47 protein-coding genes (1 of these 47 running past the window's edge) are annotated in these 57,671 nt (G+C 63.1%); 13 read left to right on the forward strand and 34 right to left on the reverse strand.

Features of this window, described 5'->3' with window-relative positions:
* The 15 genes from RBA40_RS20935 to puuE all read right to left on the reverse strand — a co-directional run.
* Positions 1-775 (reverse strand): CPBP family intramembrane glutamic endopeptidase (locus RBA40_RS20935; protein ID WP_306649681.1); only part of this gene is annotated, 775 nt, incomplete at its 3' end.
* 115 nt (positions 776-890) lie between these two features.
* The gene (locus RBA40_RS20940) at positions 891-1,097 is read right to left on the reverse strand and encodes a hypothetical protein (protein WP_306649682.1); all 207 of its coding nucleotides are present in this window, start codon (positions 1,095-1,097) and stop codon (positions 891-893) included.
* A gap of 197 nt (positions 1,098-1,294) precedes the next feature.
* The gene (locus RBA40_RS20945) at positions 1,295-3,388 is read right to left on the reverse strand and encodes a peptidase domain-containing ABC transporter (protein ID WP_306649683.1); all 2,094 of its coding nucleotides are present in this window, start codon (positions 3,386-3,388) and stop codon (positions 1,295-1,297) included.
* 57 nt (positions 3,389-3,445) lie between these two features.
* The gene (locus tag RBA40_RS20950; RefSeq protein WP_306649684.1) at positions 3,446-4,795 is read right to left on the reverse strand and encodes an HlyD family secretion protein; all 1,350 of its coding nucleotides are present in this window, start codon (positions 4,793-4,795) and stop codon (positions 3,446-3,448) included.
* A 223-nt stretch (positions 4,796-5,018) separates the two neighbouring features.
* Entirely contained in the window at positions 5,019-5,849 is an 831-nt protein-coding gene (locus RBA40_RS20955) for a MipA/OmpV family protein (protein WP_306649685.1), read from the reverse strand.
* 130 nt (positions 5,850-5,979) lie between these two features.
* Positions 5,980-7,032, reverse strand: coding sequence for a S1/P1 nuclease (locus tag RBA40_RS20960; protein WP_306649686.1), 1,053 nt, complete (start codon positions 7,030-7,032; stop codon positions 5,980-5,982).
* Positions 7,032-8,252 (reverse strand): phospholipase D-like domain-containing protein, encoded by a 1,221-nt coding sequence (locus RBA40_RS20965; protein WP_306649687.1) that lies wholly within the window; start codon positions 8,250-8,252, stop codon positions 7,032-7,034. Before RBA40_RS20965 ends, RBA40_RS20960 begins: the two co-directional genes overlap by 1 nt.
* Positions 8,249-9,937: a bifunctional metallophosphatase/5'-nucleotidase gene (locus RBA40_RS20970; protein WP_306649688.1), complete on the reverse strand. Its 1,689-nt coding sequence runs from the start codon at positions 9,935-9,937 to the stop codon at positions 8,249-8,251. The genes RBA40_RS20965 and RBA40_RS20970 overlap by 4 nt, the downstream gene beginning before the upstream one ends.
* A 160-nt stretch (positions 9,938-10,097) precedes the next feature.
* A complete protein-coding gene (locus tag RBA40_RS20975; protein ID WP_306649689.1) occupies positions 10,098-13,523 on the reverse strand; it encodes a TonB-dependent receptor in 3,426 nt (1,141 codons plus the stop codon).
* A 704-nt stretch (positions 13,524-14,227) separates the two neighbouring features.
* Positions 14,228-15,724: an amidohydrolase family protein gene (locus RBA40_RS20980; protein ID WP_306649690.1), complete on the reverse strand. Its 1,497-nt coding sequence runs from the start codon at positions 15,722-15,724 to the stop codon at positions 14,228-14,230.
* A gap of 113 nt (positions 15,725-15,837) precedes the next feature.
* On the reverse strand, positions 15,838-17,166 hold the full coding sequence (gene guaD / locus RBA40_RS20985) for a guanine deaminase (RefSeq protein WP_306649691.1): 1,329 nt from the start codon (positions 17,164-17,166) through the stop codon (positions 15,838-15,840).
* A complete protein-coding gene (xdhC, locus tag RBA40_RS20990) occupies positions 17,166-18,167 on the reverse strand; it encodes a xanthine dehydrogenase accessory protein XdhC (protein ID WP_306649692.1) in 1,002 nt (333 codons plus the stop codon). Before xdhC ends, guaD begins: the two co-directional genes overlap by 1 nt.
* A complete protein-coding gene (gene xdhB / locus RBA40_RS20995; RefSeq protein ID WP_306649693.1) occupies positions 18,167-20,503 on the reverse strand; it encodes a xanthine dehydrogenase molybdopterin binding subunit in 2,337 nt (778 codons plus the stop codon). Before xdhB ends, xdhC begins: the two co-directional genes overlap by 1 nt.
* Positions 20,504-20,513: 10 nt before the next feature.
* Complete coding sequence (xdhA, locus tag RBA40_RS21000) at positions 20,514-21,983, reverse strand: xanthine dehydrogenase small subunit (protein WP_306649694.1); 1,470 nt, start codon at positions 21,981-21,983, stop codon at positions 20,514-20,516.
* Positions 21,984-22,075: 92 nt separating this feature from the next.
* On the reverse strand, positions 22,076-23,008 hold the full coding sequence (puuE, locus tag RBA40_RS21005; protein WP_306649695.1) for an allantoinase PuuE: 933 nt from the start codon (positions 23,006-23,008) through the stop codon (positions 22,076-22,078).
* Between the two features lie 121 nt (positions 23,009-23,129).
* On the opposite strand from puuE, the gene uraH reads away from it, so the two are divergent.
* The 10 genes from uraH to RBA40_RS21055 all read left to right on the forward strand — a co-directional run bounded on the left by uraH (position 23,130) and on the right by RBA40_RS21055 (position 32,772).
* The gene (uraH, locus tag RBA40_RS21010) at positions 23,130-23,483 is read left to right on the forward strand and encodes a hydroxyisourate hydrolase (RefSeq protein ID WP_306649696.1); all 354 of its coding nucleotides are present in this window, start codon (positions 23,130-23,132) and stop codon (positions 23,481-23,483) included.
* 67 nt (positions 23,484-23,550) lie between these two features.
* Positions 23,551-24,111 (forward strand): ATP-dependent Clp protease proteolytic subunit, encoded by a 561-nt coding sequence (locus RBA40_RS21015; RefSeq protein WP_099874474.1) that lies wholly within the window; start codon positions 23,551-23,553, stop codon positions 24,109-24,111.
* A gap of 189 nt (positions 24,112-24,300) precedes the next feature.
* A complete protein-coding gene (locus RBA40_RS21020; RefSeq protein WP_306649697.1) occupies positions 24,301-25,581 on the forward strand; it encodes an HlyC/CorC family transporter in 1,281 nt (426 codons plus the stop codon).
* 250 nt (positions 25,582-25,831) lie between these two features.
* A complete protein-coding gene (gene pilB, locus RBA40_RS21025) occupies positions 25,832-27,520 on the forward strand; it encodes a type IV-A pilus assembly ATPase PilB (protein ID WP_306649698.1) in 1,689 nt (562 codons plus the stop codon).
* Positions 27,521-27,531: 11 nt separating this feature from the next.
* Entirely contained in the window at positions 27,532-28,758 is a 1,227-nt protein-coding gene (locus RBA40_RS21030; RefSeq protein ID WP_306649699.1) for a type II secretion system F family protein, read from the forward strand.
* A 199-nt stretch (positions 28,759-28,957) separates the two neighbouring features.
* Positions 28,958-29,851: a prepilin peptidase gene (locus RBA40_RS21035; protein WP_306649700.1), complete on the forward strand. Its 894-nt coding sequence runs from the start codon at positions 28,958-28,960 to the stop codon at positions 29,849-29,851.
* A complete protein-coding gene (gene coaE, locus RBA40_RS21040) occupies positions 29,852-30,508 on the forward strand; it encodes a dephospho-CoA kinase (protein ID WP_306649701.1) in 657 nt (218 codons plus the stop codon). It begins immediately after the preceding gene.
* 61 nt (positions 30,509-30,569) lie between these two features.
* Positions 30,570-31,325, forward strand: a complete 756-nt coding sequence (gene zapD / locus RBA40_RS21045; RefSeq protein ID WP_306649702.1) for a cell division protein ZapD — start codon at positions 30,570-30,572, stop codon at positions 31,323-31,325.
* A gap of 13 nt (positions 31,326-31,338) precedes the next feature.
* Positions 31,339-31,524: a DNA gyrase inhibitor YacG gene (yacG, locus tag RBA40_RS21050; protein WP_099874466.1), complete on the forward strand. Its 186-nt coding sequence runs from the start codon at positions 31,339-31,341 to the stop codon at positions 31,522-31,524.
* A gap of 102 nt (positions 31,525-31,626) precedes the next feature.
* Positions 31,627-32,772, forward strand: a complete 1,146-nt coding sequence (locus tag RBA40_RS21055; protein ID WP_306649703.1) for a sensor histidine kinase — start codon at positions 31,627-31,629, stop codon at positions 32,770-32,772.
* A gap of 318 nt (positions 32,773-33,090) precedes the next feature.
* On the opposite strand, the gene RBA40_RS21060 is transcribed toward RBA40_RS21055, so the two are convergent.
* From RBA40_RS21060 to argJ, 4 genes are read right to left on the reverse strand one after another with little or no spacing between them, the layout of a single operon-like run.
* A complete protein-coding gene (locus RBA40_RS21060; protein WP_306649704.1) occupies positions 33,091-34,347 on the reverse strand; it encodes a D-amino acid dehydrogenase in 1,257 nt (418 codons plus the stop codon).
* A 48-nt stretch (positions 34,348-34,395) separates the two neighbouring features.
* Entirely contained in the window at positions 34,396-34,806 is a 411-nt protein-coding gene (locus tag RBA40_RS21065) for an NUDIX domain-containing protein (protein WP_306623447.1), read from the reverse strand.
* Positions 34,803-35,681, reverse strand: coding sequence for an ATP-binding protein (locus RBA40_RS21070; RefSeq protein WP_306649705.1), 879 nt, complete (start codon positions 35,679-35,681; stop codon positions 34,803-34,805). The genes RBA40_RS21065 and RBA40_RS21070 overlap by 4 nt, the downstream gene beginning before the upstream one ends.
* Before the next feature lie 8 nt (positions 35,682-35,689).
* Positions 35,690-36,928, reverse strand: a complete 1,239-nt coding sequence (gene argJ, locus RBA40_RS21075; protein WP_306649706.1) for a bifunctional glutamate N-acetyltransferase/amino-acid acetyltransferase ArgJ — start codon at positions 36,926-36,928, stop codon at positions 35,690-35,692.
* A 322-nt stretch (positions 36,929-37,250) separates the two neighbouring features.
* Here argJ and RBA40_RS21080 point away from each other — a divergent pair, with 322 nt between their 5' ends.
* A complete protein-coding gene (locus tag RBA40_RS21080) occupies positions 37,251-38,801 on the forward strand; it encodes a tetratricopeptide repeat protein (protein WP_306649707.1) in 1,551 nt (516 codons plus the stop codon).
* 107 nt (positions 38,802-38,908) lie between these two features.
* Positions 38,909-40,213: a DUF945 family protein gene (locus RBA40_RS21085; RefSeq protein ID WP_306649708.1), complete on the forward strand. Its 1,305-nt coding sequence runs from the start codon at positions 38,909-38,911 to the stop codon at positions 40,211-40,213.
* 476 nt (positions 40,214-40,689) lie between these two features.
* On the opposite strand, the gene RBA40_RS21090 is transcribed toward RBA40_RS21085, so the two are convergent.
* The 3 genes from RBA40_RS21090 to secA form a co-directional block, all read right to left on the reverse strand.
* On the reverse strand, positions 40,690-41,469 hold the full coding sequence (locus RBA40_RS21090) for a hypothetical protein (RefSeq protein WP_306649709.1): 780 nt from the start codon (positions 41,467-41,469) through the stop codon (positions 40,690-40,692).
* Complete coding sequence (locus tag RBA40_RS21095; protein WP_306649710.1) at positions 41,469-42,476, reverse strand: OmpA family protein; 1,008 nt, start codon at positions 42,474-42,476, stop codon at positions 41,469-41,471. The genes RBA40_RS21090 and RBA40_RS21095 overlap by 1 nt, the downstream gene beginning before the upstream one ends.
* Before the next feature lie 101 nt (positions 42,477-42,577).
* Positions 42,578-45,325 carry a preprotein translocase subunit SecA gene (gene secA / locus RBA40_RS21100; RefSeq protein ID WP_306649711.1) on the reverse strand — a complete coding sequence of 916 codons (2,748 nt, stop codon included), beginning with the start codon at positions 45,323-45,325 and terminating at the stop codon, positions 42,578-42,580.
* 238 nt (positions 45,326-45,563) lie between these two features.
* Between secA and RBA40_RS21105 the strand changes: the two genes are divergently transcribed.
* Positions 45,564-46,028 (forward strand): DciA family protein, encoded by a 465-nt coding sequence (locus RBA40_RS21105; RefSeq protein WP_306649712.1) that lies wholly within the window; start codon positions 45,564-45,566, stop codon positions 46,026-46,028.
* A gap of 85 nt (positions 46,029-46,113) precedes the next feature.
* On the opposite strand, the gene lpxC is transcribed toward RBA40_RS21105, so the two are convergent.
* The 12 genes from lpxC to murD all read right to left on the reverse strand — a co-directional run.
* Complete coding sequence (lpxC, locus tag RBA40_RS21110; protein WP_306649713.1) at positions 46,114-47,049, reverse strand: UDP-3-O-acyl-N-acetylglucosamine deacetylase; 936 nt, start codon at positions 47,047-47,049, stop codon at positions 46,114-46,116.
* 43 nt (positions 47,050-47,092) lie between these two features.
* Positions 47,093-47,935, reverse strand: coding sequence for a DMT family transporter (locus RBA40_RS21115; RefSeq protein ID WP_445352055.1), 843 nt, complete (start codon positions 47,933-47,935; stop codon positions 47,093-47,095).
* Positions 47,936-47,970: 35 nt separating this feature from the next.
* Positions 47,971-48,420 (reverse strand): GNAT family N-acetyltransferase, encoded by a 450-nt coding sequence (locus RBA40_RS21120; RefSeq protein ID WP_306649715.1) that lies wholly within the window; start codon positions 48,418-48,420, stop codon positions 47,971-47,973.
* A gap of 59 nt (positions 48,421-48,479) precedes the next feature.
* Positions 48,480-48,986 (reverse strand): peroxiredoxin, encoded by a 507-nt coding sequence (locus RBA40_RS21125; RefSeq protein WP_099874451.1) that lies wholly within the window; start codon positions 48,984-48,986, stop codon positions 48,480-48,482.
* Between the two features lie 164 nt (positions 48,987-49,150).
* Positions 49,151-50,356, reverse strand: coding sequence for a cell division protein FtsZ (gene ftsZ / locus RBA40_RS21130; RefSeq protein WP_306623467.1), 1,206 nt, complete (start codon positions 50,354-50,356; stop codon positions 49,151-49,153).
* A gap of 130 nt (positions 50,357-50,486) precedes the next feature.
* The gene (gene ftsA / locus RBA40_RS21135; RefSeq protein ID WP_054266460.1) at positions 50,487-51,719 is read right to left on the reverse strand and encodes a cell division protein FtsA; all 1,233 of its coding nucleotides are present in this window, start codon (positions 51,717-51,719) and stop codon (positions 50,487-50,489) included.
* Positions 51,720-51,729: 10 nt separating this feature from the next.
* Positions 51,730-52,569: a cell division protein FtsQ/DivIB gene (locus tag RBA40_RS21140; RefSeq protein ID WP_306649716.1), complete on the reverse strand. Its 840-nt coding sequence runs from the start codon at positions 52,567-52,569 to the stop codon at positions 51,730-51,732.
* Between the two features lie 7 nt (positions 52,570-52,576).
* Positions 52,577-53,545: a D-alanine--D-alanine ligase gene (locus RBA40_RS21145; RefSeq protein WP_306649717.1), complete on the reverse strand. Its 969-nt coding sequence runs from the start codon at positions 53,543-53,545 to the stop codon at positions 52,577-52,579.
* A 2-nt stretch (positions 53,546-53,547) separates the two neighbouring features.
* Entirely contained in the window at positions 53,548-54,939 is a 1,392-nt protein-coding gene (gene murC / locus RBA40_RS21150; RefSeq protein ID WP_306649718.1) for a UDP-N-acetylmuramate--L-alanine ligase, read from the reverse strand.
* Complete coding sequence (gene murG, locus RBA40_RS21155) at positions 54,936-56,033, reverse strand: undecaprenyldiphospho-muramoylpentapeptide beta-N-acetylglucosaminyltransferase (RefSeq protein WP_306649719.1); 1,098 nt, start codon at positions 56,031-56,033, stop codon at positions 54,936-54,938. Before murG ends, murC begins: the two co-directional genes overlap by 4 nt.
* Positions 56,030-57,241 carry a putative lipid II flippase FtsW gene (ftsW, locus tag RBA40_RS21160; RefSeq protein WP_306649720.1) on the reverse strand — a complete coding sequence of 404 codons (1,212 nt, stop codon included), beginning with the start codon at positions 57,239-57,241 and terminating at the stop codon, positions 56,030-56,032. The genes murG and ftsW overlap by 4 nt, the downstream gene beginning before the upstream one ends.
* Positions 57,241-57,671 carry the final stretch of a UDP-N-acetylmuramoyl-L-alanine--D-glutamate ligase gene (gene murD, locus RBA40_RS21165; RefSeq protein WP_306649721.1) on the reverse strand. It continues 1,120 nt past the right edge of the window, so the window shows 431 of its 1,551 coding nt (coding positions 1,121-1,551); the start codon falls outside the window, past its right edge; its stop codon occupies positions 57,241-57,243. The genes ftsW and murD overlap by 1 nt, the downstream gene beginning before the upstream one ends.

Below are 57,671 nucleotides of genomic sequence, written 5' to 3' on the forward strand. Positions count from 1 at the left end.
CTAGTTCTGGCAGCCAGTAGCCGATTGAATCAATCTGCGATTTTTCGGCGACCAACGCCACGCCGTACATTCGTTCGATGAAAAAGGTGATCGCGTTATAGCCGCCATGTACGAAAATGGGCGCATATAATGAAGCGAACCTGATCGCAACAATTGCGTAAATAATTCCATTCACAAAGCTGCCTAAAAAACCGTGATCGAAGTGAACAATCCCGAACATCAATGATGATACGACGATCGCGACGCTCAATCGATACTTCTCGCATAAACGACGCAATATGAATCCGCGAAAAACAATTTCTTCGACAACCGGACCCAACACGACAATGGTAATTGCTTGAAGGACCAGCCAGCTCGGCAGCCAGTTTGTATTCTCAAACGCAGAAGGCTTGGCAAGATGCCAGTGACGATATGCCCAGTCGACATCGATTTTTGCACTCAAAAAAACCAGGATCGCCCAGCACCCAATCCCGATGAATACGCTTGCAAAGAGCACAGCGGCCAATTCGGCTAGAGCCCGAACTGAGAAACCAGCCCCCATGAATTGAGTAAAATTCAGATTCTCTCGCTGAAGGAAACTTTTACTAAGAAAGATCATCGTCAATGCAATGCCAGCAAATTTCAGATAGATGAAATTTGTAATACCTTCCCCGTAGGTGCCTACGATATAGTCCCACACGAGCATTACGCAAACCCAAATAAATATGACTTCGTGTATTTTGATTGGCGCTGGCCGAACCATGGAATTTGAGAGCTTACTGAAATTATTCAACATCCTGCCACCTTTTTACTAAGATCGTCATCTGGTTTTATGTGACGAAGCCCGGCAATACACGTGCTTCGCCACTTCCGTCATCGAACTTCCGACTCAGCGATATAAAGCTAGGCCATCAATCACCGTGTACCCTGTCATACAGCCAGCGACCCAAATTACCGCCCCACCTCTGAACTTCATCAAAAGCTTCGAAGCCTACTTCAAGAAATTGTTGGAAGCTAGCTTCGCATCCAATTTTTTCAGTCGATATTTCGCATTTCATATCTTCTTTACCGCTACCACCAATTGCCTCGAGAATTGCAGAATTTTCGATTATTTGCATGACTTCTCCTTGCTATATGTTTCAATCGAACCGAAGTGTTCGATTGAATCCGGGCCGGCACACGGACTGATGAGAGTCAACCGGCGCGAATAATAAGACGAGCTAGTTTTCCATCTCGCTTACTTACATTTATTATCACGGATATCGGCAATCCAAATATTATCGAAACGCAAACTAAGAATTTAATCTGCAACCAATTATTGAGAGAAAATTGCTGGACGCAATTCGACTTCTTTGCCTGCACGTAGACAAACAACCCGATCCGCAGAGTTAATCGTCTCTGGCCGGTGCGCCACCATGATGCGTGTCAGCGCCATGGCACTCAACGCCGCATTCACGAGTTGTTCGTTTTGAATATCGAGGTGACTGGTAGCTTCGTCCAATGCCAGCACTTTGGGAGATTTGTAAAGCGCTCGGGCCAGTAAAATGCGTTGTTTCTGCCCGCCCGACAAACTGCTGCCCATATCCCCCACCAAGGTTTGATACCCCATCGGCATTGCGGTAATTTCGTCATGCACCGCCGCCATCCGCGCGCAGCGCTCCACATCGGCATATTCGCATTTGCTGTCGAAGAAACTGATGTTGTCGATGATGGAACCTGCCAGGAGCACGTCATCCTGCATGACCGTGCCGACCAGTTGCCGATATGCCTGCAGGCCAAGCTGCTGAATCGGAATTCCATCGATCATTACCTCCCCTTCGCTGGGCGCGAGTAAGCCGAGAAGGATCTTGCACATCGTGGTCTTGCCGCATCCGCTTGGGCCGACCAACGCAACGCTCTGCCCTGCCGGTATATGCAGATTCACGCCATCCAGAATCCACGGCTCACCGTCCGCGTAACGAAACTTCACATCGCGCAGGGTGATGCTGGGAGTAATCCGGCTTAAATCGCTTTCCCACATGGTCGTGGGCTCCGCCGGCTCCAGAACGATATCGGACAGCCGCTCCGCATGCAGCCCGAGCATCTTCAGGCTGATCAGCATGTCCACGAGGCTGACCATGCGGCCCGCGAACGTCGCCGCGTAACTGATGAATGCCATCAGCATCCCCACCGTCAGCGCATTACGCAGCACCAGCCCTGCCCCAACGTAGAAAACGATCAGACCCTGCAAACCGATGATCGTACTGTTCGCCGCCTTGATCAGGATGGTGAGCTTTTCGGTCCTGGCATCGCGGTTGACGACATCCTGCTTGAGGTTTTGCCAGCGCGCCTTGCGCTCGGCATCGCGCCCGAACAATTTAAGGGGAACGATGGCCCGCACGGTTTCCACAAAATGCGTATTCTCCTTTGCCGCGAGAATCAGGCGTTCCTGCGATGCGATTCTGAGCGGCTGGTAAAACATCCACCGCAACGCGGCGTATAACGCGACGCTGACGACGACGATCAGCGTGAGCTCCGCGCTGTACATCAACATCATCCCCAACGCCAGCAGCGCCATCAAACCATCGAGTACGCTTTCCACAAAAACGCTGGTCAAGGTCTGCTGGATCGCGGCAATGCTGCCGAAGCGGGATAGCACGTCGCCCAGGTGGCGTTTTTCAAAAAATACCGTAGGCAGGCTGATCAGATGGGAAAATACACGGGCCGACCATTGCAGGCCAACGTCGATACTCCATCTCATCAACACCATGCTGCGCGCAATGCCGATCAGCGTCTGCGTCACCAGCAGGAGAGCAAAGCCGACCACCAATATCTGCAGCAACTGGTGATCGCCGCTAACGATCACCTCATCGATCACGTACTGATTGAACAAAGGCGAAACAAGCGCAAACACTTCCAGCGCAAGTGCCAGCGCGAAGACTTGCAATAACGCCCGGCGTAATCCCACGACCGGTCCGGTCAGCTGCTTGATCGACATCCTGCGCGTCGCATCTTTCTGCTCGAACTCCGCCGTCGGCAGCAGTTCCAGGGCGACCCCGGTAAAATGCTCCGACACCTCGGCCATCGTGAGGATGCGTTCACCGACAGCCGGATCGAGAATGACGACGGTGGTGGCACCGCGCAGGCTGCGCTTGATCTTCTTGAGGACCACGAAGTGATTCAGATTCCAATGCAATATGCACGGACACTTCAAGGCGCCCAATTCGTCCAGCGCCAGTCTTAAGGGCCGCGACGCAAGATGCATGGAGCCCGCGTGACGCATTAATTGCGCCAGGCTCGCGCCTTTGAGACTGATCGAAAAGCGCCGGCGCAAATCCGCAAGATCCATATGACTGCCGAAATGGCTGGCCACCATGGCAAGGCAGGCCAGGCCGCATTCGCTGGACTCGGTCTGTAGAATGGCTTTCATCTCCGGCTCCCTCAGATCGGTTTAACGCTGCGCCGCCGCCAGCAAAGGCGCGGCGATCTATTCCCAGATGCGGCGCCGGTCCTGCACGATGTCCGCTTCCAGCGTCATCCCGGCACGCAGCGGCTGCGCCACGCCATAAACATCCACACTCTGGCGCGACAATTGCACCCGGATCCGGAACAAAGCCTCGTTGCTGTTAACTCCCGGCGTGCTTTGTTGTGCATTGCTCAGGATCGTACTGGCCAGATGCGGCGGAAGATCATTGGGCGCAAACGGCGCCTTGCTGATATCGGCAATGCGCCCGCGATGCAGTCCGAATTTCTGATAGGGATAAGCCTGGTAACGTATCAAGACCGTCTGCCCGGCTGCGACAAAACCCATCATCCGGCTTGGCGCATACAGCTGGACCTCCAATGGCTCGCCCGATTGCTTGCCGTTCGCTTGAGGTATCAACACCGCCAGCGACTGAGCGGCAGCGACCGCTTGCCCGGAACGGTAAGTAATCGTCGCTACCACCCCTGCCTGGGGTGCGAGTATCAGACTGGTTTTCCGGCTGTGATTCTCGGCGATTTCCTTGTCGATGCTGGCCTCCGAGCGCTGTAACTGGCTCATCGTGTTGTCCAGCTCGCCCACGCTGGCAGTGCGTTCCGCTGCCAGGTTCAGCCGGCTCGCTTGCAGCTGCAGCTTTGCTCTTGTAAGCGTACTGATCCGCGCGCCAAGATCGATCAGCTCTTCTTGCTTTTGCTGCGTCTGCGCGGCGGAGACGAACCCACTCCCCTGCAAGGTTTCGTACTTGGCAAGGCTCGACTTGGCCAGTTCGAGGCGCCGCTGCGCTAACGCGATTTCCTGCTCCAACTCCAGCGTCTCCGCATTGACGTTCAACAAACGTTCATCGATGGCAGTCGCCTTATCGCGATGCTGCGCCATCCGGGTGCGGCGCTCGGACGCCAGCGTGTTTTTCTGGATGGTTAACTGTTGCGCCACCAGCATGGAAATTTCGCCGCTGCTTCCCTGGCGTTCCGTCGACACTTCAAACAGCGGCTGCCCGGCGATAACAGCCTGACCTTCCGTCACAAAACTGCGCGTCAGAATTCCCGCATTCATTGCGGAGATCGTCAAGCTTCCACCAGCAGGCAAGGTCATGCCTGTCACCCGCGCTTTTCTGGTCACGGTACCGAAGAAAATGTATGCAAGAACACACAGCGCAATTGCCAAAGCAACACATGCAACGATTCTGACCGACATGGGCTGGGCGAGCCGGATCGCACCCATCCATTGATTGGCGTGCGCTTGCGCCACCTCCTTGCGGAAGAAGGTGTCGTTAACGGCGGATGGATGTTCGGGTGGGGCGGCCTGCGCTACCTCTGGCGAGGCGCTATTGAGCGTGTTCTGACAAATGTTCGGCATTGGGCAAGGTCTCATTTCACGGTAGGCAGCGCGCGTCGCCTTTCAGCGACGCGGTTTGCGTGAAGAAACGGAGACTCAAAGCCTATCGAACATGAAATCTTAGCTAATGACTTAACGTAAGTTTTCCCGACAATCTATTTAATGCATGTCAGCTTGCGGTAGAACAAAACGGTGCTCGCAACATCGCGCCGCCCCTGATGAGCGGCAGCGCTTGCAAAACGGGTCAGTCGCCGGCAAGGCGCGTCGAACGGCCCAGGGTCCAGGCAAACGCCACGCCGGCCGACGCGCCGGTTTTCTTCTTCATCAGCGGACTGTCTTCGTTGGCGGCACCGGCATAACTCTCAAGCCGCATGAAACCGAACACGCGCACGTCCTCATTGATCATGCGCGACGCGCTTGCGCCCACCCGTGCCAGCATCAGCCCCGCGTCGGCCCGATAGCCAGGCCGCGTGGACGTGGCATATTGCGGCTGCACTTCGTAAAAATAGCGGTTCACCTTCTTGTCGCCGATGACCACCCCGGCGTTGGCATCGAAGGTCCACAGGCCGTCGGCGCTGCGCATCTCGTACACCACCTTCGGCTCGAACGTGAAGCCTTGCGTGCGCACCCCGGCGCGCGCTTCGATCACGGCGCGCAGCGGGATGTCGAGGCGTACGCGGCTCGATGCGCCCGGCTCGGCGATGCGCACCTTCAGGCGCGGTCCGAATTCGAGCAAGGTGCCCAGGTTGGGCATGCCGGCGCGCGCGGCCACGTCGTCGGAGCGGGCCGGCAGCGAAGCGGCCAGGCCCACATCGAGTTCGACCGCCTCGCGCTTGACCAGGCGCGCGCCGATGCCGGATTGGTCGGCCCGGAATACCTTGCCGCGGTAGATCAGGAACGGCAGCAGCAAGCCGCGCGTCGAGCGGTCGGCCGAGCCAGGATAGGCGGGCGTGGAGGCGACGCCGCCAAGGACGCCGGCTTCCCACAGCGGGAGCGGTTTGTTTTCGGCTGGGGCGGCGGAAGCGGCGATGGGGAGGACCAAAACGATGGCGGCGAATTTTGCGACTGGCTTCATGAGGATGCTCACGGGTGGATCAGCGAACTTGGATCCCCGCCGAGTGACGCCTTGGCGCGGGGATGACGTGGGGAGGCGGCGGGCCGTACTAACCAACGCGGGACTGCACAGCGATGTCCCGAGATTGCAGTTATGGCCAGATCGTTTGCAGCAGCGAGGCCAGATGGTACCCGCCTTTGATCAGCTGCGTCTTGGCCAGGGCGGAACTCGGCACCGGGTAGTTCGATCCCATCTCCAGCCCGAAGGTGTAATACGTCTCGCCCTTGCGGTTCACCTGCTTGCCGATCGCGCCCGGCGTGACGTCCGAATAAGCCAGCTTGGACGCAGCCAGCGCGTCGTCCGCCCACTGATACGGCCAGCTGGTGGCGTCGCCCGTGTTCATCGCCACCACCGGCTTGCCGTCGATGACCTTCTGCGCGAACTGCTCCGGCGTCTTGGTACTGATGCGGCGCATCGCATAATCGACCACGGTGCTGTCCCAGTACGCGTGGAACGGCCTGGTCGTCCACTTCTGCGCGCCAGGCGGCAGCGGCTTGGCTTCGCCCGGAATCAGGCCCGCGCTCAGGGATGTCAGCTTGTCGTCGTCGAGCAGCAGGCTGTTGCCGCCGCGCGAATCGTAGATGTTGAGGCTATCGATATCCTCGTGCTTCTTCGGCACCACGAACTTGCCGTCCTTGCCGACGAATGCCGCGCCCACGTGCAGCGGCTGGTGGATGTCGCCGGTCATGTGCGCCACCAGCAGCAACGCCTGGCGCTTGGTCAGCTTGTGCGGATTGAGCGCCGGATCGGTCTTGCCCTGCAAGACAGCGATGGCCTGCTTGAGCGTTTGCACGATGTCCACATCGGCCGTACCCACCGCACCGTCGTGATAGTGCTCGTTCTGGAACGGGATGTCGGTGTAGTGGTATTCGTTGTGGCGCGGATTGACCGCCGTGTAGGCATTCATTTCCGGCGTCGGCGGCGTGTAGCCGGCGCCGCCCTTGGCGCTGTCGGCCCACACCGTGATCGATTCGAGGCTTTCGCCCGGCAGCAGCAAGGCCGCGACCTGCTTTTCGGCGTTGCTGCCCTTGATCAGTTTTTCTGCGATGGCGCCGACCGCGCGGTGCCCCTCGGCGCCCCACGCCAGCGCGTCCACCGAAACAAAAGCGCCGGACAGCGCCAGTACACAAGCCAGTTTTTTCATTATTCGTTTCCCTTGTTCGGTTTTGGATAGTCTTTGCCGATCTCGATCGGCTGGGCGTACGAGGAACTCCACGTCTGCTCGTGCAATGCGCCAAGGCGCTGCGCCATCTTCTCGTTGCGCAGCACGACTTCGAGGTTGCGCGACTTGTCGAAATAGCCGCCGGCCCAGTTGCTGGTGCCGATCCAGGCCAGCTTGCCGTCGATCGACATGGTCTTGCTGTGGATGACGCGCGCGAACGGAATCGGTCCGCTCGCGGCAAGCGGCAAGGTGACGATGCGCACCTCCACATTCGGCAGCAGCGCCAGGCTTTTCAGGTAGGCGATGCCCGGCTGGTCGGTGCTCCAGTTCGAGACCATCAGCTTGATCTTCACCCCGCGCCCAGCCGCCGCGCGCACCGCGTTATCGATCACGCCGTAGTACGGGCGCGTGCTATCAGGCCCGTAGCCGAGCGGCGCGTAGTCGAGCAGCTGGATGCGCACCTCGGTCCTGGCGTCGGCCAGCAAGGCCGGCAGCACCACTTCGGAATCGGCGACGCCGGGCGGATTGAAGGCGGCCGGGCTGGCGACCAGCTGCGCGGCCTGCACGGCCACCGGTACCGCGAAAGCGACGGCGCGCGGCACCGCCAGGTTGGACGCCAGCAGCGACTGCGCCTGCCAGTCACGCTCGAACACGGCCCGCACCTGCGCCACCATGGCCGCATCGGTGATCAAGAGGCCTGTCTCCTGGATATGGGTAAAAGCGCGCCAGTCGAAGTTCTGGCTGCCGATAAAGGCCGATTTTTTGTCCACCGCGATGTACTTGGCGTGGATGATGCCGGTGCCGGTCAGCTGCGCGTAATCGAGCACGCGCATGTCCAGGTTGGGGATCTTGCGCAGCCGCTCCAGGGTGGCCGGATCGGACAGGCCGATGCCCTTCTTGTCGAGCAAAAAGCGGATCTTCACGCCGCGCGTGCCGGCCGCCTCCAGCCGCTCCACCACTTTCTCGAACGGCGTGCCAGCCTTGCTGATGGCATAGAACTGGCCGATCACGATCTCGCTGCGCGCCTCGTCGAACAGCTGCGACCAGACCGCGGCGCTGCTGCGCAGGTCGGCGTTGACGAGCGTGGTCTCCACCGGCGCGGTGTGCACCAGTTCATAGCCGGGAATGGAAAACCCGGCCTGCGCCTGCGGCCCCAGGACCAGCGCCAGCAGCGCGGCCAGCCCACGGCGAAGCGGCGTCATTGCACCGTCCCGATGCGGCCTGCCGGCGTGGCCGCGCCCACCGGTTTGCCCGCCTTGTCCTGCCTGATCATGAACTGGACCACGGCGTCGATATCGCGGATCTGCGTATCGCGCTTGTTGGTCGCGGCGGCGAATGCCGGGAAGCTGTCGCCGCCTTCGGCCAGGAAATTATTGCCCGCCACGCGCACCACGGCGGCATCGTTCAGTACCTTGCCGTTCAAGGTGACGCTGTCGCGGATGACGCGCTGGCCGGGCGGCGCGGCCGGGTTCCAGCGGTAGCTGAAGCCGTCCGATACCTGCAGCACCGAGACGCTGCTCGCACCCGGACGCGCCCACTGCTGCTCGAGCAGCGCGCGGATCTGGGCGCCGGTCATGTCCATCGCCACGATCGTATTGCCGAAAGGGAGCACGATCTGCACGTCGCCGTAGGTGGCGGTCAGACTGGCGCCCACATCGAGGTCCTGGCGCATGCCGCCCATGTTCATGAAGCCGATCTGCACACCCTGCGATTTGGTGGCCGCCAGCACGGCGTCGGCGATCAGGCCACCGAGCACGGTTTCGCCGGCCGCGCTTTCCTTGCGGTTGATCGAACGGATGGCCACGCGCGCCACCGGCCGCGCCAGCGCCGCCTCGCTGCGCTCCCTGGCTTGCTTGAGATAGGCCGACACGCGCGCGTCCGGCGGATACTGGCCCGCTTTCATCACCACGTTGCGCACCCCGATGTCGCCCACGACGCCGCTGGCCGGATCGACCATCATTTTGATGCGCGAGAGCACATGGCCGCCCATCTCGCCCTGGGTCACCACGCGGCCATCAACCTTGCACTGGAAGCCCGTGTGCGAGTGGCCGCTGACGATCACGCGAATCGCCGGATCTAGCTTTTTGACGATGTCGACGATCGGGCCTTTCAGGTCGCTGCAATCGGGCTTGTCGAACGGTTCCGGCGTGTGTCCGCCCTCGTGAATGAGCACCACGAACACCTGTGCGCCCTGCGCGCGCATGGCGGGAATGACGCGGTTGATCGCCGTGGCCTCGTCCTCGAACGTCAAGCCCACGATGCCCGAGGCCAGCACCACCGCTGCGGTGTTGCGCAGCACAGCGCCGATCAGGCCGACCTTGACGCCCTTGACGTCTTCGATGCGGTAGGCCGGCAGGAACGGCTTGCCGGTGGCGTCGTCGATCACGTTGGCGGCCAGGTAAGTGAAGCCGGCGCCGCGGAAGTCTTTGCTGAACTGGCAGGCTTTTTCGGGACGTACCGAGTCGCAGCCGCCGCGTTGCTGGCGCAGCAGTTCGGCGCGGCCGTTGTCGAATTCGTGATTGCCGACCGAGGAGATGCGCATGCCCGCCAAGGTCAGCGCCTCCAGCGCCGGTTCATCGGCCCACATCGACGACATGGCGGGGGAAGCGCCAATCAGGTCGCCGGCGCCGACGAACAGCAAGTCCTTGTCTTCCTTGCGCCAGGCCTGGACGGCGGCGGCGATGGTGTCGATGCCGCCGGCCTGCGCGGTCTGCTGGCCGCTGGCGTGGATGCTGTGGTACTGGAATTTGGTGGAGTCGAGGTGGCCGTGGAAGTCGTTCAGGGCAACCAGGTTGATCTCGATCGGGGCCGTCGGGCGCGTGGCGCAGCCCGCCGACAGGAAGGCCGCGGCGAGCGCGGCGCAGAGAGGCCTTGAGAATAGTGTCATAGGTAATAGGATAACCGAAGAGCGCAGGCCGCAGCGGACGCCACGCCCTACAATATGTATCGGGAATGTATCGATCAAGGCAAAAAATCACGCACGGGCGGGACGAAAAAAAACGGCCAGTGTCGCCACCGGCCGTTCTTCAAACTACCTTAGTCAGCCATCAGAATTCGTACTTGACCGTCGCTTGAATGGCCCACTGCGACTCGCCCTTGGTCTGGCGAACGTCGAGCGATTCGACGTTATCGCGTACTTTGTAGATGTACTTGCCGTTCGCATCGAGACCGACGTAGTCGACGAAGCTGCGCGCCTGGGCGCCAGCGCCCTGGAAACCAACTTCATTGATACGGCCCCATTTCTTGTTCAGCAAGTTGCCGAAGTTGAAGAAGTCGAGGCTGAACACGGCCTTGTTCTTGGCGAACAGACCTGGCAGTTCCTGGGCGATACGCATGTCGAAGCTGTTGCTCCACGGCGAGAAGTCCGTGTTACGGCCAACCACGCCGCCAGCGGCATTTTTCAGCACGCTGTTGCTGTTGACGACGCCCCAGAACTTGTCTTCGTTGGTGTGGCTCGTTGCCGTGTCGCCTTGGAACACCACCTGGCCCGAACCTGGTGCCGACGGGATGTACATCAGGTCGTTACCACCGGAACCGTCGCCGTTCAAGTCGTTGTTGACGGTCCAGCTGTACGGCTTGCCCGAACGGCCTTCGTAGAACATGCCGAAGCGGGTCTTGTACGCGCCGAAGAAACTCTTCTGGAAGTTGACGATGGCGTTCACGCGGTTCTTGACCAGGTAGCTCGAATTGGCGTTGACTTCTTCATTCGGATTGAAGATCGAACGGCCGGTGAAGTTCGAGTTCGAGGTCGACGAGGTCAGTGGCGACACTTCCTTGGAGTCGGTGTAGGTGTACGCCATCGACCAGCCCAGGCCCGACGTCATCGGACGGCTCAGCGACAGGGTCGCCATGCCGCTGCCACCCTGGTCGGTTTTTTGCGCCAGCAGCACGTTGGCGAACGACTCGTTGCTCAGTGCTTTGGTGCGGAAACCAGCGCAGGCAGGGCCGCTGGTGATCGAGTTGCCGGTCGCGCTCCAGCACGCGGCGTTGTAACCCTGGCTGGTGTAGTACAGGGAACGGCCATCGCTGCCCTGGCGCGTTGCGGCACCGAGGTTCAGGTTCTGATAGAAGATGGCGTCCTTGGACTTGACGTGCAGGTACTCGGCACCGAAGACCAGGCCGTACCATGGCAATTCCATGTCGAACGCGATGTTGGCTTTCCAGACCGACGGCTGGCGCAAGCCTTGCGCCAGGATGTCGACGTTGGCCGCCGGCATGGCAGCGCTGCCGCCGAAGCTGGTTTTCTGCTGGTCCGGATTGGCGTTGAAGATGCTGGCGCCGCCGCACGCTGCGAAGTTACCTGTGCCGCAACCGACGGTGGTCGTTGCCACGCCAGGGTTCGAGAACGGGTTCGACAGCCAAACCGCGGCAGCGTTACCCTGGAACAGGCCGGCGCCACCGCGGATTTGCATCTTGCGGGCGGTGTCGAAGTTGTAGTTGATGCCGAAACGTGGCTGTATCAGATTCTGGCCGTCGAAGGTGTTGGTGTTGTCCATGCCATAGCCGCCCTTTTCGCGCAGGCCGGTGGCAACATTGCCTTCGATCTTAGGTGCGGCGACGGCATTGTTGCGCAGTGGACGGTCGCTGATGCGGGCAGCATCGAGACGCACGCCGGCGCTGACCGTCAGGCGTGGGCTGATGGTCCAGGTATCCTGCACAAAAGCGCCGTAGTTCTTCAGCGAGAAGTTGGCGACGGCATCGTTCAGGTTCACGCCCGGAGCGGCGACCTGCACCTGGTACGAGTTCGGACGGCCTTTGGCGAAGTTTTCCAGGATGGCTTGTTCAACCTGGGCCGGAGTCGCGCTGGCGCAAGTGATCGCGCCGAAGCTGTAGGTCCAGGCCGCGCTGCTGTTCTGGCAGTTAAACGAATAGTTGCCGTAGATGTTTTGCTGGAAGGCGTTGAAGATGGTGTTGTTGCTGTAGTCGGTGCCGAACTTGACTTCGTGGTCGCCCAGGCCCCAGTTCGCGCCCAGATAGACGTCGTCGGTCTTGGTGGCGAGAATGTTGCGGTGACGGCTGCTGTCGGTACCGAAGCCCAGCGAACGGTTGGTGGTAGGCACGGTTGCCGGCGTACCATCCGGATTACGTCCGGTCATCGACAGGCTGATCGCCGGCAGGCGCGAGTTCAGGGTCGGCACGCTGTCATAGTCGCGCTGCGACAGTTTGAATTCGGTCGAGAAGTTCGGGCTCCAGTCCGACGTCAGCTGGGCCACGAAGGTTTCGATCGTCTTGTCCTGCGCGTACCACTGTGAATTGAGCGACAGGCCGGTGGCGGAAATGCCGGCAAATTGCGGCTCGGACTGCGACGTCTTCGCGTAACGGAACATCGCGCGGTGGTCGTCGTTGATGTTCCAGTCGACCTTGACCAGCGCATCTTCCACGTTCAGCTTGGCGCCGCTCGGCACATCGGTGGTGCCGGCATCGATGCCGTACTGGTTCTTGGCGATGCCCTGGGCCGCGGAAATGAGCGACGGGGAAATGCCGACGTTGGTCAGCGAACTGCCCAGCGGGCCGAAGGCCGGCGCCGAACGGCTCGATTCGAGCTTCTCGTAGTTGGCGAAAATGAACAGCTTGTCCTGGATCAGCGGGCCGCCCAAGGTGAAGCCGGCGGTGGTGTCCTTGGACGATGGCGGCGCGTAGTAGCTGTCGTTGGCGTTGTTGAAGCGGTCGCCGGACATCTTGTCGTTACGGAACACGTAGTAGAGGCTGCCCTTGACCGTGTTGGTGCCGGACTTGGTGACGGCGTTGATGTTGCCGCCGGTGTAGCCTTTTTGCGTGACGTCGTAGTTGGCGACGTTAACCTGCACGGTCTGGATCGCTTCGATCGAGATCGGCTGCTTGGCGGTCGGGCTGCCGTTCGATTCCAGGCCGAAGGTGTCGTTCACGGCCACGCCGTCGATGGTCAGCGAGTTGTAGCGCGAGTTCTGGCCGGCCACGGAGATTTCGCCGCGTTCCTTGTCGGTCTGGGCCACGCGCGGGTCGGCACGGGCGTAGTCTTGCAGGTTGCGCTGGATCGATGCCTGGGTGGCGATTTCGGCCGAACCGATGTTGGTGCCGGCGCCCATGCTCGATTTCGAGAACTTGTCGGAGCGGGCAACCGAACCGGCGATGGTCACGGATTGCATTGGCGCGCCCAGGGTGGCATCGACGGAAGCGGTCTCGGCCAGCTGGATGAACACGCCTTCGCGTTTTTCGGTGATGCCGTCTTTGGTGACGATGATCGTGTACGGACCGCCCGAACGCAGGCCGCGCGCAACGTAGCGTCCCTCGCCGTCGGTGACGACATTGCTGACGGAACCGGATTCTGCGTGGACGATGGATACGGTCGCGCCACTGGCAGGCTTGCCGTCGGCAGCGGAAATGCGTCCGCCGATGGCCGACGTGGTGTTCTGCGCCATGGCCGGCAAGGTCGCCAGCGCGATCGATAGCGCCAGCGCCAGCTTGGTGACCTGCATCCGATTATGTTTGATCATTGTGTAATCCCAAAAAAAGACATGTTATGGTGGAAAGCCGTGAAGCCTTCCCTCTGTACTTTGTTGCAAATCTGCGCTGGCGGCGCTTGTGGCGCCGCCACGAAAAAGCCTGTCAAATAAAGCGAAGCCGTCTTGATTGTCATCCGTCGTGCCCGTCGAGCGAAAGCGCCCGACCGCGGCGTGTTCCTGCGCAGCGCGCAAGTCTACTTGCCGAATGTGTCACCACCATGACCATGGGGCAACAGGCAATATTCATGTTTCCGAAAACATCCTCAGCCAACTATGCAGCAGCGCCCGCGCGGCTGACAAATACCATTTCGTTTATGCATTTATATATCGATCATATAAATTCATGCATAAAGTAGTGCTAGATCGACCGAGGGAGGCATTTTGCCGGGCATCTTGCCTTGGCGGATTATAAATCGTCCCTTCCAAGGTGAAATCCTTTCATATGGATTTTCGACAAACGTTTGCCCGGACGCGCAAATGTGTAGCAGGACGGCCACAGACTTTCCATTCCGTAAATCATTTTTTACAACAAACAAAGGGATGTTTGGTACCGCGCAAGGTCGCGTGGCTGAAGTTGTGCAGCGTTTGGGAGGTGGGAGTGGGGAAACGGCAGAATTGGGGCGCGGCAGACACGGCAAGCCGGGGCGCTGCCCCCGTCGCCGCTGCCAGTGGCGGAAACGACGGGGTTAAACAGCTCAGCGCGCGCGGGGCGTGGCGCTGGCGGCGGCTGGCCAGGAGGCCACCTGCGCCTCGAAGCGTGCGAAGCGCTCGTCCAGCTGGCGCGTCAGGCGCTGCTTTTCCTGCTCCGGCAGGAAGGCGTAGCGCACGCCGTTGTACGAGACCTTCTTGATTTCGGCGTAAGACGGCTGGTAGCGGCTCGCGAACAGCGTGTATTCCTGCGACAGGTTGTGGCGCGTGACGCCGGCGTCGTCGGTCGAAATCACATATGGCACGCCGAATTTGCGGTACAAGGTCACCGGATGGTTGGCGCCTTTGATGCCGGAGATGAAGGCATTGCTGGTCAGGTTGATCTCGACCGGAATATCCTTTTCGCGCATGGTCTTCATGATCCCGGTCGCATTCGACTCGTGCGCCAGGTCGATGCCATGGCCGATGCGGTCCGCGCCGGCCACGTTCAGGGCCTGGTCGATGTGGAACTTGAGCCCTTCCGGCGGCACGTCGCCCAGCGCCAGCTCGCCCGCGTGCAGCGACAGCTTCACCTTCGGATACTGGGTTTTCAGGAAGCGGAACATCTTCATGTGCAGCGCGTAGTCGCGCATCGACTGCGCCAGGCTTTCCTGGCCGACGATGTTGACGCCGACAACCAGCTCGCTCTGGCTGGCGGCCTTGAAGCCGGCCAGCATCGACGAGAACACCAGCGAGGGATTAAGCAGGCGCAGTACATACGCCTGGTAGCGCATCGTGAACTGCTCGTCGTCGATGTTGGCATGGTTGGCCTTGATGCGCTCGACGTAGTCGGCCAGGTTCTGGTTGAAGGTCGGGTCTTTTTCCAGCTTCTCCATCCAGCCGCGCATGGCGGCGGTGAGCGCGGCGTCGTCGCTGGCTTTCCACATGGCGCTGTCGGCATCGGCGTTGCCCGTCATGGGCGCGAGCTTGAACATGGTTTCGATGTAGCCGACGTTTTCGGCGATGGCGCGCTTTTTCAGCTCCAGCAAGCCTTCGTTGTAATTGGCGTTCGAGACCGGGCCAAAGAAGCCGAAGGTCTGGAAGAACTGGCGGTCCGGCGGCGGCTGGATCGCGCCGTGGTTGTCGAAGTCCTTGCTCGACCAGCGCTGCAGCAGCTCGCGGTAGGTGAAGTCGTCGGCCAGCACCTCGGCCGAAGACAGGCAGGTGCGCTCGGCGGCGGGGAGCGCGCGCTGGGCGTCGATAACGGCTTTGCTGGTCTCGATGCGGTAGGTCTGCTTGTTGACGCACAGGCCCTGCTTGTCGAGGAAGTCGACGTATTGTTCGGCGTAGAGGGCGCCGGAGTAATGGTGGTGCAGGTCGGCGCCCTTGGGCATCTGCGAGAAGAACAGGGTCAGTTCGGACAGTTTCGGCTCGGCGCCGGCAATCAGGCCCGCCAGATGGCGCGCGGTGGCCGCTTCGTTGGCCTTCGATGTGGCGCCCGGCGCGGCGTGTGCGCTGGCGGCCAGCGCCAGGGCGATCAACAGGCTGCTCGTTTTACGGATCATGGATTTCTTCTCTCGATAAGTTACCGTCGCTCCCGCGCAGGCGGGAGCCAAGTTTAGGTGCTCAGCTGCGGCACGTACCTGGGCTCCCGCCTGCGCGGGAGCGACGGAGGTATTTACGCTTGCGTCGTACTCGCGCGCTCATGCACCTTGCACCCGGCCGCATAGGTCGCACCCACGCAGCGGTCGTCGCCCAGCAGCGCCAGCGCGAACAGCAGCTCCTCGAGATTATTGCAGCGCTCCGTGCGGCGCGCCAGCAACGGCGTCGCTTTCGGATCGAGCACGATGAAATCGGCCTCCGCCCCCGCCACGAAACTGCCGATGGTCCCTTCGAGCTGCATGCTGCGCGCCGCGCCCAGCGTCGCCAGGTAAAACATGCGCGCGGCCGGCAGGTAGCTGCCTTTCAGTCGCGCTACTTTATAGGCTTCATTCATAGTTTGCAACATGGAGAAGGAAGTCCCCGCCCCCACGTCGGTCGCCAGCGACAGCGAAACCCGCGCCGCGTCGGCCTTTTCAAAATCGAACAAGCCGCTGCCGAGGAAGAAGTTGGAGGTCGGGCAGATCGCCGCCGCCGACCCGGTTTCGGCCATGCGCGCGAAATCGCGGTCGTCGAGCCAGATGCAGTGGCCGAACATGGCGCGCTCGCGCATCAGCCCATAGTGGTCGTACACGTCCAGATAGCTGCGCGCGTCCGGAAACAGCGACTTGACCCAGCTGCACTCGTCCGCGTTCTCCGACACGTGGGTCTGGATGAACGTGTCCGGATAGGCCGCCGCCAGCTCGCCGGTCATCCGCAGTTGCGCCTCGGTGGAGGTGGGCGCGAAGCGCGGGGTGATCGCGTACATGGCGCGGCCCTTGTTGTGCCATTTCTTGATCAGGTCCTCGCTGTCGCGCGCCCCGCTTTGAGCCGTATCGCGCAAAAATTCGGGGCAGTTGCGGTCCATCAGCACCTTGCCCGCCGCCATGCGCAGGTTGCGCGCTTCGCTGGCCTCGAAAAATGCGTCGACCGATTCGCGGTGCACGGTGCAGTACACCATGGCCGTGGTGGTCCCGCAGCGCAGCAGCTCGTCGAGGAAGAAGTCGGCCACTTCGCGCGCGTGCGCCGGATCGCCGAACTGGCGCTCGGTCGGGAAGGTATAGGTTTCCAGCCACGGCAACAGGCCAGGCGCCGGAGAGGCGATCATGTCGGTCTGCGGAAAATGCAGGTGGGTGTCGATAAAGCCCGGCATGATCACCTTGCCGCGGTAATCGATCACCTGCGCGCCGGCCGGCAGTGTCGGCGACAGCTGCGCGTAGTCGCCGGCCGCGCCGACTTTACCGTCGGCGACGATCAGCAGGCCGTCTTCGTGCCACAGGCAGGCATCCGGGTTGAAGGCCGGGTCGGCGTGAAAATGCAGCAAGCTGGCTCGGTAGGCTTGCACGGTGGTTGGCGGTACGGTAGACATCAGACTCTTTCGGTAATTGCGGCCGTGGCTTGCCGGGACGCTTGGGGCGTCCTTTGCATGGCTTCCCACACGGTCAGTAACTGCGCGCAGACGGAAGCAGCGATGACCGCCGGCGCTTTGTTGGTGATGCCGGCCAGCCCGATCGGGCAGACCATGGCGTCGATGCGCGCCGCATCCACGCCACGCGCGCGCAGGCGGTGTTCGAACTGGCGGCGCTTGGTTTTCGATCCGATCAGACCGAACCAACCCACATCGGCTCGTGCCATGATCGCTTCGGTCAGGCGCTGGTCGAGCGCGTGGCTGTGCGTCATAACAAGGTAACTGGCACCGGCTGGCGCCGCGGCGACCAGCGCTTCGGGCATGTCGGTCGCTTCGATGGCGACGTTTGCCGGCACCTGCGGCGGGAACATGTCGTCGCGCTCGTCCACCCAGGTGACGTGGCACGGCAGGTGCGCCAGTGCGCGCACGATGGCTGTGCCCACGTGGCCGGCGCCGAACAGCACCAGGTGCGCGCGCGGCGCGAACACCGGGTCGACCAGCCAGCGCCGCCCGTCCGGCTCCTGCATCACGTAAGCGCCGCGGTCGCGCGCGAACACGGGTGGGCGGGCCCCAAGCAGCCAGCGGCCATCGCCGTCGAAGAGCGCGCTGTCCGGCGCGCCGTCGATGGCGACCACGCGCCAGCTATCGTCCTGGCGCCGCTGCCCGAGCACTGCAAGCTGCGCCGCATCGACCAGTTCGAACGCCAGGTGCACCACGCCGCCGCAGCACTGGCCCAGGCTGGGACCGAGCGCATAGCGTTCGAAGTGGCGCGGACGGGCGCCTGCCAGCATGGCGCGCGCGGTCTCGATGGCACGGTGTTCAAGGTGGCCGCCGCCGATGGTGTCAAACACGCGGGTGGCGCCGACCAGCATCTTGGCGCCGCACTCGCGCGGACCGGAACCTTCGACGATGGCCACGGTCACCAGCACGGCTGGAACGGTGGCGCTGAGCCAGTCGTCCATCACGCCGCCTTGAGCGCCGCTTCGACAGCGGAAATGGATTTGAGGATTTCTTCGCTGGTGGCCGGGGCGTTCAGCGGAGGATTGACCTTGTGCCCGCCGACGCTGGAAATCGCATCGCGGATCGCAAAGAACACCGAGAACGGCAGCAGCAGCGGCGGCTCGCCCACGGCCTTGGAGCGGTGGATGCTGTCTTCGACGTTACGGTTGTCGAACAGGCGCACGCGGAAATCCTCCGGACAATCGGAGACGCCCGGAATCTTGTAGGTCGACGGCGCATGCGTCATCAGCTTGCCGGCCGGGTTCCACCACAGTTCCTCGGTGGTGAGCCAGCCCATGCCCTGGATGAAAGCGCCTTCGACCTGGCCGATATCGATGGCCGGGTTGAGCGACTTGCCGGCGTCGTACAGCGCGTCGGCGCGCAGCAGCTTCCATTCGCCGGTGAGCGTATCGACCACCACTTCGGCCACGGCCGCGCCGTAAGCGTAGTACGAGAACGGGCGGCCGTTCATGGTCTTCGGGTCCCAGTGCAGGCCGGGCGTGGCGTAAAACCCGTCGGACCAGAGCTGCACGCGCGCCAGGTAGGCTTTCTGCACCAGCACCGGGAAGGCGACTTCGTGTCCGTTGACGAACACCGTGTCACCGGCGAACACCACCTCGCCCGCCTCGCCGCCGTACAGCTTGACCGCGTAGGCGGCAAGGCGCTCGCGGATCTGGCGCGCCGCGTCCTGGGCCGCCTTGCCGTTCAAATCGGCGCCGGTCGATGCGGCCGTGGCCGAGGTGTTCGATACCTTGCTCGTGTCGGTGGCGGTGGCGCGCACGTTAACAATGTCCACACCCAGTTCATGGGCGACGACCTGCATTACCTTGGTGTTGATGCCCTGCCCCATTTCGGTGCCGCCGTGATTGACGATGATGGACCCATCGACGTACACGTGCACCAGCGCGCCGGCCTGGTTCAGGTGCGTGACGTTAAACGCGATGCCGAACTTGACGGGCGTGAGCGCCAGTCCTTTCTTGAGCACCGGGCTGGTGGCGTTAAAGGCGCTAATGGCCGCGCGGCGTGCGCGGTATTCGCTGGTCTGTTCCAGTTCGGCGGACAGTGCGTGAATCACGTTGTCGACCACGACCTGGCCGTACGGCGTGACGTTGCGGTCGTCGCGGCCGTAGAAGTTCAGACGCCGGATATCGAGCGCATCGCGCCCGAGCTCACGCGCGATTTCATCGATGATGTATTCGATGGCAATCGCCCCCTGCGGGCCGCCGAAGCCACGGAAGGCGGTATTGGACTGCGTGTTGGTCTTGCCGCAGGCGGCGCGGATGTCGACGTCGGACAAATAATAGGTGTTATCGAAATGGCATACCGCGCGCGTGGCCACCGGCCCCGACAGGTCGGCCGAATAGCCGGCGCGGGTGACCATGTCGACCTTGGCGGCGACAATGCGGCCCTCGTCGTCGTAGCCGACTTCGTATTCGTAGTGGAAGCAGTGGCGCTTGCCGGTGACGAGCATGTCGTCGTCGCGGTCGGCGCGCAGCTTGACCGGGCGCTTGAGTTTGGACGCGGCGATCGCGGAAGCGGCTGCCCACAGCGCCGATTGCGACTCCTTGCCGCCGAAGCCGCCGCCCATGCGCCGGCATTCGACCACGATGTTATGCGAGTGCACCCCGAGCGCATGCGCCACCACGTGCTGCATTTCGCTCGGGTGCTGGGTCGAGCAAAGCACCAGCATGCCCTTGTCTTCCTTCGGAATGGCGTACGAAATCTGCCCTTCCAGGTAAAACTGCTCCTGCCCGCCCACATACAATTCGCCCTTGACCGAGCGCGGTGCTTTTTCGAAGGCGGCCTGGTAGTCGCCGCGCGCCAGACGCATCGGCGGCAACACATACGATTGCGCGGCGCGCGCCGCTTGCGGGGTCAGGATGGCGGGCAGTTCCTCGTACGTGACCTGGCCCAGGCGGGCGGCGCGGCGCGCGTGGTCGTGCGTGTCGGCGATGACGATGAAAATCGGCTGGCCGACGTACATGACCAGGCCATCGGCCAGGATCGGGTCGTCGTGGATGATCGGGCCGCAGTCGTTGGTGCCGGGGATGTCGGCCACTGTCAGCACCGCCACCACGCCCACGCTGGCGCGCACGGCGGCGAGATCGATGGCGGTGATGTTGGCGTGCGCCTTGCTGGACAAGCCGAGTGCCGCGTGCAGGGTGCCCTGCACTTCGGGGATGTCGTCGGTGTAGGTGGCCTGGCCGAGCACGTGCAGCGCGGCCGATTCGTGGGCGCGCGAGACGCCCACGCCGGTCCACGCCGCCGCTTTGAGCGCTGGGGTAGCTGCGTCGTTCATGGTGTTCTCCTTACGCGCGCACGGCAAAGGCGTTGACGGCATCGGCCGCCAGCGGGTTGTGTTGACGGGTCTCGAACCAGAAGCGGCGCAGCAGGTTCTGCGCCGCCTTCATGCGGTACTCGCTCGACGCGCGCATGTCCGACAGGGGCGCATAATCCTGCGCCAGCATGGCCGTGGCGGCATCCACCGTGGCTTCGTTCCACGGCTGGCCCACCAGCAGGGCTTCGGTTTGCGCGGCGCGCTTGGGGGTGGCGGCCATGCCGCCGAAGGCGATGCGGGCCTCGAGCACCACATCGCCGTCGACGCGCAGCGCAAAGGCGGCGCACACGGCGGAGATGTCCTGGTCGAAGCGCTTGGCCAGTTTGTAGGTGCGGAACTGCACGCCGGCGCGCGGCAGCGGCACGCGCACGGACTGGACGAATTCGCCCGCCTGCATGTCTTTTTTCTGGTAGCCGAGGTACAGGTCTTCCAGCGCCGTCTCGCGTTCGCCGGCGGCGCCGCGCAGCACGACACGCGCACCCAGGGCGATCAGCCACGGCATCGAGTCGCCGATGGGCGAACCATTGGCGACGTTGCCGCCCAGGGTGCCGGCGTTGCGGATCGGGAGCGAGGCAAAGCGCTGCCACATGGCCGACAGTTCGGCCGGATAGTGCGCGGCCAGCGCCTTGTAGGCCTCTTCCAGCGTCACGCCGGCGCCGATGTCGATCATGCCGTCCTGGTGCGACACCTGCTTGAGCGCGTCGACGTGGCCGAGATAGATGATGTCGCCCAGCTCGCGCATCTGCTTGGTGACCCACAGGCCGATGTCGGTGGAACCGGCCAGCAGCACGGCGGCGGGCTTGTCGGCGCGGATGCGCACCAGTTCATCGAGCGTGCGCGGGGCGTGAAAATGCGCACCGGCGGCGCTGTAGGTGGCCATGGCGCCGCGCTGCAGGGGCGCCAGTTGCGCCGCCAGCGCGGCACGGTCGAAATGCACGGCGGGCAGTTCGCCCATGCGTTTGGCGGCGTCGATGATGGGCCGGTAGCCGGTGCAGCGGCACAGATTGCCCGAGAGGGCGTCGTCGATCTGGCAGCGGGATGGCTCGCGCCCTTCCTGCTTGAGGTACATGCCCCACAGGGACATGACGAAACCGGGCGTGCAAAAGCCGCACTGCGAGCCGTGGCATTCGACCATGGCTTGCTGCACCGGGTGCAGCAGGCCGTTGGGCTGCTGCAGGTCTTCGACCGAGAACAGGGCCTTGCCGTCGAGCGTGGGAGTGAGCTGGATGCAGGAATTGACGGCTTTCATTTCGACCTGGCCGTCCGCGCCCAGCGATCCGATGACGACCGTGCAGGCGCCGCAGTCGCCTTCGGCGCAGCCTTCCTTGGTGCCGGTGCAGTGCAGGTCCTCGCGCAAATGCTGGAGGATGGTCTGCGTCGGCGCGGCCTGCGTCACTTCGCGCACGGCGCCCTGATAGTAAAAACGAATCGGTGTTGACATTGTTGCCTCGGCTTTATCCCAGTATGCAAGGCTAACACCCAGGGCATCCGCAATTATATCTATTTGCAGATGTCGCTTATCAGCAAAAAGCACTATGCCGGGTGCACGGCCTTCCAGTGTTCGGCGATATCGATGCGCCGGGTGATCCATACCTTGTCGTGACTTTGCACGTAATCGAGAAAGCGCGCCAGCGCCGCCGCGCGTGCCGGACGGCCCACGATGCGGCAGTGCAGGCCGATGGAGAGCATTTTGGGCTGGTTCAGGCCATCCGGATCGCCTTCCGCGTACAGCACGTCGAAAGCGTCTTTCAGATAATCGAAGAACTGGGTGCCGGAGTTGAAGCCCTGCATGGCGGCAAAGCGCATGTCGTTGGTATCGAGCGTGTAGGGCACCACCAGATGGGCCGTCACGCCGCCCGCGTGCCCGACGTTCTGCCAGAACGGCAGGTCGTCCCCGTAATGATCGGCATCGTACGCAAAGCCGCCGTGCTCGACGACGAGGCGGCGCGTGTTGGGCGAGTCGCGGCCGGTGTACCAGCCCTGCGGAGCCGAACCGGTCAGCTCGCGCATGATTTGCACGGCCTCAAGCATGTGGGCGCGCTCGGTGGCTTCATCCACGTTTTGGTAGGAGATCCACTTCAAGCCATGGCAGGCGATTTCGTGGCCCAGCTCCTGAAACGCGGCCACCGCCTCCGGATTGCGCTTGAGCGCCATCGCCACGCCAAACACGGTCAGGGGCAGCTTGCGCTGTTCAAACATGCGCAGCAGGCGCCACAGGCCAGCGCGCGAGCCATATTCGTACAGCGACTCCATACTCATGTGGCGCATGGGAAACGCGGCCGCGCCGATAATTTCCGACAAAAAAGTTTCGGAGGTGGCATCGCCATGCAGCACATTGTTTTCGCCGCCCTCTTCATAGTTGAGCACGAACTGCAGCGCCACCCGCGCCTGGCCCGGCCATTGCGGATGGGGCGGCGTGCGCCCGTAGCCGGTCAGGTCGCGTGGGTAGTTGTCATAAGTCGTCATGGGCAAGCTCGGGATGGAAGGTAAGGCATGGAGGGTATAGTTCGCATCATATATCGGTGTTCACACGTCAGTATATGATCTGCCGGATAACAAGCGTCATTATTGTCATATAGGAAGAACCATGGGAAAACTGAGTACGCACGTGCTTGACACAACGCAAGGCAAACCCGGGGACGGGGTGGTAGTTGAACTGTACGCCGTCGCTCCCGGCGCACGCACCCTGATCAAGACCGTCACCACCAACCGCGATGGCCGCGTCGATACGCCCCTGCTCGAAGGCGACGCCATGCGGGCCGGACGCTACGAGCTGGTGTTCGCCGCCGGCGACTATTTCGCCGCCCAGGGCGTGAATCTGCCGGAGCCGCGCTTCATCGACCAGGTCACGCTGGCCTTCGGGATTGCCGATCCGTCCCAGAATTATCACGTGCCGCTGGTGGTGACGCCGTGGTCGTATTCCACCTATCGCGGTAGCTGAAATACCAAGGAAACCGTGCAGCGGGCAAAAACTTGCTATTCTTGGGCAGAAAGCTTCAGGAGAGATAATGTCGCTGCACATCGTTCACTTTATCGGCCCCATCAATCACAGCGCGGTATGCACCATCCGCAACCTCTGCCTGCAGGCACTGCAGAGCGGCGCCAGCGAGATCGAGCTGCACATGTCGACCGAAGGCGGCAACATGACAGCCGGCTTCGCGTTGTATTTCTTCCTCAAGTCGCTGCCTCTGCCGCTGACCACCCACAATATCGGCAGCGTCGAATCGGTGGGCGTGGTGATTTTCCTCGCCGGCGGCAAGCGCTACGCCTGTCCCGGCACGCGCTTCCTGGTCCATCCCCTGCACTGGGGCTTCGGCAGCCTGGTCGCGGCCGACCATTCGCGCGTGAGCGAATGGCGCGACTGCCTCGACTTCGACGCCGAGCGCTATGCCTGCATTTTCGAGGAAGCGACCAGGGAGGCCGGCGCCCAGGACGATATCCGCACCAATCTGTTTGGCAACGCGCGTATCTACGACGCCGAGCAGGCCGTGAAGGCCGGCATCATCCACAAGGCGACGCAGGCGCGCCTGCCCGGCGCCGGCACCACCTCGCACTGGTGGAACGGCTGACGGGCCGATAGCGCGGCGGTAAAAAGTTGCCGCACTACGTGACACACAAATCATAGTCAAACTTGCACGCGGACGGGGCTTGACTTAAAATCAGCAGCTCTGCGGTTGCCGTTCCGGCGAGCGCACCATTCTGGGCTTGGCCCGCTTTTCATGCTCCCCTGTTTTTCCCTCACCGCGGCACGCTGACCCTTGGATACCGTGTCGCCCTGGGTGCTCGTCGCCGCGCTTGTCTTCCTGATCCTGTGTTCAGCCTTTTTCGCCATGGCGGAAACGGCGCTCATGGCCGCCAACAAATTCCGCCTGCGCAGCCTGGCCAAGCGCGGCCACCGCGGCGCCATCACCACCTTGTGGCTGCTCGAGCGCACCGACAAGCTGCTCTCGCTGATCCTGATCGCCAATACCCTGGTCAACGCCATGGCGACGGTGCTGGCGACCGCGATCGCGATCTTGCTGTTCGGCTATGAAGAGAGCGTCATCGCGATCGCCATCGCGCTCCTGGTGTTCGTGCTGATCGTGTTCGCCGAAATCGCGCCCAAGTTCATCGGCGCCACCTATCCGGAAACCATTTCGCTGGTGGCCAGCACCCTGCTCAGGCCGATGATGGCCGTGTCCAAGCCGCTGATCTGGTTCGTCAACCTGTTCGTGCGCCTGTTTTTGAAGATCCTGCGCGTCAAGCCGGCCGACGGCGCGGCGCAGCACCGCGTTTCGCCGGAAGAATTGCGCGCCATCGTGCTCGAAAGCGGCAATTTCATTCCGCAGAAACACAAAAGCATCCTGCTCAACCTGTTCGATCTGGAAACCGTTTCGATCGAAGACATCATGACCCCGCGTTCCCAGATCGAGGCCCTCAACCTGGCCGTGCCGGTGGCCGAGCTCAAGGCCCAACTGACGACTTGCTACCACAACAAGCTGCCGGTGTATGAAGGCGAGATCAACCGCATCATCGGCATCCTGCACGTGCGCCACGCGGTGGCCCTGCTCAACGAAGAAGACGAATTGAGCATCGCCCATTTTCGTGAACTTTTAACAACACCCTATTTTATTCCCCAGGATACGAGCGTCTTTACTCAGTTGCAATATTTTCAGGAAAACAAGGAACGCCTGGGGATCATTGTCGACGAGTATGGTGAAGTACAAGGCCTGGTCACCCTCGACGATATCATCGAGGAAATGATTGGCGATTTCACCACCTCGGTGCCCGGCGCGGCGCGCGGCGACAGCGTTTGCTGGGATGCGCGCGGCGAATGCCTGCTCGAAGGCACGGCGCCCCTGCGCGAGATCAATAAGCGGCTCGGCCTGGCCTTTCCGCTGGACGGCCCCAAGACCGTCAACGGCCTGATGCTGGAACAATTGCAAGAGATTCCGGACGCCCCGATCAGCCTGAAAATCGGCAATGTTGTGATCGAAGTCATCCAGGTCAAAGACCAGGCAATCAAGGTCGTCAAGCTGACTCGCCCGCCGGCGTACTAATCAGACTGTCACTAACAATTTCAGTTCAGCCATACAAGTTCCAGATTACAACTGAACGTTCCATTTTGGCTACGTGGTATGGTTGCCTCCCCCATGCAGCAAACACTTTACAAATGTGATGCTCGGAGGCATGATCCAAGGCAGTTCGCCGCAACAGTCACCACTGGACGGCGCTTTGTCGTTCTCCGTACTATTTAAAGCAAGCGCGCATATGGCTGCAGTCCTCCCCAATACGACCCCCGGAACGCCCATGCCGGGCCTGGCCCGCGCCCTGATGCAGGCTGGCCGCCTCAGTGCGCAGCAAGCCGATACGCTGCACAAGAAGTCGCTGGCCGACAAGAGTCCGTTCATCGATACCCTGCTGCTCACGGGTACCTTCGACGCGCGCACCCTGGCCGCCTTTTGCGCGGAAACCTTCGGCTACCCGCTGATGGATTTGCAGAGCTTTAATATCGAGGCCCTGCCGCCGAATGCCATCGACGGCAAGTTGATGCAGACCCAGCGCGTGATCGCCCTGGCCAAGCGCGGCAACAAGATGTCGGTCGCCATTTCCGACCCGACCAATATCCAGGCCCTCGACCAGATCAAATTCCAGAGCGAAGCGTCGGTCGAGCCGGTGATCGTGCTGCACGACGCCCTGCTGGCCCTGCTGGCCAGCCTGGGACGCAACGCCGAACAGAATCTGAACGACATGGTCGGCGACCAGGAAGACATCCAGTTCGGCGAGGACGATACGCCCGCCGTGGTCGACCAGGCCGCGGCCGCCGATATCGAAGATGCGCCGATCGTCAAGTTCCTCAACAAGATCCTGATGGACGCGATCAACCTCGGCGCGTCCGATATCCACTTCGAACCGTTCGAAAAGTTTTACCGCATCCGCCTGCGCGTCGATGGCATGCTGAAAGAACACGCCCAGCCGCCGATCACCATCCGCGACAAGCTGGTTTCGCGCATCAAGGTGCTCTCCAAGCTCGACATTTCCGAAAAGCGCGTGCCGCAGGATGGCCGCATGCGCCTGATCCTCTCGCCCACCAAGGCGATCGACTTCCGGGTCAGCACCTGCCCCACCCTGTTCGGCGAAAAGACCGTCATGCGGATTCTGGACGCCACGCAGGCCCAGATGGGCATCGATGCGCTCGGCTACGATCCGGACCAGAAGGAATTGCTGCTCGAAGCGATCCAGCGCCCGTACGGCATGGTGCTGGTGACCGGCCCAACCGGTTCGGGCAAGACGGTGTCGCTGTACACCTGCCTGAACGTGATCAACAAGCCGGGCATTAACATTTCGACGGCGGAAGACCCGGCCGAGATTAACTTGCCGGGCGTGAACCAGGTCAACATCAACGAACGCTCCGGCCTGACCTTTCCGGTCGCGCTCAAGTCCTTCCTGCGCCAGGATCCGGACATCATCATGGTCGGCGAGATTCGCGACCTGGAGACGGCCGACATCGCCATCAAGGCCGCCCAGACCGGCCACATGGTGTTCTCGACCCTGCACACCAACGATGCGCCATCGACCCTGACGCGCCTGATGAACATGGGCGTGGCGCCGTTTAACATCGCCTCGTCGGTGATCATGATCACGGCGCAGCGCCTGGCGCGGCGCCTGTGCACCTGCAAGAAGCCGGTGGACACCAGCCGCGAAATCATGCTCGCGGCGGGCTTTCGGGAAGAGGAACTGGAAGGCGGCTGGAAGCCTTACGGTCCGGTCGGCTGCGACCGTTGCCTGGGCGGCGGTTACAAGGGCCGGGTCGGCATCTACCAGATCATGCCGATCACCTCGGCGATCGAAAAAATCATTCTGGCGCACGGCAATTCGATGGAAATTGCCGCGCAATCGGAGCTGGAAGGCGTCAAATCCCTGCGCCGTTCCGGCCTGATGAAAGTAAAGCAAGGCTTGACCAGCCTTGAAGAAGTTCTTGGCTGCACCAACGAATAGGAAAATACAGTATGGCACTCGCTCAATCTAAAACCGCCGCCGCCGTCAAGGAGTCGGTCTACGCCTGGGAAGGCAAGGACAAGACCGGCAAGACCGTGCGCGGCGAACTGCGCGCCGGCGGCGAAGCCGTGGTCAATGTGACCTTGCGGCGCCAGGGTGTCATGGTGACCAAGGTAAAGAAAAAGACTTATCGCAGCGGCAAGAAGATCACGGACAAGGATATTTCCCTGTTCACGCGCCAGCTGGCCACGATGATGAAGGCCGGCGTGCCGCTGCTGCAATCGTTCGACATCGTCAGCAAGGGCCACGCGAATCCATCGATGGCCAAGCTGATTCTCGACCTGCGCTCGGACATCGAGACCGGTACCAGCCTGAACAATGCTTTCCGCAAGTACCCGCTCTACTTCGACCCGCTGTTCTGTAATCTGGTCGGCGCCGGCGAACAGGCCGGTATTCTGGAAGACTTGCTCACGCGTCTGGCGATCTACAAGGAAAAAACCCTGGCCATCAAGGCCAAGATCAAGTCGGCGCTGATGTATCCGGTGTCGATCCTGGGCATCGCCTTCATCGTCACCGCCGTGATCATGATCTGGGTGGTACCCGCGTTCAAATCGGTATTTTCCAGCTTCGGCGCCAACCTGCCGACCCCGACCGTGATCGTGATGGACATTTCCGACTTCTTCGTCTCGTACTGGTGGGCGATTTTCGGCACCCTGTTCGCCGGCCTGTACTTCTTCTTCCAAGCCTGGCAGCGTTCGGCCAAGATGCAGCGCTTCATGGACCTGGCCCTGCTCAAGGCGCCGATTTTCGGCAGCGTGATCCGCAAGGCGGCCATTGCGCGCTGGACCCGGACCCTGGCCACCATGTTCGCGGCCGGCGTGCCGCTGGTCGAAGCGCTCGACTCGGTCGGCGGCGCGGCCGGCAATGCCCTGTACCTGGAAGCGACCAAGCGCATCCAGAACGAGGTGAGCACCGGTACCAGCCTGACCGCGGCGATGCAGAACGCCAATGTATTCCCGCCGATCGTGACCCAGATGGTCGCCATCGGCGAAGAATCGGGCGCGCTCGATGCGATGCTGGGCAAGGTCGCCGGCTTCTTCGAAGATGAAGTCGACGAGGCCGTCGCGACCCTGGCGTCGCTGATGGAACCGCTGATCATGGTGATTTTGGGCGTGCTCATCGGCGGCCTGGTCGTCGCCATGTACCTGCCGATCTTCAAACTGGGCGCGGTGGTGTAACAAGGGATGGGCGGCCACGCGCCGCCCGCCTGCAGCAACAGCGCCGCAGCAGCCGCTTGCCCCGCCGGCAAGCGCCTGCTGCGATTTTTTTGGTGCCCGCCGCGCACCGGTGCCGGCCCCCGGTACCCCAAAGCGGGCGCAAGCCCTAAAATAGAGCGGTGCAGCAGACTGCCGCGATCAATTCTTACCTTGGAGCATCATGCTACCGGAAACACTCTTGTTCGCCGTCCCCGGCTCCCTGGGCCCGGCCCTCGCCGCCGGCCTGTTCGGCCTGCTGATCGGCAGCTTTCTGAATGTCGTCATCTACCGCCTCCCCAAGATCCTGGACCGCGAATACAACGACTACCTGGCCGGCGAATACGGCTGCGGCTGCGGCACCCGCAAGGTGCACACCGATACATTCAACCTGTGGGCGCCGCGCTCGGCCTGCCCGCACTGCGGCCACAAGATCGGCGCGCTGGAAAACATCCCCGTCATCAGTTATCTGGTGTTGGGCGGCAAGTGCAAAGGCTGCAAGGCCAAAATTTCGCCCCGCTATCCGATCATCGAACTGGTGACCGGGCTGATGTCGGCCGGGCTGATATGGCACTTCGGCAGCGGCTATGCGGGCCTGGCTACCCTGGTGTTCGGCTACCTGCTGCTGTCGATGACCTTCATCGACGCCGATACCCAGCTGCTGCCCGACGAACTGACCTATCCGCTGCTGTGGATCGGCCTGCTGATGAATATCAATGGCAGCTTCGTGCCGCTGCAGGACGCCGTCATCGGCGCGGCGGTCGGCTACCTGTCGCTGTGGTCGGTAGCCACGCTGTACGAGAAGGTGCGCGGGCAAGTCGGCATGGGCCATGGCGACTTCAAGCTGCTGGCCGGACTGGGCGCCTGGATGGGCTGGAGCGTGCTGCCGAGCGTCATCCTGATTTCGTCGGCGGTCGGCTCGGTGGTCGGCATTTGCCTCATCGTGTTCGGCGGGCGCGCGCGCAATGTCAAGATTCCTTTCGGTCCTTACCTGGCCGCGGCCGGCTTCATCGTGATGGTGTGGGGCAAACCGATCGGCGCCATCACCGAGATCATCCTCAAGCAGTTGGTGAGCTGAGTGAACAGCGCGCCCGCCCCTGATGCCGGCAAGTTCAGCGTCGGCCTGACCGGCGGCATCGGCTGCGGCAAGACGGCCGTCTCGGACCGCTTCGCGGCGCTGGGCGCGAGCATCATCGATACCGACCTCATCGCGCATGCGCTGACCGTTCCCGGCGGCGCCGCCATGGATGCCATCCTGCACGAGTTCGGCCCGGCATTCGTCAACCCCGACGGCGCGCTCGAGCGCGTGCGCATGCGCGAACTGGTGTTTTCCGACCCGGCCGCCAAGGCGCGCCTGGAAGCGATCCTGCACCCGCGCATCCGCGCCGCCACCGCTGCCGCCGCCGCCGTGGCCAGCGGCGCCTACCTGATCTACGTGGTGCCGCTGCTGATCGAGTCCGGCGGCTGGCGCGAGCGGGTGGCGCGCGTGCTGGTCATCGATTGCCCTGAGGAACTACAAATTGCGCGCGTGATGCGCCGCAACGCCATGAGCGAAGCCCAGGTGCGCGCCATCATGGCCAGCCAGGCCAGCCGCGCCGAACGGCTGGCGGCGGCCGACGATGTGCTCACCAACGATGGCAGCCTGGAGGCGTTGGACCGTCAAATTGCTCTATTGCATGCTAAATATATTGCATTTTCCGAGAGAATGGCACTATTCCCGGTGCAGCGTTTGTAATTTTGCGTCGCTTGGTTCAGAATCACGGGATTCTTCTCCTGCCATGTAAAGGGATGTCATTTTGATCGTCTACGAATACCCTTTCAACGAGCGCATACGCACGTTGTTGCGGCTGGAAGACCTGTATGAGAAGTTCAAGTTCTTTGTGCACCAGGAACATGCAATGCAGCATCACGTCGCCCTGGCCACCATCTTCGACATGCTCGAAGTCGCCGGCCGCGCCGATCTCAAGTCCGACCTGCTGCAGGAACTCGAACGCCAGAAGCAAAGCTTGCTGAGCTACCGGTCCAATCCAAACGTCGCGGCCGACATGCTCGACGCCGTCCTCGCCGAGGTCGAAACCGTCAGCAGCGCGCTGGTCGCGGCCCAGGGCAAGACCGGCCAGAACGTGCGCGACAATGAATGGCTGATGAGCATCCGCGGCCGCACCATCATTCCCGGCGGAGCCTGCGAATTCGACCTGCCGTCCTACTACGCCTGGCAAAAGCGCCCGGCCGAGCAGCGCTTCAACGATATCGTCAACTGGTTCGCCCCGCTGGCGCCCCTGTTCGACGCCCTGGCCCTGGTGCTGCGCCTGCTGCGCGATTCGGGCGGCCCGGTCAAGATGATCGCCAACGCCGGCAGCTATCAGCAAATGCTGCAAGGCAAGGTCTACCAGATGCTGCGCCTGACCATGGATGAAGCGATGGGGGCGATTCCCGAGATTTCCGCCAACAAATACATGTTGTGGGTACGCTTTACCACGCAGGGCGGGGATTTGAAGCCCAAGCCGCTGGAAGAAGATGTCCCGTTCGAGCTCACGCTCTGTAATTTTTAGATCCCATGTTGCCATGACCGTCGTTACCTGCCCCACCTGCGCCAAGAAAGTCGAATGGATCGAGGCGAACAAGTTCCGCCCGTTTTGCTCCGAACGCTGCAAACAGATCGACCTGGGCGCCTGGGCCGAAGAAAAATACACCATTCCCGGCGCCGCCCCATCCGACCCCTTGCTCGACGACGACAACCTGCCCCAGTAGCGCTGCGTTCGTCCTTCGCCGTGGCGCTGCAAAAACGCTTACAATGACTCACCGCCCATCATGTAAAGGATGCAACACCATGTCAATGTCACGGACAGTGCAATGAGACTCGACCGTTTCATCAATGAGCGCATGGAAGAAATCCTGACGGAGTGGCAGGCATTCGCCCAGACCTTGCTGCCGGCCGCGAGCCAGATGACCGACCTGGCGCTGCGCGACCACGCGCGCCAGATCCTGCAGGCGATCGCGCTCGACATCGAAACGTTCCAGAATCCGGAACAGCAGATCGCCAAGTCGCAGGGCCTCGCGCCCGACACCATCGAGGGCGAAAGCGCGGCCTCGATCCACGGCGCGCTGCGCCAGGCCAGCAATTTTTCCCTGCTCCAGCTCAGTGCGGAATTTCGCGCCCTGCGCGCCACCGTGCTGCGCCTGTGGCTGCCGCAGGTGAGCCGCATGACGTCCGACGCCGCCGACGAAATGGTGCGTTTTAACGAAGCCATCGACCAGGCCCTGGCCGAATCGGTGGTGACCTACTCGGCGCGCGCCGACCACATGCGCGAGCTGTTCCTGGCCATCCTCGGGCACGACCTGCGCGCGCCGCTGTCGAGCATGTCGATGGCGGGCGACCTGCTGACCCGCACGCAGGTCGATGCCACCCAGGCTGGCGAGATCGGCGCCCGGGTCAAGCGCGGTGCGCGCCTGATGAGCAGCATGGTGGACGACCTGATCGGCTACACCCGCACCCAGCTTGGCGGCGGCATGCCGACCCAGCTGCGCGAGGTCGATGTGGGCGATGTGTGCCGCGCGGCGCTGGCCGACGCCCATGCCACCCATCCGGCCACGCGTTTCGAGATCGATGCCGATGAAGCGCTGGGCGGACTGTACGATGCCGTGCGCCTGCACCAGCTGCTGACCAACCTGATGGTCAACGCTGCCCAGTACGGCACGCGCGGCGCGGCCGTACGGATCGAGGCGCGTGCCCATCCGGAGGCGGTGACGGTGGCCGTGACGAATGACGGCCCGGTGATTCCGCCGGCGTCGCTCGAAAGCATTTTCAGTCCGCTGATCCAGCTGCCGGGCGACGGCGAAGCCGAGGAACGGCCGCGCACCAGCCTGGGACTGGGTTTGTTTGTCGCACGCGAAATCGCCGCGGCGCATGGCGGCACCCTGACGGTGACGTCCAGCGAGGATTGCGGCACCACCTTTACAGCGCACTTGCCGCGCGCGCCGAAGAGCGCCGAGGGCTGATTCTCCGCGCCGGGAGCTGGCTCTCCCCCCACCACTACCAACACCACCACTACCAACACCACCACTACGACCGCCACCACTAACGTCGCCCGCGCGAAGGCGGGGGCCCAAGTTCGCACTGTAGCCAGCAACTGAGCAGAAAACTTGGGCCCCCGCCTTCGCGGGGGCGACGCTGGCGGGCCGACGCTGGCGGGCCGACGGTAGGGGCCGACGGTGGGTGGCGAGGGATTGCGCCCGACGGCGCCGGGAGCCGTGCGGTGGCGACGATGGCGACGCAAAGGCGGCGCTGCAAGTGCCCCGGTTTCGAAGTAAGCCTCGTCAGCGCCCGTAGCGCGTCATCAGCAAGCCTTCGGTATCGATGTCCGGCGCCCGTCCCGACACCATATCGGCCAGCACCCGCGCCGAACCGCACGACATGGTCCACCCCAGCGTTCCGTGCCCGGTATTGAGAAACAGGTTGCGATACGGTGTCGGCCCGATCACCGGCGTGCCGTCCGGCGTCATCGGACGCAGGCCGCACCAGAAGGTGGCCTTGTCCACATCGCCCCCGCCCGGAAACAACTCGCTTACCGCATGCACCAGCGTGGCGCGGCGCGAAGCGTGCAGGCGCAGGTCGTAACCGGCGATTTCGGCCGTGCCCCCTACCCGGATGCGGTCACCGAGGCGCGTGATGCCGACCTTGTACGTCTCTTCCATGATGGTCGACTCGGGCGCGCTGGCCGCATCGACGATCGGCAGCGTGATCGAATAGCCCTTGACCGGATACACCGGTATCCGGATTCCCAAAGGCGCCAGCATCAGCGGCGAATAGCTCCCCATCGCCATCACGAAGGCATCGGCCCTGAGCTCTCCTTGCGAGGTGTCGACGGCGCTGATCGCGTCGCCGTCGGTCACGAGGCGCCGGATCTCCACGTTATTGCGGAAAACGACGCCCTCGCCGAGCGCCATCTGCGCCAGCGCCTGGGTGAACTTGAAGCAGTCGCCGGTCTCGTCGCCGGGCAGGTGCAGGCCGCCGACGATCTTGCCGCGCACCCGCGCCAGCGCCGGTTCGACCACTTCGCAGCCGGCGGGATCGAGCAGGGCGTACGGCACGCCATAACGCTTGAGCACTGCGATGTCTTCCAGCGCTTCGTCGAGCTGGCGCGGATTGCGAAATACCTGCAAGGTGCCCTTGCTGCGGTGGTCGTAGGCGATGCCGGTTTCCTTGCGCAGCGCGATCAGCGAATCGCGGCTGTACTCGGCCAGGCGCACCATGCGGCTCTTGTTGACGGCGTAGCTGGCCGGATTGCAGTTGCCCAGCATCTGGAACAGCCAGCGCCACATGCGCGGATCGAACGAGGGACGGATCACCAGCGGACTGCGTTTCATGGCCAGCCAGCGCAGCGCCTTCATCGGAATGCCCGGCGCGGCCCACGGCGCGGCCATGCCCGACGAGACTTCGCCGGCGTTGGCGAAACTCGTTTCCAGCGCGGCGCCGCCCTGGCGCTCGATGACGGTCACTTCATGCCCGGCTTTGGCCAGAAAATAAGCCGACGTGGTACCCACCACGCCACTGCCCAAGACAATAATTTTCACGAACTTCCTTGCGGTGCGTTATGGCGTAAGGGCGGAAAAAGAACGTCGCTACGGATAGCGCAGCTGGTCGAGCCATTCGAGCAGCGGAATGGTGGCCGGCAGCAGCGGCGACACGCCGACCACGCCCTGCCACGCAAAGGCCTGGCCTTCCAGGCTTTGCGGCTCGCCGCGCCATTCGCGGCTGATAAAGAAGTGCAGGCGTACATGCGCGTGTTCGTACACGTGCTCCACCCCGCACCATTGGCTCGCGCTCAGGATATGAACGCCAAGCTCCTCGACGAATTCGCGTTTGAGCGCGTCGAGTATGGCTTCGCCGGTTTCTACTTTCCCACCCGGGAATTCCCAATAGCCGTCGTACGGTTTGCCGGCGGGACGCTGGCCAAGCAGCACGTCGCCATTGGGCTTCATTAAAATGCCGACCGCGACATCGATCGGCTTCTTTCCAGTCTTATCGCTCATTGAGGCAGCTTTCCCGCGTAATCCCTGGCGAACTGCCACGCCACCCGGCCCGAACGCGAACCGCGCTGCAGGGCCCATTGCAGGGCCTCAGGGCGGCTTTGCTCGATCTGCTGGGCGCTGCAGCCGTAGCTGGCCAGCCAGTGCGCCGCGATGCCGAGGTAGTCGTCCTGCTTGAACGGATAGAACGACAGCCACAGGCCGAAGCGCTCGGACAGCGATATCTTCTCTTCCACCGTTTCGCCCGGATGCAGGTCGCCGTCGCCGTCATGCTTGTAGCTGGCGTTGTCGCTCATGCGCTCGGGCAGCAGGTGGCGCCGGTTCGAGGTGGCGTAGATCAGCACATTGTCCGACTGGGCCGCGATGGAGCCGTCGAGCGCCACCTTGAGCGCCTTGTAGCCGCCCTCGCCTTCCTCGAACGAGAGGTCGTCGCAAAAGATGATGAAGCGCTCCGGACGCCCGGCCACCAGGTCGACGATGTCGGGCAGTTCGGCCAGGTCGGCCTTGTCGACTTCGATCAGGCGCAGGCCATCGGCGGCGAACTGGTTCAGGCACGCCTTGATCAGGGACGACTTGCCGGTGCCGCGCGCCCCGGTCAGCAGCACGTTGTTGGCCGGGCGTCCCTGCACGAACTGGCGCGTGTTGCGCTCGATCTGCAGCTTTTGCGGCGCGACGTTGTGCAGGTCCGACAGCGCGATGCCCGAGGCGTGCAGCACCGGCTGCAGGTAGCTCACGCCGCTGCCGGCGCGCTTGCGCCAGCGGAAAGCGGTGGACAGGCGCCAGTCCGGCTCGCGCGGATACGCGGGCGGCAGCACCGCCTCGACCCGCTGCAGCAGCGCTTCGGCGCGCAGCAGGAACTGTTCGAGTGGCGTCGTCAAGGCGCGGCTCAGGAACGGTAGTCGGCGTTGATGGTCACGTACTCGTGCGACAGGTCGCAGGTCCAGACGGTGGCGCTGTGGGCGCCGCGTCCCAAACGCACGCGCACCGTGATTTCGCTCTTTTGCATCACGCGCTGGCCGTCGGCTTCCTGGTATGCCGGATTGCGCCCGCCGCTTTTCGCCACCAGCACGTCGTCGAGATACAGATCGAGCTTGGTCACGTCCAGGTCGTCCACGCCGGCATAGCCGATCGCGCACAGGATGCGGCCCAGGTTCGGGTCGGACGCGAAGAACGCGGTTTTCACCAGCGGCGAGTGGGCGATCGAGTAGGCGATCTTGCGGCACTCTTCCATGTTGCCGCCCTCTTCCACCGTGACGGTGATGAACTTGGTGGCGCCTTCGCCGTCGCGGATGATCATCTGCGCCAGCGAACGGGCGATGTCGGTCACGGCGGTTTTCAGTTCGGCGTATTCGGTCGAATCGGTGTTGGCAATGGCCAGGCTGCCGGTGCCGGTGGCGATCAGCATGAACGAATCGTTGGTCGAGGTGTCGCCGTCGATGGTGATGCAGTTGAACGAATGGTCGGCCGCGTGCTTGACCAGTTCATTGAGCACGTCTTGCGAAACCTTGGCGTCGATCGCCAGGTAGCCCAGCATGGTCGCCATGTTCGGCCGGATCATGCCGGCGCCCTTGCTGATGCCGGTCATGGTAACGCTATGGCCGCAGATGTCGACCGTGCGCGAGGCCGCCTTCGGCTGGGTATCGGTGGTCATGATCGCCTCGGCGGCGCTGAACCAGTTGTCGGCCTTCAGGTTGGCGATGGCGGCCGGCAGCGCGCCGACAACTTTGGCAACCGGCAGCGGCTCGAGAATCACGCCGGTCGAAAACGGCAGGATCTGGTGCGGCTCGCAGTCGAGCAGGCGCGCCAGCGCGGCGCAGGTGGCGTTGGCGCTGTCCAGGCCCGTCTCGCCGGTGCCGGCGTTGGCGTTGCCGGTGTTGACCACCAGCGCGCGGATCGGCGCCCCGCCCGCGGCCACGGCCGCCAGGTTGGCCTTGCTGACCTGCACCGGCGCGGCGCAGAAACGGTTGGTGGTGAACACGCCGGCCACGGTGGCCGTGTCGGCCAGCTTCATCACCAGGATATCTTTGCGGTTGGGCTTCTTGATGCCGGCTTCGGCAAAACCGATCTCGATCCCGTTGACGGGCTTCAGGTCGGCGGCGACGGGCAGAGGGGAATTAACGGCCATGGCGGATTCTCTAGCAGTGAAGTGGGAAGCCGCTATTGTAACGCTTGAAACGATATGCGGGATGCAACTGCCACGGCGCGTCGTGCGCCGCACGCTCTTGAGCGGCGCGGGCCGGCGCAGGCGAGCAGCAGTGCCACGGCGGAGACGGATCGGAGGGGTGCCATGCCGGTTCATGTTTCGTGCTGCGCCGGCGCCCTCATGGCGGCGGCTGACGGCCGGCGGCTATGCAATATGTGTAACAATATCAATCCGGTATCATCGTCAACGTGAGCTCCCGTACGCCGCGAGAGAGCCCCGACCATATTCGATCCAAAGGACCGCCTTGATTTTCCCGACCCTGATTCCATGCGCGCGCCGGCCGGCCCGCCTTGCCATCCTGCTGGCCTGCCTCGCCGCGCCTGCGCTCAGCCACGCCGCCCCGCAGCCGCCCGCCGGCACGGCAGTACAAGGCAGCGCCGACATGCATGCGCGCGAAGCTCTGGCCAGCGAAACGCTGCGCTATCTGCAGGCGCGCGATTACAAGGGTCTGGAAGCGCTGTATCGGAAGATCCGAGGTGCCGGCCAGCGCACACCCAGCGGCATCTGGAAACAGGCGCAGTTCTACAACCAGCTGCGCGCATTCGGCCAGTGGAGCACCGAAGCGGCCTATTGGGACACGGTGCAGGGTCAGGCGAAAGCGTGGCAGAAGCAATATCCCAAGTCGGTGCCGGCGCGGCTGTTCGAGGCCTATATGCTGATCAAGCGCGCCGAAGCGGACCGCGGGTCGGGTTACTACAACACGCTCACGGAAAAGCAGCGGCGCGATCTGAGCCAGGGTTCGGCGGCGGCCATGCGCGTGCTGGAGGATACGCAGGCGCTGGCCGCCAAAGCCGATGACCCGGAATGGCATCGCGCCATGCTCAAGGTGTTGCCATTCACAAGCCAGTTCACGCAAGAGCGCTACCAGAAAAAAATCGGCGCGGCGATGGCGCGCCATCCCAACTATCACGAAGCGTATTTCACGGCCGCCGGATACTCGATGGCCCACTGGGGCGGCGCGCCGGACGCGGTCGAGCAGCTCGCGCAAGACCTGAACAATGTCGGCGGCAAGGAACAGGGCGCCATGTATGCGCGCCTGTACTGGTACATGGACCAATCGGCCTACAAGGGAAAAATCTTCGAGGTCAGCCAGGCCGACTGGCCGACCATGCGCGCCAGCTTCGAGGCCCTGGTCGCGCAGTATCCGGACCCGTGGAACCTGAACGCGTACGCCTATTTCGCCTGCCTGGCAAACGATGTCGGCGCCATGGCGCCCGTGCTCGCACGCCTCGGCCAGCAGATCGACCTGCGCGCGTGGGGCGAGCATGGCGCGGCGACCCATGCCCGCTGCGCCGCCAGCACGGTGGCCGATCCCCAGTTCGACAGCAAGCAGGCGGCCGCGCGCAAGGTGCGCCTGCGGCGGCTGCTCACGGAAACGATGCAGCACGCAGCGGCCCAGCGCGGCCGCAAGGAATACAAGGAAGAACTGGAAACGCTGCACAAGGCCGAGGAGCTGGACCGTGCCATGGGCTGGGTCAGCATGCCGGTGCAATACAACCTCGCACGCGCCTTCTTCACGCTGAAACGCTACGAGGAAACCGTCAGCGCCATCACTGCCGGCCTGCCCGCGCAACCCGAATATACGGATGCGTACTGGATGCGCGGCCAGGCGCTCGAAGCGCTGGGCCGCAAGGACGAGGCGCGCGAGGATTTCGAGAAGGGCGCGCGCTACCTGCGCAAGGTACTGCCGGGAGCGTGGGCCGGACTGAACGCAACCCAGCGCGCCAATGTCGCCGAAATGCAACGAAAGTTCCTGGAATACGGCTTCGAGACCCCGACCTTCCCCGCAGACTGAGAGCTGATGCGTGGTTTGTTGCTTAATCACAACCACAAAAATGCTTGATGACAAGTAAAGTCATTTGCTTGATAATGTTAAACATTAACTATTTATCAATGAACCCAGTGAAAAAACTTCTCCTCTGCACAGCCCTGCTGGTCTCCTTCCCCGCCTTCGCCGCGGAACGTCCTGCCACCGCGAAAGCGCCCGTGGCCAAGATCGAATCGAACATGGCCGAGGCCGTCGCGGCGGCAGCGGACGAACTGGAACGCAATTTCTATTGGGCCAAGGGCAATCCGATTCCCATTTTCGACAAGCTGGCGGTGTTCGAGTTCTCGGCGCCGACCGCCGCGAAACTGAAAACCGTGTTCGGCTCGGCACGGCCGTACAGCGTGACGCGCGCGCCGGCGGCGGCCGGCATGGTCGGCTTCGATATTGCGCTTCCGGCGCACAGCTACGCCGATTTGAACGAGCAGAACTGGTCGTGGGACGCGCTCAAGATCAACGTCGTGACCGACGAGGCCGGCCGCACGATGACGGGCACCGGCACCTGGCCACGCCTCACGGTCAACGCGAAAAGCGCCGACGTCGTCGTCAACGACATGACGCTGCAAAGCAGCCAGCGCCGCAACAACGACGATGTGTGGCTCGGCACGGCGCGCGCGGAGGTCCAGTCGATCGACGTGACCGGCAAGGATAAACCGGTGGTCATGAAAATGGAAGGCCTGTCGGTCACCTCCGAGGTGTCCGAGAACGGCAAGGATTACGACATCGGGAGCGACGTCGGCATCAAGCTGATCACGGTCATGGATGAAAAGATCGACGACATGCGCATGTCGTTCCGGATGACCAAGCTCGATATGATGTCGTTGGAGCAGTTGAGCAAAGCCATGCAAAAGACGACCAAGCCGGGCGCCGAGCCGGACCTGGCCGCTATCGGTCCGCAGCTCAAGGCTTTCGCCAAGGGCATGGCGGCACGCGGCACGGCGATCGAGCTCACCGAGATGAGTGCAGGCTACCGCGGTCACCGCGCGCTGATGAAGGGCCACCTGACCCTGGGCAAGACGGTCGACAAGGACTTCAACTCGACCGCCGCCCTGATGAAAAAGCTGGACGGGCGCTTTGAAATGCGCGTGCCGGTTGCCCTGGTCACCGCCATCGCGCGCAATGTGGCGCAGAACCAGGCCACCAAAAAGGGCGAAACGCCATCGGCGGAGCTGCTGGACTCGACCGCCAAGAGCCTGGCCGACATGGCAGTGGACAAGGCGACTGCCGACGGCTATGCGCGCCTGGACGATGGCGTGCTGGTATCGATGGTTCAATTCAAGGCGGGCAAGCTGACCGTCAACGGCAAGGCGATCGCCCTGCCGACGGACGGCAAGAAGCCGGCGGCTGGCGCCAAAAAGCCGGCCAAGCGCCGCGCCAAATAAGCAGCAAGCATCAGCGGCGGCCGTCGTCCGATGGCCGCCTCACTCTCTTTACGTCAGCGCGTCAGCACGCTACTGCTGCGCCGGCTGCGGTGGTGCCACGGCGGCCACCTTGCGGCCCGAACTGGACCACACCTGCATGCATTCCGACCCGGTCCAGCTGGTCGCTTCCGGGCACGCGCACCGGCTTCCTTCCAACATGCTGTTAGCCGGGCACTGCAGGCCGGCCTGCCGAGCGTCCGCCCCCGCGTCTGTGTGTGAGGACCGCAACGGGAGCACTCCTCCCAGCACCGCGAACAGCAAGCATGCCGAGACAGCGACAGCGGCGAAAATGGCTTTCATAACGTCCTCCTGATTGGCAATGAAACCTAACCATTGCAGGAAGCGCACTTGCTATTGTTGTGTGTCATCAACTAAAACGAATCTTACCTATCAGCAACCCCACAACCGTGGCGCCGGCACGACGCCGGCCTGCGGTGTCACTTGCCCGCGCCGGCGGCACAGCTGTTGCCAATACGGGTCCAGCGCACCCGCTGGCGCCCCTCGGTGGCCACCGATTTGCCCGATTGCGCCATCGTCGCGCGCACCGCTGCCGCTTCCGTCGGCGTCTTCGCCTCGCGCAGGGCTTTTGCGTACTGCACATTGACCGCCACCTGCTTTTCCGCCAGTTCGCGCTGCAGGCGTGGCAGGTCAAGCAACTGCTGCGCCGCCCTGGCGCGCGCTTCGGGCGTCTTGCCTTCGGCCGCTTCGCGTTCGAGCACGGGACGCATCCATGCCAGGTCCGCCGCGGGGTCGCCGGCGCGGGTGGCGCTGACGGTGTCGTATTCCCAGGTGACCTTGTCGATGCGGCGGATGGTCAGCGTGACCGCCGCCGCCGGACAGTTCGCCGTATGCACCACCACCCCATCCGCGCCGACCTGGCTGGACTGGTCCGGGCAGGACGCCAGCGCCACCGCCGACGAATACAGCGCGTCCGAGATGCGGCGCGGCCGGATGCAGTGCGTGACCGGCCCCTTGCCTTCATATAGCTTCTCGCCCGAGTCGGCCCCGGCGACGCGTTCGCGCCGCACGATGTCGCCGTTCGCGCCGTCGACCCTGGTGTCGACCCGGTTGGCCGGCGCCGGCGCCGGAATACTGCTGGTGGAGGCCGAATCAAGCCGGTACAAGCCGGCCGGCGGCAGGATCTGCTCGATCGCCGGCGCGGCGGCGAAGGCGCCGCCGGCCAGCAGCGCGCCCACTATCGTCAAGTGAATGCGCATCAACGCACCACCATTTCAACGCGGCGGTTACGCGCGCGTCCATCGTCGTCGGCATTGTTCGCCGCCGGCGCCAGGTTGGCCACGCCGTGCGGCTGCATGCGCGCCGCGGCAATGCCGTACTGCCCACTTAATGCGTCCACCACCGCCTGCGCGCGCTTGCGCGACAGCGCAAGGTTGGCATCGACCACGCCCTGATTGTCCGTGTGCCCGACGATGAACACATTCACGCCCGGGTCGTTCTTGAGCGACTTGGCCATTTGCTCGAGCGTGTCCTTCGATTCAGGCTTGATCACTGCCTTGTTGGTATCGAACAGAATTCCGTACAAGGCGATGCGGCCATCCTTCTTGAGGGCCGAGCCGATGGCGCTGGCGTCGACCGTGACGTGACCCTGTTCCACCCTGGCCGACTCGATCACCTGCATGAATTGCTGTGCCCGGCCCTGGACGTTGGCGTCGCTCTCCTCGCCCGTGCGCAGCGCAATCTGCACGTTCACCGCACCGGCCGGCGCGTCCTTGCGCGCGTGGATGTAGTGGAAGCCCGGCTTGTATTCGAACAGGCGGATCACATAGGCATCGCCATTGCCATTGTCGACCCACTGCGCGCCCTGGGCCCAGCGCACGATCTTCGACTGGGTGCGGTCTTTCTCGCACTGCGCCGCCTCGCATTCGTACAGGGTGTCGAAGCCGGCGCTGCGCAGCGCGGCCTGGTAATTGCGGAAGATCTCGAGCGAGCCGCGTCCCTTCGGTCCGAAATAGATCCGGTTCGAGATCTTGCCTTCGACCGTTTTCTCGACCGGACCGCTTTTACCGGCGACGAGCGTGCGCGCGCCGGCGTAGTTTTCTTCGCCATGCAGGTACAGGGTGGAGCCGGCATAGCGTGACACCAGCGGATGATCGGCGCTGCCGGGACGGTCGGCATCGTACTTTCCCGCGTGCGCCAGCGGCGAAGAAATGACGAGTGCGAGGGCGCACGCCGCCAGGGCGCTGCGGTGAACCGGATAGGTCATGAGAGGCTCCTTGAGTGGATAGGAATGTAATCTGATAGGGGCGTAAAAAAAGGGAGGCCGAACATCACGTTCTGCCTCCCCTTCTGGTCATGCCGGGCGCTTTATGCGAGCTTGCCGTGGCATGCCTTGAACTTCTTGCCGCTGCCGCAAGGGCATGGATCGTTGCGGCCGACCTTCGGTCCGAGCATTTCCTCGTCGCCCGAAGGGCGGGCCGGCGCGAGCAGATCTTCCGGCGCCGCGTCGGGATTGAAGTCCGCGTGCTGGTAGCTGACGTTTTCCACGTGCGACTGGTGCAGCGCCGCTTCGGCGTCGATTTCTTCGCGCGACTGGATGCGCACCGTCATCACCATGCGGATCACTTCGTTCTTGATCATGTCCAGCATCGATCCGAACAGCTCGAACGCTTCGCGCTTGTACTCCTGCTTCGGGTTCTTCTGCGCATAGCCGCGCAGGTGGATACCCTGGCGCAGATGGTCCAGCGCCGCCAGGTGTTCGCGCCAGTGGCTGTCCACGCTTTGCAGCATGACGTTGCGCTCGAAGCCGCCGAACGATTCCTTGCCGACGATGGCAATCTTGCTCTCGTACGAGGCGTCGGCCGCGGCCAGCACGCGCGCCAGGATGTCGTCGTCGGTCATGCTGGTATCGGTGGCCAGCATCTGCGCCAGCGGCACGTTGAGCTGCCATTCGCTGGCCAGGGTCGCTTCCAGGCCGGCGATGTCCCATTGCTCTTCGACCGATTCTTCCGGCACGTACGCATGCACCACGTCGGTGAACACGCCGGCGCGCAGCGATGCGATCAGTTCGCCGATGTCGGTGGTTTCGAGCAGTTCGTTACGCTGGGTGTAGATCACCTTGCGCTGGTCGTTGGACACGTCGTCGTATTCGAGCAGCTGCTTGCGAATGTCGAAGTTGCGCGCCTCGACCTTGCGCTGGGCCGACTCGATCGAGCGCGAGACGATGCCCGCTTCAATCGGTTCGCCTTCCGGCATTTTCAGGCGGTCCATGATGGCGCGCACGCGGTCGCCCGCGAAGATGCGCAGCAGCGCATCGTCGAGCGAGAGGTAGAAGCGCGACGAACCCGGATCGCCCTGGCGGCCGGAACGGCCACGCAGCTGGTTGTCGACGCGGCGCGATTCGTGGCGTTCGGTACCGATGATGTGCAGGCCGCCGGCGGCCACCACATGCTCGTTGAGCGACTTCCACTCGCTGCGCAGCTTTTCGGCCTGGGCCGCCTTGTCGGCGTCCGACAGGGCCGCGTTGGCTTCGATGATCTGGATCTGCTTCTCGACGTTACCGCCCAAAACGATGTCGGTACCACGGCCGGCCATGTTGGTGGCGATGGTGATCATCTTGGGACGGCCCGCCTGGGCGATGATTTCGGCCTCGCGCGCATGCTGCTTCGCATTCAAGACGTTGTGGGCCAGCTTGGCCTTGTCGAGGATCGCCGAGAGCATCTCGGAGTTTTCGATCGAGGTGGTACCCACCAGGACCGGCTGCCCGCGCTCGTAGCAATCGCGGATATCGATCAGCATGGCGTTGTATTTCTCGTCCGAGGACTTGTACACCTGGTCCTGGCGGTCCTTGCGCTGCGACGGACGGTTCGGCGGAATGACCACGGTCTCGAGGCCATAGATTTCCTGGAATTCGTACGCTTCGGTATCGGCCGTACCGGTCATGCCGGACAGCTTGGTGTACATGCGGAAGTAGTTCTGGAACGTGATCGAGGCCAGGGTCTGGTTCTCGTTCTGAATGCGCACGCCTTCCTTCGCTTCGACCGCCTGGTGCAGGCCGTCGGACCAGCGGCGCCCGGTCATCAGGCGTCCGGTGAATTCATCGACGATCACCACTTCATCGTTCTGCACCACGTAATGCTGGTCCTTGTGGTACAGCGCATGCGCGCGCAGGGCCGCGTACAGGTGGTGGATCAGGGTGATGTGGGCGGCGTCGTAGAGCGAGGCACCTTCCGGCAGCAAGCCCATTTGGGTCAGCATCGCCTCGGCGTTCTCGTGACCGCGTTCGGTCAGCAGCACCGAGTGCGCCTTTTCGTCCTTGGTATAGTCGCCCGGGACCGAGATCACGCCCTTGCCGTCCGGGGTTTCTTCACCGATCTGCAGGGTCAGCTTGGCCGGCAGCGAATTGATCTGGTGATACAGCTCGGTATGGTTTTCAGCCTGGCCCGAAATGATCAGCGGCGTACGCGCTTCATCGATCAGGATCGAGTCGACTTCATCGACCACGGCGAAATTGAGGCCGCGCTGGACCCGCTCGCTCGCCTCGAACACCATGTTGTCGCGCAGGTAGTCGAAACCGAATTCGTTGTTGGTGCCGTAGGTGATGTCCGACGCGTAAGCCGATTGCTTGACGCTGTGGTCCATCTGCGACAGATTGATGCCGGTCGTCAGGCCGAGCCAGCTGTACAGACGTCCCATCCACTCGGCATCGCGCTGGGCCAGGTAATCGTTGACCGTAATGACGTGCACGCCCTTGCCGGACAGCGCGTTCAGATAGGTCGGCAGGGTCGCCATCAGCGTCTTACCCTCGCCGGTACCCATTTCGGCGATTTTGCCGTAGTGGAGCACCATGCCGCCGATCATCTGGACATCGAAATGGCGCATCTTGAGCACCCGCCTGGCCGCCTCGCGGCAGACCGCAAACGCTTCCGGCAGCAGCTGGTCGAGCGTTTCGCCTTTGGCGACGCGCTCCTTGAACTGCGGCGTCTTCGCTTTCAGTTCAGCGTCCGACAGCTTTTCGATCTGTGGCTCGAGCGCGTTAATCTCGCGCACGGTTTTTTGATATTGCTTGAGCAGCCGCTGGTTGCGGCTACCGAAAATCTGGGTCAGTAATGACATGCTTGAATTCTTGAAAAAGACGCCGCAAAAAGAAGCCGTAATGATAGCAAAAACATATCACCCAACGGCCGACTATGGCAAAAAGACTGTGATTTTATCATGCGATCTCGCCACACTTGGGGATATTGCCCCGGAACTCAAGAGGCGAGGGCAAAACAAAGTTAATAAAATGACTCCGGCAAGGCGTTCTGGCCATGCCTTGTGGCGGGGCGCCGCGCGCTGTGATATGTTGCGCCTTATGCATATCTACGGAACCAAGACGCGCCGCACCTCGATTGTCGCTACCGATTTCCTCAAGCGCAATGACAAGATCGCGGCCCTGCTGCCGACGGCGATGCGCATGGCCAGCCTGCAGAGCGATTGCGCCAAGGCGCTGCCGCCGATGTTCGGCAACTGCGACGTGCTCTCGTTCGAAGACGCGCGCCTGGTGCTGGCCACGCCCAGTTCGGCCGTCGCGGCCAAGCTCAAACAGCAGCTGCCCAAGCTGCAGGGCGCCTTGCAAAAGCGCGGCTGGCATATCGACGAGATCAAATTGAAAGTGCAGGTCACGCGCAGCATCGCGCCGGTGGTGCACACGCATCAGCTGATTTTGCCCGGCACGGCCTTGTCGGCGTTTGAAGCGCTCGGCGACGCGCTGCCGAAGACAAAGGCCAACGCCACCCTGATCGCCGCCGTCAAGGCGATGGCGGCGCGCCAGCGCTAGAGAGCTTTGCGTTTGAATACCGTGACCACAAGCCTGAAGGCCGTCGTCCCCGCACCAAGGCAGCCTTCGCCGGGGGCGACGGCTCTTAAGTCAGCGCCCACTCGCGCGCCATCTGGCGCACGTACGACGGCGGCGCGCTGCCGGGCTTCTCGAACGCCACGATCTCATAGGCATCCGGATGCTTGAGCAATTCGAGCAGCAGCAAGTTGTTGAGCGCATGGCCCGACTTGTGCGCTTCGTAGCCGGCCAGCAGCGGGTGCCCGACCAGGTACAAGTCGCCGATCGCGTCGAGGATCTTGTGGCGCACGAACTCGTCGTCGTAGCGCAGGCCATCCGAATTGAGAATGCGGTACTCGTCCATCACGATCGCGTTTTCGAGCGATCCGCCGCGCGCCAGGCCCATGCCACGCAGGCTTTCCACATCCTGCATGAAGCCGAAGGTGCGCGCGCGCGCCACGTCGTGCACGTACGATACGTCGCCGAAGTCGACAAACGCGCGCTGGGTCGTGCCGTCCACCGCCGGATGGTTGAATTCGATGAAAAAATCGAGCTTGAAGCCGTCGTACGGGGTCAGGCGCGCCCATTTTTCGTTGGCGCCACTACCCTGGCGTACTTCCACATCTTTCAGCACGCGGATGAATTTCTTCGCCGCGTCCTGCTCCTGCACGCCCGCCTGTTGCAGCAAAAAGACAAACGACGAGGCCGAGCCATCCATGATGGGAATCTCTTCGGCCGACACGTCCACGTACAGATTATCGATCCCGAGCCCGGCGCAGGCCGACATCAGGTGCTCGACCGTGGACACGCGCGCATCGTCCTTGACCAGCACCGATGCCATGCGGGTGTCGCCCACCACGCCTGCGCTGGCGGGAAACTCCACCACCGGGTCCAGGTCCACGCGGCGAAACACGATGCCGGTATTGATCGCGGCCGGACGCAGGGTCAGTTCGACCTTGGTCCCGGAGTGCAGTCCGACGCCGACGGTGCGCACCAGCTGTTTGACGGTTCTTTGTTTTAACATCCGCCGATTATAGCGAACTTGCTGGGCCAGCGCTGCCGGGCGTCTAGGGGTGCTCGGCCTGCGCATGCGAGCGCTCGTGCCGCACCAGGTAGATGCCGCTGCCGATGATGATGGCCGCGCCGATCAGCGTGTACCGGTCGGGCAGGGTATGCCAAAGGATCCAGTCCAGCGCCACGCCCCAGGCGAGTCCCGAATACTCGAACGGCGCCACACGCGACGCTTCGCCCGAATTGAACGCTTCCGTGACCGCCAGCTGGCCCAGGAAGCCCGAGAGCGACAGCGCGCACAATAGCCAGACATCGGCGCCACGCACGGGCACCCAGTTGGGCGCGGCCAGGGTGGTTGCGCCGATGGCCAAAAACACCATCAGCCACAGCACCATGTGTTCGGCGCGGTCGGTGCGCCCGACGATGCGGGTGGTAATGGCCGACACCGCGTAGCAGCCGGCCGCGCCCAGCACCGCCAGTCCGCCCAGGGTCAGCATGCCGGTCCCGCTCGGACGCAGCACCACCAGCACCCCTCCCAGGCCGACCGCGATGGCGACCCAGCGCGCCAGGTTGACGCTCTCTTTCAGGAACACCACCGACAAGGCGGTGATGAGCGCGGGCGCGATGAAGAAGATTGCATACGCTTCGGCCAGCGACAGCTTGCGCAGGCCAAAGGCGAATAGCCCGAGCATGGTGATGCTCAGGCCCGCGCGCAGCAGGTGCAGCGGCCAGCGCACCTGCAGGGCAGTGCCGAAGGCGCCGCGCCAACCCACGTACGCAAACACCAGCGGCAGCGACGACAGGCCGCGCAGGGCCGCCACCTGCAGCGCCGGATAATGCGCCGACAGCAGCTTCATCACCGTGTCCATCAGCGAGAACATGGCCACCGCGATGAGCATCGCGTAGATGGCGCGCAGGTTGCCTTTGCCCTGCGTCACAGGCGCTTGACCATGAACAGGCTGAGGGGATCGGCCTGATAGTCACCGAACGGCGCGCAGCGGATAAAGCCGTCGCGCTCATACAGGCCGATGGCTTCGGGCTGGCTGATGCCCGTTTCGAGCATCAGCGCCGGCAATCCGGCGGCGGCGGCGCGCTGCGCGATCTCGGCCAGCAGCTTGCCGCCCACGCCCTTGCCACGCTGGGCCGGATCGACGTACATGCGCTTGACTTCGCCGTAGCCGCCGCGGTCGACATAGGCGCCGCAGCCGAGCGCGCGGCCGTCAAGGTCGCGCGCGACCAGGAACACCACGCCGGGCCGGGTCAGCGAGTCGACATCCATCAGGTGGTTGCTCTCGGCCGGATAGAGGCCGGCAAAATAGGCGTCCAGCTGTTCGAGCATGGCGATGATGTCGCTCTGGCGCGGGGTTTCGGTTCGAATATGCATGGCGGTGTAAAAAACGGCGCCGCGGCGCCGTCTTTGCGGAAGTGGTTCCGGGTGAGTAATTAAGCGACTTGCTTGAGCAGCGTTTCGGCGTTCGACACGTCGAACGCGCCACCCTGCTCCACGTTGAGCTGCTTGACGACGCCGTCGTCGACCAGCAGCGAGTAGCGCTGCGAGCGCGTGCCCATGCCGAACTTCGAGAAGTCCGCGTCCAGGCCCAGTGCCTTGCTGTAGGCGGCGTTACCGTCGGCCATCATGCGCACGATGCCTGTGGCTTTCTGGTCGCGGCCCCAGGCGCCCATGACGAAAGCGTCATTGACCGAGATGCACCAGATTTCATCGACGCCCTTGGCTTTGAGTTCGTCGGCCAGCTTGACGTAGCCCGGCACGTGCTGTGCGGAGCAGGTCGGGGTGTAGGCGCCCGGCAGGCCGAAAATGGCGATCTTCTTGCCCTTGGCCAGATCAGCTACCTGGAAGGTGTTAGGGCCGAGCGAGCAGCCTTCGGTTTCGGTCTCGACGAATTCAGAGAGGGTGCCTTCCGGCAGGCGGTCGCCGATTTTAATAGTCATTCGAGGCTCCATAATATGGGATTGATAAGACGGCTAGTATGCCTGATCCTCGTCAAGCTTGCAGGGCGGCGGTTCCGTGGCGCGCCGCCACGCGTTTCGCGTCCGCAAAAAAACGGCGTAAAAAAAGCCGGGGAGACCCCGGCTTCTTCATCACTGCGATCCGATCAATCGGCTTGCTTGCGCAGGAATGCCGGAATGTCGTAGGTTTCCACGCCATTGCGCTGCATCGCCTGCACCTGCTCGGAAGCCTGTTCGCGGCGCCACACGGCCGGCTGCTTCATGCCTTCCATCGCGTGGCCGCTGGCCGAGCCGGCACCCATCGACACGCCCACGGTGGCGCCAGCGCCGCCGCCGGCCATCATCGGACCGTTGTGGGTACCGGTGCGCAGCATCGGCTGCTGCACCAGCTGCATGGCCTTCTTGGCCTTGCCCAGGCCCGTCGCCACCACCGTCACGCGGATGTCGTCGCCCATGTCGTCGTCGTACGCGATACCCTGCGCGATCGATGCATCGGGCGCCGCAAACGCGCGCACCGCAGCCATGACTTCCTTGATCTCCTTACCCTTGAGGCCACGGCTGGCGGTCACGTTGACCAGCACGCCGCGCGCACCCGACAGGTCGATCCCGTCGAGCAGCGGCGACGCGACTGCCTGCTCGGCCGCGATGCGCGCCCGATCGACGCCGCTGGCGGTCGCGGTGCCCATCATGGCCTTGCCCTGCTCGCCCATGATGGTCTTGACGTCGTTGAAGTCGACGTTGATGTGGCCCGGCACGTTGATGATCTCGGCGATACCGGCCACCGCGTTGTTGAGCACATCATCGGCGTGGCGCATCCACTCGATCATGCTTTCGTCTTCGTAGATCTCTTCCAGTTTTTCGTTCAGGATGATGATCAGCGAATCGACGTGCTGCGACAGTTCTTCGAGCCCGCTCTCGGCCACGTCCATGCACTTCTGGCCTTCGTACGAGAATGGCTTCGACACCACGGCCACCGTCAGCGCGCCGAGCGACTTGGCGATTTCGGCCACGATGGGAGCTGCGCCAGTACCGGTGCCGCCGCCCATGCCGGCTGCGATGAAGACCATGTGCGCGCCGCGCAGCGCGTCTTCGATGCGCGCGCGCGACTCTTCGGCCAGCTGGCGGCCGACGGTCGGCTTCATGCCGGCGCCCAGGCCCGACTCGCCGATCTGGATGATGTTGTGGGCGCTCGACGCGGCCAGTGCCTGCGAATCGGTATTGGCCGCGATGAATTCAACGCCCGACACGCCCTTGTTGATCATGTGCTGAACCGCATTGCCACCTGCTCCGCCGACGCCGACGACCTTGATGACGGTTCCTAGTGCTGCGTTATCGACCATATCAAACTCCATGATGAACTCCTAATCAAAGTGCGGTTTCCAAGCGCCAGGACTCATAGTCGTATGAAACCTGGAGGTTGAAAACTGCGTTAACCGTTAAATAACAAGAACCCGTGTGCCTAGTATTCCAAACTGTGCCGACTTAAAAATTCCCTAAAAACCATTCCTTCATGCGCTGCCAGACCGCTTTCACCGAGCCGTCCTGGCGCGTCACGATATGCCCGCGCAGATACTGCTTCTTCGCTTCGAGCAGCAGCCCGAGCACGGTCGCGTAGCGCGGACTGCGCACCACGTCGGCCAGCTGGCCGCGGTAATCCGGCGTGCCAAGGCGCGCCGGCTTGAGGAAAATATCTTCCGCCATTTCCACCATGCCGGGCATGATCGCGGTACCGCCGGTGAGCACGATCCCCGACGAGAGCACGCCCTCGTAGCCCGACTCGCGCACCACCTGGTGCACCATCGCGAACAATTCTTCAACGCGCGGCTCGATCACCGCCGCCAGCGCCTGGCGCGACAGGTTGCGCGGACCGCGGTCGCCCAGTCCCGGCACTTCGAGCGACTCGTGCGGATCGGCCAGCACCTGCTTGGCCACGCCGTAGCGGATCTTGATCTCTTCGGCTTCGGAAGTGGGCGTGCGCAGCGCCATGGCGATGTCGTTGGTGATCTGGTCGCCGGCGATCGGAATGACCGCCGTATGCCGGATCGCGCCGTCGGAGAACACCGCGATGTCGGTGGTGCCGCCGCCAATATCGATCAGCACCACGCCCAGTTCCTTTTCATCGAGCGTGAGCACGGCGTCGGCGGAAGCCATCGGCTGCAAAATCAGGTCCGACACTTCAAGGCCGCAGCGGCGCACGCACTTTACAATGTTTTGTACCGCCGATACCGCACCGGTGACAATATGCACCCGCACTTCCAGGCGGATGCCGCTCATGCCGATCGGTTCGCGCACGTCTTCCTGGCTGTCGACGATGAATTCCTGCGGCACCGTGTGCAGCAACTGCTGGTCGGTCGGGATGTTGACCGCCTTGGCCGTTTCGATCACGCGCGCCACGTCGGTGGCCGTTACTTCCTTGTCCTTGATCGCGACCATGCCGCTCGAATTGAACGAACGGATATGGCTGCCGGCGATGCCCGCGTACACATTGCGGATCTTGCAGTCGGCCATCAGCTCTGCTTCTTCGAGCGCGCGCTGGATCGATTCGACGGTCGCCTCGATATTGACGACCACCCCTTTTTTCAGTCCGCGCGACTCGTGCTGACCCAGTCCGATCACCTCGTGGCGCCCGTCGGACATCACCTCGGCCACCACGGCCACCACTTTCGAGGTACCGATATCGAGGCCGACGATCAGGTTTTTCGCGTCTTTTGTCATGTGCTGTCGCCTACTGTCTTTGCTTTGTCTTGCTGCTGGTTGATCTGCTGTTCGGTTTCACTGCTTTTTTTACTGCCGCCTTCACAGGCTTGTGCGGATCGCTTGGCAGCACCAGCGCGGCGGCGGAAAGCGCCAGGCCGTTCTGATACCGCATGTCGATCGTGTCGATGCCGTCCTGCAGGCGGCTGGCCAGTTGCGGATAAATCCCCACCAGCCGCTGCACCCGCTGTTTCAGCGTCGTCTTGTCCTGCTCCCGCCCCAGCGCCACGCTCATGCCGTTATCGAGTTTCACGGTCCATGCATAACGGCTCGACAGGTCCAGCTTTTCCGGCACCAGCGCGATCGGCGAAAACAGCGCGCGCAACTCCAGGAACCGCGCCAGTACTTCCTTCTCGCTGCCTTCCGGCCCGTCCAGCGCCGGCAGCGGATGATCCTCGTCCGCCTCGGCCAGGTTGGCGGTAAAGACATCGCCCTTCATCGACAACAGGCGCCCATCCTCGCCCCAGGTGCCGAGCGCCTCGTGCTCCTCGACTTCCACGATCAGCTGGTCCGGCCATTCGCGCCGCACCTTGGCCCGCCTGACCCAGGGTACCGCTTCGAAGGCGGTGCGCACCTGTTCCAGGTTGGTCGTGAAAAAATTACCCTTGATGCGGCCCACCACGCCGGCGCGCAAGGTCAGCCTGTTCACATGCTTCAGTTCCATCCCATGCACGCTGTCGACCCGCACCGTGCGCAGGGTGAACATCGGCAGCTGCGACAACCACCACACGGCAGACGCGAGGCAGGCGATCACCACCACTGCCATCAGGCCGCTCGCGCTTGCGTTCAAAGCTCTTACGTCATGCCACATTACTGTATTAACCCTGGCCCTGGGCCATTTTCAAGCGTGCCGAACGCACAATCTCGACGCACAGGTCTTCATAACTGATGCCCAGCGCGCGCGCGCCCATGGGCACGAGCGAGTGAGTGGTCATCCCCGGCGAGGTATTGACCTCGATCAGGAACGGCTTGTTGTCGCTGGCGCGCAGCAGCACGTCGACCCTGCCCCAGCCTTCGCAATCGACGGCGCGGTAGGCTTCCACCGCCAGGCGCGCCACTTCCGCGCTGGTCGCTTCGTCCAGCTCGGCCGGGCAAACATACTTGGTGTCGTCGGTGAAGTACTTGTTCTGGTAATCGTAATTGCCGTCCGGGGCCACGATTTCGACGATCGGCAGCGCACGCGCTTGTACCCCGCGCCCGAGCACCGCGACCGTCAGTTCGCGCCCGGTGACGAATTCCTCGGCCAGCACCACTTCGTCGAAGCCGGCCGCCACTTCATAGGCGGCCTTGAAGTCGGCGGCGGCGCGCACCTTGGTGATGCCCACGCTCGAACCTTCATGCGGCGGCTTGACGATCAGCGGCAGGCCAAGCTGCTGCACCACCTGCGCCAGGTCGGTATCGGCGGCCAGCGTGGCGTAGCGCGGGGTCGGCAGGCCGCGCATCAGCCAGATCATCTTGGTGTAGATCTTGTCCATGGCGATCGCGCACGCCATCACGCCGCTGCCGGTGTAGGGAATGCCGAGCTGCTCGAGCGCACCCTGCAGGGTGCCGTCTTCGCCGTAGCGGCCGTGCAGCGCGATGAACACGCGGTCGAATTCCTCGGCCGCCAGCTCGGTGATGCTGCGCACGCCGGTGTCGAACGGATGGGCGTCGATGCCCTTGCTGCGCAGCGCCGCGAGCACGCCGGTGCCGGACATGATCGACACGTCGCGTTCGGCCGAGCGGCCGCCGAACAGCACGCCGACCTTGCCCAGTGCGGCGGCGTCGCCGGAATTAAATGCACTCATCTTCAAGCCTCCACAGGGGTAACCAGTTTATTCGGAATGCCGCTGATCGAGCCGGCGCCCATGGTGATGACAACGTCACCGTCGCGCACCACGTTCATGATGGCGGCCGGCATGTCGGCGATCGCCTCGACAAAAATCGGCTCGATCTTCCCGCCCACGCGAAGCGCATGCGCCAGCGCACGGCCATCGGCGGCCACCACGTGCGCTTCGCCGGCGGCATACACTTCGGCCAGCAGCAGCACGTCGGGCGTGGCCAGCACCTTGACGAAGTCTTCAAACAGGTCGCGCGTGCGCGAATAGCGATGCGGCTGGAACGCCAGCACCAGGCGCCGGCCCGGGTAGGCGCCGCGCGCGGCGGCCAGGGTCACTTCCGTCTCGACCGGGTGGTGGCCGAAGTCGTCCACCAGGGCGAAGCTGCCGCCGCCAGGAATGGCAATGTCGCCGTAGCGCGTGAAGCGCCGGCCGACGCCGTGGAACTCCGCCAGGCCCTGCTGGGTCGCACTGTCGTCGATGCCGATTTCGCGCGCGATGGCAATCGCCGAACAGGCATTCTGCACATTATGCATACCGGGCTGGTTGAGGATGAACTGTGTATCCGGATAGCCTTCCTGGACGACCGTGAAATGCATCTGCAGGCCGATGGCGCTGGCATTGACCGCGCGCACCTGGGCAGCTTCCGAAAAGCCGTAGGTGGTGATCGGCTTGGTCACGAACGGAATGATGTCGCGCACATGCTGATCGTCGATGCACAGCATCACGCGGCCATAGAACGGCAGGCGGTGCGTGAAGTGCACGAACGCCTGCTTGAGCTTTTCGAAATCGTGCTCGTAGGTTTCCATGTGATCGGCGTCGATATTGGTGATCACTTCGATCATCGGCGTCAGGTTCAGGAACGAGGCGTCCGATTCGTCGGCTTCGGCCACGATGTACTCGCCCGTGCCCAGCTTGGCGTTGGCGCCGGCGCTGTTGAGGCGTCCACCGATCACGAACGTCGGATCGAGCCCGCCCTGGGCCAGCACCGAGGCCACCAGGCTGGTGGTGGTGGTCTTGCCGTGGGTGCCGGCAATGGCGATGCCGCGCTTTAAGCGCATCAATTCACCGAGCATAATCGCGCGCGGCACAATGGGGATCTGCGCTGCGCGCGCCGCCACCACTTCCGGATTGTCTTCCTTGACCGCGGTCGAGGTGACCACGGCGTCGGCGCCGAGGATATTGTCGGCGGCGTGGCCGAGCATGACCTGCGCGCCCAGGCTGGCCAGGCGCTGGCTGGCCGCGTTGCTGCCCAGGTCCGAGCCGGACACGCTGTAGCCCAGATTGAGCAGCACTTCGGCGATGCCGCTCATGCCGCTGCCGCCGATGCCGACGAAGTGAATGTTCTTGATTTTATGTTTCATGTTCTTGTTTCAATTCTGTCTGTCGATCCTGCCAGTTGTTCGAGTACATCCGCGATTGCTTCATTGGCGTTGCGCTTGCCGACCGCCAGCGCGGCCACCGCCATGGCGCGGCAGGCGTCGCGGCTAAGGCCTTGCAGCAACTGCGCCACGCGCTGCGCGCTCAATTCCGTTTGCGGCAAATGGATTGCCGCCTTCTGTTTGTCCATCCACTGCGCGTTGTCGCGCTGGTGGCTGGTGGTGCTGGCCACGAACGGCACCAGTACGCTGGCCACGCCGGCGGCCGTCAGTTCCGACACGGTGATCGCGCCGGCGCGGCAGATCACCACGTCGGCCGCGGCGTAGGCGCCGGCCATGTCGTCGATGAAGTCGACCACGTCGGCCGTCACGCCGGCCCTGGCATACGATTCGCGCAGCGCATCGATATTCTTCTTGCCCGACTGGTGCGTCACGTACGGACGCTGCTCTTCGGGCAGCAGCGCCAGTGCGGCCGGCACGCTGTCGTTCAACACCTTGGCGCCCAGGCTGCCGCCGACCACCAGGATGCGCAGCGCGCCGCTGCGGCCCTCGAAGCGCTGCTGCGGCGCCGTCATGGCCAGGATTTTCTTACGCACCGGGTTGCCGGTGACGATGGCCTTGGCGGCGGCGCTGCCGAAATCGGCGGGAAAGCCGAACATCACCCTGCTGGCCAGGGGCGCGAGCGTCTTGTTCGACAACAGCAGCGCCGCGTCGGCATTGACCAGCGCCAGCGGCACGCCGGCCAAGCGCGCCATCATGCCGCCCGGGACGCACACGTAGCCGCCCATGCCGAGCACCACATCGGGCTTGCGCTGACGGATAAAGCGGCGGCAGGCCACGAAACTGGCGGCCATCTTGAACGCGCCCGTCACGCTGTGCTTCAGGCCCTTGCCGCGCATGCCCGAAAAATCGATGCTGTCGATGGCGATGCCGTTCTTTGGCACCAGGTCCTGCTCCATGCCGTGCGAGGTGCCGAGCCAGCTCACGTCCCAGCCGCGCTGGCGCATGGTCTGCGCGATCGCGATCCCCGGGAAGATATGCCCGCCGGTGCCGGCCGCCATGATCATCAAACGCTTCATGGCCGCCCACCTCTCATCAACACACGGTTTTCATAATCGATACGCAGCAAAATCGCCAGTCCGACGCAGTTAATCAGGACGCCCGAGCCGCCGTAACTCATCAACGGCAGGGTCAATCCCTTGGTCGGCAGGATGCCCAGGTTCACGCCCATATTGATGAACGTCTGCGCTCCGAGCCAGATGCCGATGCCTTTGGCGGCAAGACCGGCGAAGATCTGGTCGATGGCGATGGCCTGGCGGCCGATATCGAAGGCGCGCTTGACCAGCCAGTAAAACATGGCGATGACCACCAGCACGCCCACCAGGCCGAGTTCTTCGCCGATGACGGCCATCAGGAAATCGGTATGCGCTTCGGGCAGGTAATGCAGTTTTTCGACGCTGGCGCCCAGGCCCACGCCGAACCATTCGCCGCGCCCGAAGGCGATCAGCGAGTGGGTCAGCTGGTAAGCCTTGTCGAGCGCATTGCCTTCCTTCCAGGGGTCCAGGTAGGCGAAAATGCGCGCGCGCCGGAAAGGAGAAAAGAAGATGATGGCGCCGAAAATGGTCACCAGCAGCGCGCCGATGCCGCCGAACCAGACCGCGTTGATCCCGCCCAGGAACAGGATGCCCATGGCGATGCAGACGATCACGCCGAACGCGCCCAGGTCGGGTTCGAGCAGCAGCAGCAGGCCCACCAGGCCGATGGCGCCGGCCATGGGCAGGAAGCCCTTGGTCAGCTTGTGCATGTATTCCTGCTTGCGCACCGTGTAGTCGGCCGCGTACAGCACGGCCGCGATCTTCATCACTTCGGACGGCTGCAGCTTGAACAGTTTCAGGTCCAGCCAGCGCTGCGCGCCGTTGACCGAAAAGCCGATATGCGGCACCAGCACCAGCACCAGCAGCGCCAGGCTGCCGACGAACATGACGGACGCGTAGCGCTGCCAGAGCGCGATCCGGATGCGGAACACGAAGTACCCGGCCAGCATCGAGACCATGATGAAAATGGCCTGGCGCTGCAGGAAGTAGGTTGTCTTGTAGTTGGCGTACTTGGGCGAATCGGGCAGCGCGATCGAAGCCGAGTACACCATCACCATCCCGAACAGCATCAGCAGCACGGTGACCCAGACCAGCAGCTGGTCGTATTCCATCATTTTCGACGGGCGTGTGCGGTCCCCGGACAGAGCGTCCGAAGCCGAACCGGCGAATTTGAATGGAAACTGGAAGGCCATCAGAGATCCTGTCCTTTTTCCAGCGCCAGTTCGCGCACGGCGTCGACGAACACCTGGGCGCGCTGCACATAGCCGGTGAACATGTCGAAGCTGGCGCACGCGGGCGAAAGCAGCACGCAATCGCCAGCCTGCGCCAGGGCGGCCGCGCGCCGCACCGCTTCAGGCACGGTCGCGCAATCGATCAACTCAACGCCGGACGGCTCGATGGCCGCGCGCAGCAGCGGCGCGTCGCGCCCGATCAGGACCACCGCGCGCACGTACCGCGAGCACGGTTCGGCCAGCGGTGCGAACTCCTGGCCCTTGCCGTCGCCGCCGGCGATGAGCACGATCTTCTGCGACTCGCCGCCGAATGCCTTGCCCAGGCCGGTCAACGCGGCCACGGTAGCGCCCACGTTGGTGCCCTTGCTGTCGTCGTAGTAATCGATGGCGT

This window comes from Massilia pseudoviolaceinigra, from assembly GCF_030846505.1.
GTDB lineage: Bacteria > Pseudomonadota > Gammaproteobacteria > Burkholderiales > Burkholderiaceae_D > Telluria_A > Telluria_A violaceinigra.

Bases quoted from the DNA above. Each gene is read 5' to 3' on its own strand.
- RBA40_RS21125 (WP_099874451.1), bottom strand. From the start codon at position 48,986: ATGACTATTAAAATCGGCGACCGCCTGCCGGAAGGCACCCTCTCTGAA.
- RBA40_RS20980 (WP_306649690.1), bottom strand. From the start codon at position 15,724: ATGATCCGTAAAACGAGCAGCCTGTTGATCGCCCTGGCGCTGGCCGCC.
- pilB (WP_306649698.1), top strand. From the start codon at position 25,832: ATGCCGGGCCTGGCCCGCGCCCTGATGCAGGCTGGCCGCCTCAGTGCG.
- RBA40_RS20975 (WP_306649689.1), bottom strand. From the start codon at position 13,523: ATGATCAAACATAATCGGATGCAGGTCACCAAGCTGGCGCTGGCGCTA.
- RBA40_RS20940 (WP_306649682.1), bottom strand. From the start codon at position 1,097: ATGCAAATAATCGAAAATTCTGCAATTCTCGAGGCAATTGGTGGTAGC.
- RBA40_RS20950 (WP_306649684.1), bottom strand. From the start codon at position 4,795: ATGCCGAACATTTGTCAGAACACGCTCAATAGCGCCTCGCCAGAGGTA.
- uraH (WP_306649696.1), top strand. From the start codon at position 23,130: ATGGGAAAACTGAGTACGCACGTGCTTGACACAACGCAAGGCAAACCC.
- RBA40_RS20960 (WP_306649686.1), bottom strand. From the start codon at position 7,032: ATGAAAAAACTGGCTTGTGTACTGGCGCTGTCCGGCGCTTTTGTTTCG.
- RBA40_RS20965 (WP_306649687.1), bottom strand. From the start codon at position 8,252: ATGACGCCGCTTCGCCGTGGGCTGGCCGCGCTGCTGGCGCTGGTCCTG.
- RBA40_RS21055 (WP_306649703.1), top strand. From the start codon at position 31,627: ATGAGACTCGACCGTTTCATCAATGAGCGCATGGAAGAAATCCTGACG.
- lpxC (WP_306649713.1), bottom strand. From the start codon at position 47,049: ATGTTAAAACAAAGAACCGTCAAACAGCTGGTGCGCACCGTCGGCGTC.
- argJ (WP_306649706.1), bottom strand. From the start codon at position 36,928: ATGGCCGTTAATTCCCCTCTGCCCGTCGCCGCCGACCTGAAGCCCGTC.
- RBA40_RS20955 (WP_306649685.1), bottom strand. From the start codon at position 5,849: ATGAAGCCAGTCGCAAAATTCGCCGCCATCGTTTTGGTCCTCCCCATC.
- murG (WP_306649719.1), bottom strand. From the start codon at position 56,033: ATGAAGCGTTTGATGATCATGGCGGCCGGCACCGGCGGGCATATCTTC.
- RBA40_RS20970 (WP_306649688.1), bottom strand. From the start codon at position 9,937: ATGACACTATTCTCAAGGCCTCTCTGCGCCGCGCTCGCCGCGGCCTTC.
- yacG (WP_099874466.1), top strand. From the start codon at position 31,339: ATGACCGTCGTTACCTGCCCCACCTGCGCCAAGAAAGTCGAATGGATC.
- RBA40_RS20945 (WP_306649683.1), bottom strand. From the start codon at position 3,388: ATGAAAGCCATTCTACAGACCGAGTCCAGCGAATGCGGCCTGGCCTGC.
- secA (WP_306649711.1), bottom strand. From the start codon at position 45,325: ATGTCATTACTGACCCAGATTTTCGGTAGCCGCAACCAGCGGCTGCTC.
- ftsA (WP_054266460.1), bottom strand. From the start codon at position 51,719: ATGACAAAAGACGCGAAAAACCTGATCGTCGGCCTCGATATCGGTACC.
- RBA40_RS21095 (WP_306649710.1), bottom strand. From the start codon at position 42,476: ATGACCTATCCGGTTCACCGCAGCGCCCTGGCGGCGTGCGCCCTCGCA.
- RBA40_RS21015 (WP_099874474.1), top strand. From the start codon at position 23,551: ATGTCGCTGCACATCGTTCACTTTATCGGCCCCATCAATCACAGCGCG.
- xdhC (WP_306649692.1), bottom strand. From the start codon at position 18,167: ATGGACGACTGGCTCAGCGCCACCGTTCCAGCCGTGCTGGTGACCGTG.
- RBA40_RS21090 (WP_306649709.1), bottom strand. From the start codon at position 41,469: ATGCGCATTCACTTGACGATAGTGGGCGCGCTGCTGGCCGGCGGCGCC.
- RBA40_RS21140 (WP_306649716.1), bottom strand. From the start codon at position 52,569: ATGTGGCATGACGTAAGAGCTTTGAACGCAAGCGCGAGCGGCCTGATG.
- RBA40_RS21115 (WP_445352055.1), bottom strand. From the start codon at position 47,935: ATGCTCATCGCGGTGGCCATGTTCTCGCTGATGGACACGGTGATGAAG.
- ftsW (WP_306649720.1), bottom strand. From the start codon at position 57,241: ATGGCCTTCCAGTTTCCATTCAAATTCGCCGGTTCGGCTTCGGACGCT.
- xdhB (WP_306649693.1), bottom strand. From the start codon at position 20,503: ATGAACGACGCAGCTACCCCAGCGCTCAAAGCGGCGGCGTGGACCGGC.
- ftsZ (WP_306623467.1), bottom strand. From the start codon at position 50,356: ATGGAGTTTGATATGGTCGATAACGCAGCACTAGGAACCGTCATCAAG.
- murC (WP_306649718.1), bottom strand. From the start codon at position 54,939: ATGAAACATAAAATCAAGAACATTCACTTCGTCGGCATCGGCGGCAGC.
- RBA40_RS21035 (WP_306649700.1), top strand. From the start codon at position 28,958: ATGCTACCGGAAACACTCTTGTTCGCCGTCCCCGGCTCCCTGGGCCCG.
- xdhA (WP_306649694.1), bottom strand. From the start codon at position 21,983: ATGTCAACACCGATTCGTTTTTACTATCAGGGCGCCGTGCGCGAAGTG.
- puuE (WP_306649695.1), bottom strand. From the start codon at position 23,008: ATGACGACTTATGACAACTACCCACGCGACCTGACCGGCTACGGGCGC.
- RBA40_RS21145 (WP_306649717.1), bottom strand. From the start codon at position 53,545: ATGAGTGCATTTAATTCCGGCGACGCCGCCGCACTGGGCAAGGTCGGC.
- guaD (WP_306649691.1), bottom strand. From the start codon at position 17,166: ATGTCTACCGTACCGCCAACCACCGTGCAAGCCTACCGAGCCAGCTTG.
- RBA40_RS21065 (WP_306623447.1), bottom strand. From the start codon at position 34,806: ATGAGCGATAAGACTGGAAAGAAGCCGATCGATGTCGCGGTCGGCATT.
- RBA40_RS21030 (WP_306649699.1), top strand. From the start codon at position 27,532: ATGGCACTCGCTCAATCTAAAACCGCCGCCGCCGTCAAGGAGTCGGTC.
- RBA40_RS21105 (WP_306649712.1), top strand. From the start codon at position 45,564: ATGCATATCTACGGAACCAAGACGCGCCGCACCTCGATTGTCGCTACC.
- RBA40_RS21120 (WP_306649715.1), bottom strand. From the start codon at position 48,420: ATGCATATTCGAACCGAAACCCCGCGCCAGAGCGACATCATCGCCATG.